Origin of the sequence: Kitasatospora sp. NPDC058492, from assembly GCF_042720685.1 — a bacterium.
In the GTDB taxonomy this organism is placed as follows: domain Bacteria; phylum Actinomycetota; class Actinomycetes; order Streptomycetales; family Streptomycetaceae; genus Kitasatospora.
This window is the reverse complement of sequence record NZ_JBHXMU010000072.1, coordinates 1-44770: the sequence shown is the minus strand read 5'-3', so window position 1 is coordinate 44770 and position 44770 is coordinate 1. Positions and strand designations below refer to the sequence as shown.

Sequence of the window (44770 nt, the reverse complement as noted above, 5' to 3'; positions counted from 1 at the left end):
GACCAACCGCCTGACAGCCAGCCCGGACAGAACCGGGCAATACCTCCGCCCGAAACCCCTCGCGGCAGCCTAAATCGGTATCGAACACCCTCTGACGGTCGCCGTCGGTGAGGTGGTAAAGGCCAACGCGTTCCAGGGCGGTGTAGAAGGGGCCGGCCTGTGGCAGCGGCCAGATCTCGGTGGACGGCGAGACCACCCCGACGAACCGTCCGGAGAGCCCGAGGCCGAACGCCGGCGGCCGGCGGCTGCACCTCGTCCGCGGACAGCGCGTCACGGTGACCGTGACCGGCTTCGGCGAGGAACCCGACACGGTGGTGGTCAGCCGGGACGCCGCAGCCGGACGCGTCACACTACGCCTGACCGGCGAGCATCTGGAACTCCATCCGGACACACGGACCGCTTCCACCGCGCCCTGGCATGCCGGAACGTGGACAGGACGACACCGGCCCAGACCGACCAGTCAGCGGCCAAGACGCTGGAACAGCTCCACTGTTGTCGGCCCGGCCCTGGGCAGCGGGGTCGGCGGGGGCGGGGACCAGCAGGGCGCGCAGTTGCTCGGCAGCCTGGTCCTGTTCGGCCGGTTTCAGCCCTTCCAGGAAGTCGGCCAGCCGGGTCTGCCAGGTGTGTTCCTGTCGCTGTGCGAGGGCTGCCCGTTCCTGCGGGGCTGCGGCTTCCAGTTCCTGACTGGTCCGGTCGAGGCGTGCCTGGGCGAGGCGTTCGTCCCCGGAACGGGCGAGGCCCAGCAGGCAGGCGATCCGTTCCCGGGTGGCCGCCCACACGCCCGTTCCGGCGGCCTGGACGATCCCGGCGCCCCCAGCCGGGGCCAGCGCGCTCAACGCCTCCGACAGCATTCCCGGCTACCCCCCTGCCCCCCGGTGGTCAACCGGACGATGCGGCCGGCGGGTCGGGCGCGGTGGTCCCGGTGCCGGACGCCCGAGACCCCATCGAGCGGGTGGTGCCGCGCGAGCAGCCGACCGGGGCCGTGGCGACGATCACGGCGACGGCACCGAAGGACGCTGGACCGATGCCTTCGAGGCGGCCCGCGGCCTGGCGACCGCCTTCTGCGCGTTGGGGCGGCTCGCACCGCGCCCGAGGCCGGGCGAGTCCAGGGAGAACAGGCCAGGAATATGACCTGGACCACATATGTCACGACACATGTGTCGTGTAATGTGTCCGATATGAGCACTTCAGAGAAGAATCCGACCCTCGTCTTCATCCCCTGCCTCTCCGGCGCCCCGTGGAGCGCCGAACAACTGGCCCCCTACGGCGAGGCGCCCAAACGGACGCTGCGCCTACCCGAGGGCGTCGACGACATCGAGCGCTACGCCGACCACCTCGAGAGCGCGATCGCGGACCTGGACGACTACGTGCTGGTCGGCGACTCCTTCGGCGCGAACATCGCCCTCGCACTGGCGACCCGCCGCCCGCCGGGCCTGCGCGCCCTCGTCATGTCCGGCGGCTTCGCGGCCAACCCGGTCGACTCGAAGCCGTGGAAGGCCCTGATGCAGGCGATCGGCAGGGCCCGCGGGCCGCTCTACCGGCAGCTGACGCTGCGCGCCCACGCCCACCGCCTCACCTCCCCGTACGACGGCGAGGGCCAGACGCCCTGGAGCCAAGCGCGCAGCCGCGAACTGTTCCTCGCCAACACCCCCGCCACCTCCTTCGGCGCCCGCCTGCGGGCCGTCCTCACCGCCGACTACACCGACGCGCTGGACCGGGTCCAGGTCCCGACCCTGATCCTGACCCCCTCCCACGACGTGCTGATCGGCGAGAACGCCTCCAAGGTCATGCTCGCGGGCATCCCCGACGCCCGGGAGGTCGTGCTGCCGCGCACCGGCCACATGTTCCGCTTCTCCCACCCGGTCACCTACGCCGCCGCGGTCAACGACTTCCTCGCCACCCTGCCGACCACCCGACAGGACACCGATGCGTAAGGCCGAACACCTGCGGTTCGCAATCCTGGCGGCCCAGCGCGAAGGCAACCGACTGCTGATCCAGGCCCTCAAACCGCACGGCATCACCCCGTCACAGGCCGAAGTGCTGCGCCTGCTCCAGCAGCACGGCACCTTGAGCCTCAACGGGCTCGGGCAGCTCCTGGTGTGCGAAAGCGGCACCAACCCCAGCCGGCTCGTCGAACGCGTCGTCGCGGCCGGACTGGTCGAACGCCGCACCGACACCGCGGACCGCCGCTACCTCCAGCTCAGCCTCACCCCCGAAGGCGAACGCCTGGCCACCACCGTCGCCGGGATCGAGGAATCCCTCTACACCGCGATGGACACCGCCTGCCAGGACCTGGACACCGACGCGATGCTCACGTTCCTGCACAACTTCATCGACCCCCTGCCCTCAGGCAAGGCCCTCAACAAACGCCTCGCCCTCGACTGACACCCCACCCCCACCCGACACCACGGCCCGCACGGGCCCGCACGGGACCGGCCGACCACGCACCGGAAAAGGAACGACCATACGGCCCGAAAACACCCTGACCATCGACGCACACGCCACGCGTTGAACGACAGTATCGGGCCCGCCTGCCCGAGGCTGCGACGAAGTGACAAGTAGACAGCGGCGCTCCGCCCACGCTCGCGGTTTCCCTCTCGCCTGAGCGCACGGGACGCAGGCCGGACGCGCTGTCCGGTGCGCATCTCGGGCGCCGCGGCGGCACGTCTCGAAGTGATGGAATATCAGTCGTCCTGCCGCCCGCCGCTCGGCGCCTCTACGCTCCGCCGAGCAGCCAAGTGACCTGGTATCCATGGGACATGAAAGATTGGAAAGAAGATCGGATCGCTGCGGCCGAGCGTGCTGAGAACCCCACGGTGCTGGCCCGGATGCGGACCGGCTGGGCTGTGATCGGCGACACGCAGCACCTTCCCGGGTACTGCCTGCTGCTGTACGCGGGCACTGCGAACCACCTGACGGATCTGCCCCGGGACGAGCGGTCCCGCTTCCTGCTCGACCTCTCTCTCCTGGGGGAGGCTGTCGAGGCTTCGTGTGGCAGGCGGGACCAGGCCTTCCGTCGGCTGAACTACGAGGTGCTCGGGAACTCGTGGGAGCACCTCCACGGTCACATTCACCCGCGCTACGAGTGGGAGCCGCCGCGCCTTCTCCACAGCCCGGTGTGGTGTTACGGAGATGAGCGGACTGCCCCGAAACACCGTTTGGGTCCGCAGCATGAGGAACTGCGTGCGGAGATCGCCCACGCCTTGACGGGCATTCTTTCCGAGGCCTACGAGCAGGCGTAGCCCAAGCAGGCCGAATGGCCGGAGACAAGTCCGCCGCCGAGACTCTGATCCGCACGGTTCGGCCGAGCACTGCCGGCTGAACGCCGACCCATGAGGAGCCGTCACGACTCTGAGACTGGGATCGCCTGACACGGAGTGGGACAACCGGAGGTGTGCAGGTCAGGGCCTCGCCGGCTGACACCGGGGCCGACGAGGTGTAGCGGCGAGTGCGCGAGCACGCCCGTCCCGCCCGGCCGGTAGCCGCGCTGACCGGCGAGGACGGGGAGCTCCTCAACACCTGGTGCGACCGGTTCGGAAAGGCTGCCTGATGACCACGCCCACGACCAGCGGCGTCGACCCGGCCCGCACCGCCCTGCGCGCGGCTCGCCCCACCGCCCGCACGAACGGCGACGCCACAGGCTGCGTGCACGGCCAACCTTCTTTTTGTACGGGGGAGTTGGGAGTTGTGAGTGTGCGGTGGAGGCGATCGGGGCATGATCTGACAAATGCATGCCAGGTGTCGGCGGCGTGACCGCCTGACGCCTCCCCTCCCCGAGGAGTCCTCTTGGCGAACACCTTCCTGCGGCGGCTGTCCTTACCCGCCGCGCTCGCCGTCCTGACCGTGGCGGCTTCGGCCTTCGGCGCCGGCACGGCCCACGCGGCCGAACCGGGCGGCCCGTGCGACCCCCGCGTGGACCGGTACGGGCTGTACGAGGTCTCGACCGCCGTCGTCGACCCGGTGCTCACGCACTGGAAGGGCATCACCATCGCCCCCGGCACCACCGGCTCCATCGAGACCACCGTGACCGAGGTCCAGAACGTCAGCACCACGTTCAACGCCTCGACCGAGATCAACTCGGAGGTGGGCGCGTTCTTCGCCAAGGTCTCCATCAAGGTCGGGTTCTCCGTCCAGAACACCAAGTCCAGCACCAGCACGTGGTCCCAGAAGGTCACGCTGAACTTCTCCCGCCCCGGCGACTACGCGGTGTTCAAGGGCACAAACCGCGTCCAGGGCAAAGCCGACGCGTACGTCTGCCTCCCCCGCTACCCCCCGAGCAGCGACCCCGGCGACGGGTACTGGGCCTACGCCTTCGGCTCCCACCCCACCTACAGCACCTTCGACGCCGAGATCGAGGGCACTGTCTCCTGCGACACACCGGTCTCCCCCGGCACCGTCCAGGAGCTCGCACGCAACAAGCTCGTCTGCCACTGAGCGCCCCCCACCCGGGACCGGCCCCAGCCCTGGCCGGCCCCGGGCGGCGGCGCCGGGCACACGGAGCCGTCAGAGTCGGCATCGAGGGCGGAGGCGGAGGCCAGCCGGTGGCCGGCGGAGGCGGCCTGACGGAACACTCGGAGGCCGGCCGGCGGCTGGAACCTGCCTCCGCCCAGCCCCGTGAATCCGATGGGGCAGCTGCCGTTGTGCACGAGCACTGGTGTGCTGCCCGCCAGCACGTAGCAGGTGTGGACGGTTTCGACGGGTGATGTCGTACGCGGGCTGGGAGGTCTTCCCGTCCGCCGGCTGCCCAAGCTCGATGCCCGCCGCCGTCGCCTGCTGCGCCGATCCCATGGCGATCTTCTGACGGTCAGTCATAACGTTTTGGTCGCAAGGGGAACAGGGCGCGCCCTGCTGCCGTCCTATAAGGATGCGGAGCACTCGCGTCGGTTCGATCCTAGGGGGAATCGCTGTGGTGGAATCCTGGTTTGCGGTGGAAGCAGGCGGCCCCGACGCTGTCCTCGACCTGCGCGACTGGCTGGCCGACGAGCCGGCGTTCCGCGGCCGGGTTCGCGTCGCGGCGGCGACGCCCGGTCCGGGCGAGCTCGGGTCCTGGTCCGACACCCTCGTCGTGGCGTTGGGGGCGGGCGGCACGCTCACCACTCTCGCCGCCTCGCTCAAGGTGTACCTGAGCCAGCCCCGCACCAGCAGCATCAAGCTCAAGACCGTGAATCCGGACGGTACCCGCACCGAGGTGACGGCCGAGCACGTCGCGCGTGCCGATGTGGAGTCGGTGCTCAAGGCCGCCCTGCACTCCGGTCGGCGGACCGACGACGTTTCGGACTGACCGTGTTCCGGCTTCCCGACGCCTCTCGCTCGTGGGCCGTGCTGATCGGCACCGCGCACTACTCGCACCAGGGCGGGCCTGCGGACGTACCGTCGATCACGAACAACGTGCTGGACTTCCGGGATGTCCTGATCGAAGGACAACCGGGCGCGTTCGCACCCGAGCGCAGCATCACCGTGCTGGACCCGCGACAGCCGAGGGACCTCGGGCTGCCGCTGCTGAACGCGGCGGCAGCCGCCGAGGACGTGCTCCTGGTCTACTACTCCGGCCACGGCCTGATCGGGTCCAAGAAGGGGGAGCTCTACCTCGCACTCACCGAGACCGACCAGAGCATGCCGTCCCTGACGGCCTGCCCGCTCGATGTCATCCGGGAAGCCTTCCAGGCCAGTCCGGCACGCGTGCGGGTACTCATCCTCGACTGCTGCTTCTCCGGCCGCGCGGTCGCGGGCGGGCTGTCCGGGGGCACCCCGCCGGTGGCCGAACAGTTGGAGATCGCCGGCGCGTACACGCTGGTCTCGTCGCCGCCCAACTCGCCCTCCCGCTTCGAGGAGGGCAAACGGCACACCGCCTTCACCGGCGAGTTGCTGCGCGCGCTGCGCAACGGGGTCGACGACGCCGGTCCCGAGGGAGTGTCGCTGGGCGCGCTCTTTCCCCACCTGAGACTCGCGCTGCGCTCGCGGGGGTGGCCGGAACCGGAGCAGTGCGGCACCGACACCGCCGCCAATCTGATCCTCAGCCGCCCGCGGACCAGACGCCCCACTCGGGTGGGCCCGGGCGAAGCCGCCGACAGCCGCCGCGGACCGGTCACGGAAGGCCAAGGGCCGGTCACCGAAAGGCAGCGCTTCCAATCCCTCGTGCAGGCCGGGCGGCGACTCGGCCAGGGCGGCCACGCGCGGTCCGCCGCCTCGGAGCTGGGCAACGTCCTCGACGAGATGACACAGATCCTGGGCTCCGACGATCCGGACACCCTGGCCGGGCGAATCGAGTACGCCCAGTGGCTGGGCGCCGCCGGCCAGGTCCGCGAGGCGCTGGACCTGTCCACGGCGGCGGTGGGCGCGTTGACCCGGGTGCTCGGCGTCGACAACCGGGTGACGCTCGTCGGCCGTGCCCAGCTCGCCCACTGGACCGGGGAGGCCGGGCAGCCGGTGGAGGCGGCGCGCCTCACCGGCGAGGTGGTCACCGATCTGGTCCGCGCCCTCGGCCCGGACGACCGCGAGACACTCCTGGGCCGGGGCCGACTGGCCCACTGGATAGGGGTCTGCGGCGACACCGGCTCCGCCGCTCGGCTCACCGACCTCCTGGTGACGGACCTGCACCGGGTCTTCGGAGCGGAGGATCGCGACACGCTGGTCGGGCGGATCAACCAAGCCCAGTGGACGGGACGGACCGGCCAGACCCGGCAGGCCGTCCGCCTGCTCGACTCCCTCGTCCCCGACCTCTACTGGCTGCTCGGCGCCGACGACCTGCACACACTGATCGGCCGGGCCCGGCTCGGCCAGTGGACCGGCCTGTCGGGTTCGCCCAAGGGCGCCCGCGGGCTGTTCGCGGCGGTGGTGCCGGACCTGAGCCGGGTCGCCGGGCGGGACGCCCGCGAGACGCTCCTCGCACGCAGCCAGCACGCGCACTGGACCGGCGAGGCCGGCGACCCGCGCACGGCGATCGCCCTCTTCCGGCAGCTGCTCGACGACCTGGACTGGATCCTGGGAGAGCAGGACGAGGTGGCCCTGGTGAACCGCGCCCGGCTCGCCCACTGGACCGGTGCGGACGGAGACGTCCGCACCGCGCTCCGCATCTTCCACGAGGTGCTGCCGGACCTGCGCCGGACGCTCGGCCCCGACCACCCCGAGGTCCGTGCGAACGAGGCCCTGCTGGCCCGCTGGCGCCGTCGGGCGGACCGGCGGCTCAGGTCGGAGATCCTCTTCGGTCGCGGACACCGGAGCACCGACCGACGCGGTTTCGGGAAGTGGAGCGATGGCTGAACCCGACGACCGGACCGGCATGCCCGACGGGCTGGCGCCGCTCTCCTCCAGGGACCGCCGGGAGCTGGGTGCCTACCGGCTGCTGGGCCGCCTCGGTGCGGGCGGCATGGGGATCGTGTACCTCGCGCGCTCGGCCACGGGCCGGGCCGCGGCCGTCAAAGTCCTGCGCCCGGAACTGCTGAGCGAGCCGGAGGCGCAAGAACGCTTCCGGCGCGAGATCGCCGTGGTGTCACGGATCCCCGAAGACTTCACGGCGCCGCTCCTGGACGCGGAGGCCGACGAGAACGGCGTCTGGATGGCCACGGCCTTCATCCCGGGGCTCTCCCTCCAGCAGAGCGTCAACGCCTTCGGCCCGTTCCCGGCCGACTCGCTGTACGCGCTGTGGTACGGACTCCTCAGGGCCCTGCACTCCGTGCACGAGGCCGGCGTGGTGCACCGGGATCTCAAACCGTCGAACGTCCTGCTCACCGCGCAGGGCCCGCGACTCATCGACTTCGGGGTCTCGATCATGGCCGACTCGACCAGGCAGACATCGACCGGAGTGATCATCGGAACCCCGGGCTACCTGGCCCCGGAACAGGTCACGGGACGGCCCGTGCGGCCCGAGACCGACGTCTTCGCCCTCGGAATCGTGATGGCCTTCGCAGCGACCGGATCGTCACCCTTCGACGGGGACAACCTCGTCAACGTGATCTACAACGTGCTCCACGGCGAGCCCCGGCTGTCCTCGCTGCCCGCGGACCTCGACGGCTGGGTCCGTACCTGCCTGAGCAAGGACCCCGCCCACCGGCCAACAGCCGAGGGCCTGCTCAGATCGCTCTCCGACCGCCGAATCACCACCGCACAGCGGCAGCTCGCCCACGGAGACTGGCTGCCCGACGCCATCTCCCGCGCCACGCTGCGGCGCGCACAGCTCGTCCTCGACCTCGACCGCCCATACCAGCACTCACCGGACCGGGCCCTGGAACCGCCGCCGAATCCCGCCACGGCCGAGACGATCCTGCGACCCGCTCCAGGAGGGCCGACCGTACGACTCCGACCAGTCGGCATGCCGACCGGGGCGGTCCTGCCCCTGCCACCTCGGGACACGACGACCGTGCGCCTCGGCACACACGGGTACCCGCAGCCCGCACCGCAGCCCGCACCGCAGCCCGCACCGCGACCCGAGCAGCCGCCCGCGTTGCCGGCCCCCCCACCGAACCCCCCACCGATTCCCCCCTCTGCCTACCTGCCCGCATTGCTGCCACCGCCGCCCGCGGAGCCGCCGGGTGGACCAGGCTCAGCCCCCGAGGTCCTGCTGCGCACCTTCGCCTCCCCCATGGAGGCCGAACTTCCGCCGCCTCCCCGCACCGGCCTGCGCCGCCGCTGGTTCCGCCGCCTGTCTGCCTGGCGCGCCCGAGGATGACCGCCCGTCCCGTCCCGGTCGACGTCCCGGTCGACATCCATGCCGACAGCCCATGAACCGGCACGACCAGGTCTGAGCATGACGAACGCCCCGTACCAGAGCGGTACGGGGCGTCGTGCTGCGAAGGTCAGGCGGGGCGGATGTGCTCGGCCTGGGGGCCCTTCTGGCCCTGGGTGACGTCGAAGGTCACCTTCTGGCCCTCCTGGAGCTCACGGAAGCCCTGCGAGTCGATGTTGGAGTAGTGGGCGAAGACGTCCGGGCCGCCGCCGTCCTGCTCGATGAAACCGAAGCCCTTCTCGGCGTTGAACCACTTCACGATGCCGGTGGCCATGTGCTGCTCCCTGGTCGGGGACGGGATACGCGCTGGTGCGTACCCCTGGGGTTGAGGTGATCGCCCTGGTCCTCCGACTGCCGATGCTGCGGTACTTCGGATCCACGACTGCTGACTCAAACGATACCCACGACAGCAAGGATCATGCAGCCGCTCGGCCCGCGAGATCGCCGGGGCAGTGGTGCTACTTCTGCCAGCCGATGGTCTCGGGCAGCGGGCTGTAGAAGATGGTGGCACCGACGTTGGCGAGGCCCTTCCTGATGCCGTAGGTGGAGGGGCCGCTGTAGAGCGGCAGGAAGGCGTACTGCTGGAGGGCCTTCTGCTCGACCTTGTTGACGGCCGCGATCTGCTGGCCGAGGTCGGCGATCTCGCCGGTGGCGCGGATCTCCTTGTCCAGCTCGGGAGTGCCGGTTCCGGTGATGTTGGAGTCGCGGTCCGAGCAGTAGAAGTCGCACAGGTAACGCGCGCCGAAGGGGTCCGTCGAGCGGTTGCCGGAGATGAACAGGTCGAAGCGGCGGTCGCTGAGCACCTTGGAGAAGTCGTTCTCGGAGACCTTGTTGACGTTCACCTTCACGCCGACGGCCTTGAGCATCGCGGTGAACGCTCCGGCGGTGGCCTTCTCGATGGGGTCGTCGCCGAGCAGGGTGTAGCCGAGTTCGAGTTGCTTGCCGTCCTTGGCGCGGATGCCGTCGGCTCCGGGCTTCCAGCCGGCCGCGTCCAGGGTCTTCCGCGCCTCCTGCGGGTCGTACTTCAGGACAGCGGCGACGTTGTCCTGGTAGCCCTGCTGGAAGCTGTAGAGCACCGCCGAGCCGGGCAGCGGCTCCGTGTAGTCGAGGCCCTGGAACCGGATCTTCGTTATCTGCGGACGGTCGATGCTCTCCTGCACCGCCTTGCGGACCTGGACGTCGCCGAGGAACGGGGACTTGGCGTTGAGGTACAGCGCGTACTCGAAGGGGCTGCCGCCGCTGCGGATCTCGGCGTCCTTGACCGTCTTCACCTGCTTGAGGTTCTCCGCGGTCCCGACGGGGGCGTAGTCGAGTTCGCCGTTCTTGAAGGCGTTGATCGAGGCGGCGCTCTCCAGGTTGACGTAGACGCGCTTGTCGAGCTTGCCCGGCCGGCCCCACCAGTTGGGGTTGCGCACGAAGGTGATGTTGCCGGAGTGGTCGTCCCAGGTGCCCACGGTGTACGGTCCGGTGCCCCATTCGGGGTGGGCCGTCTTGACGTACGCCTTGTTGAAGTTGTCGACGGTGGCGGCCTGGGGGTGCAGGAAGGTGGTGAACAGCGCGGACCAGGAGGCGTTGACGCCCTTGAAGGCGATGACCGCCTGTTTGTCGTCGGCGCCCCGGGTGACGGAGGTGATGCGGTCGTAGCCGTCGGTGGAGGAGGCCGCGTAGTCCTTGTCCGAGCCGTTGTCGGCCTTCCAGGTGGCCTCGATGGCCCGCCAGTCGATGGGGGTGCCGTCGTTGAAGACGGCCTTGGGGTTGAGGGTGATGACGACCTTCTGGTCGCCGCCCTCGACGGAGACCTTCACGTCGCTGTAGTAGTCCGGGTTGTACTGGACCTCGCCGGTGGGCGAGTAGGTGATGGCTCGGGCGTTGTACCAGGCCCAGATCCGCGAGGCGTTCAGGGTGCCGTTGACGTTGAAGGGGTTGCCCTGCTCGTCGAAGGTGCCCGCGGTGGTGTAGGTGCCGCCGTCCTTGATGTTCTCGTACGGCTGGGGGTTGTAGTCGGTGACCGAGGACGCGGCCTTGGCGGCGTTCGTGGCGTTCGTGGCGTTCGGCCCGGAGGATCCGCCGGAGGATCCGCCGGAGGGTCCGCCGGAGGGGGACGAGGAGGAGCACGCGGTGGCGGCGACCGCGACGGCCGCGGCGAGCGCGAGGGGCAGGGCGAGCTTCCGGCGCATGGGATGTCCTTGGTGGGAATCGGTGAGAAGGGGGCGGGGCGGGGCAGGGCGGGTGTCAGACCGCGTGGCAGGCGTACTGGTGGTCGGAGCCGTCCGGGGCGCCGACGGTCGCCGGCCGCTCGGTGCGGCAGCGGGTCCGTACGCTCTCGTCGGCCTCCCGGTACAGCGGGCAGCGGTCGACGAACACACAGCCCTCCGGCAGCCGGGTGGCACTGGGCTGCTCGCCCGCGAGGACGATGCGCTCGCGGTGGCGCTCGCGCTCCGGGTCGGGCACCGGGATCGCCGACAGCAGGGCCTGGGTGTACGGGTGCCGGGGCCGGGCGAAGATCTCCTCGGTGGCACCGGACTCGACGATGTGTCCGAGGTACATCACCGCGATGCGGTCGGAGACGTAGCGCACCACGGCCAGGTCGTGGGCCACCAGCAGGTACGCCAGGCCCAGTTCGCGCTTCAGCCGGGCGAGCAGGTTGATGATCTCGGCCTGCACGGAGACGTCCAGCGCGGACAGCGGCTCGTCCAGGGCCAGGATCTTCGGCTCGCGGGCCAGGGCGCGGGCGATGCCGACGCGCTGGCGCTGGCCGCCGGACAGGGCGGCGGGGAAGCGGTCGCCCAGGGCGCGGTCCAGGCCCACCAGGTCCAGGAGACGGGTGACCCGGGACCGGATGGCCGTCCGGTCGGCACCGGCGGCCTGGAGCGGTTCGGCCAGCAGGTCGAAGACGGTCAGGCGGGGGTCCAGGGCGTCCGTCGGGTCCTGGAGGACGATCTGGACGTCGCGCCGCAGCTCGCGCACCTGGGCCGCCGACCGCAGCGTGGCGACGTCGGTGCCGGCCACTTCGATGCGGCCGCCCTCGGGGGCGCGCAGCCGCAGCACCTCGCGCAGCGTGGTGGTCTTGCCGCTGCCGGACTCCCCCACCAGGCCCAGGGTCTCGCCCGCGCGCAGTTCGAAGCTGACGTGGTTGACCGCGTGCAGGGTTCCCACCCGGCGCTTGAGGAGGGCCCCCTTGGTGACGGGGAAGGTCTTGACCAGGTCCTCCACGCGCAGGACCACCTCGCCCGCGGTCCGCTCTCCGGCGCGGGCCGGCGGCACGGCAGCGGCGCGCCCGGCCGGGTCGAGGGTTCCGTCGGCGATCTCCTGCGCACGGTGGCAGGCGACGTGTCCGACGTGTCCGACGTGTCCGTGCTGCCCGCCCGGTGCGGTCAGGTCCGGTTCGGTGGTCCGGCACACGTCCAGGGCCACCGCGCAGCGGGGCGCGAAGGGGCAGCCGCCGGGCAGGCCGACCAGGGAGGGCGGCTCGCCGCCGACCGGGATCAGGGGCCGTTCGACGCCGCTGTCCACGGTGGGGACGCTGGCCAGCAGCCGGGCGGTGTAGGGCATCGTGGGACGGCGGAAGAGCTCGTCGACGCTCGCGTGCTCGACGATCCGTCCGGCGTACATGACGGCGACGTCGTCGGCGTGGCCCGCCACCACGCCCAGGTCGTGGGTGATCAGGACGAGGCCGGCGCCGGTCTCGCGCTGGGCCAGGCGCAGCACGTCGAGGATCTGCGCCTGGACGGTGACGTCGAGCGCCGTGGTGGGCTCGTCGGCGACGAGGACCGAGGGCTTGTTCGCGATGGCCAGGGCGATGACGACACGTTGGCGCATGCCGCCGGAGAACTCGTGCGGGAACGACTTGGCGCGTTCGCGCGGGTCGGGGATGCCGACCAGGTCGAGCAGTTCCACCGCCTGCTCCCACGCGTCCTTCTTCGACAGTTCCCGGTGCACGCGCAGGGCCTGGGAGAGCAGCCGGCCGACGCTGAAGATGGGCGTGAGCGCGGACATCGGGTCCTGGAAGACCATGCCGATGTCCTTGCCGCGCACCCGGGAGAGGCCCTTGTCGTCCATCGCCGCCAGGTCGCGGCCGCCCAGCAGGATCCGGCCGCCGAGGCGCGCGGTGGGCGGCAGCAGGCCCATGACGGCGAGGGCGGTGGCGGACTTGCCCGAGCCGGACTCGCCGACGATGCCCAGGGTGCGCCCGGGCAGCAGATCGAAGCCGATGCCGCGCACGGCCTCCACCGGTCCGGCCTCGGAGGGGAAGGAGACGCTCAGGTCGCGTACGGACAGGACGGGTGCGGGCTCGGTGGGCCCGGCCGGGGAGCCGGCCACGGGCCCGGTGCGGCGGGCGGGTGCGAGGGTCATCGTCGGCCTCCTGCCGCGGCGGTGGTGGACGTGGGGTCGAGGGCGTCGCGCAGGCCGTCGCCGACGAAGGTCATCGAGACGGTGAGCAGGACGGTCAGCCCGGCGGGGAAGGCGAAGAGCCAGGGGGCGCTGGTGATGGTGCCCGCACCGTCGGCGAGCATCGTGCCCAGCGACACGTCCGGGGTCTGCACGCCGAAGCCCAGGAAGGACAGCGCGGTCTCGCTGAGCACGGTGGAGACCACGCCCAGGGTGAGGTTGACGATGAGCAGGGAGCCCAGGTTCGGGATGATGTGGCGCACCACGATGCGCAGGGGGCGCACGCCCATGAACTCCGCGGCGCGCACGTAGTCGCGCTCGCGCAGGGACGTCGACACCGACCAGACCACGCGCGCGGTGGACATCCAGCCGAACACCGTCAGCACGAGGATGAGGACCCGCCAGTCGCCCGCCAGCCGGTGCGAGACCAGGGCGAGGATGAGGAAGGAGGGCACGATCAGCAGGAAGTGGACGACGGCGAGGGTGGCCTTCTCCACCCGGCCCCCGAAGTAGGCCGCGCCCGCGCCCACGACCGCGGCGATGGCGACGGTCAGCACGGACACGCTCACCGCGATCACCAGCGAGCGCTGGAGGCCGTGCACGGCGGCGGCGTAGACGTCGTTGCCGCCCTGGTTGGTGCCGAACCAGTGCTCGGCGCCGGGGGCCTGGGTCAGTGCCGAGAAGTCGGCGTCCGCGTAGCCGTACGGGGTGAACAGGTCGCCGAGCGCGCTGAACAGCACGAGCAGCAGGAAGATCACCACGCCGGCGACGGCGATCCGGTTGCGCAGGAAGCGCCGCAGGTAGAGACGGCGCCGGCCCAGGTAGTGCCCGTCTTGCACGTCGCGCACGTCGCGCACGTCATGCTCAGCGTGCCCGGTGGGCCCGTCGTGCCCGGTGGGCGGCGGATCGGTGGCTCGCGCGGGTGCGGTGGCGAGTACGTCTTCGGAGGTCGCGTCGGGACTCACAGGGGTGCCCATCTCAGCTCACCCGCACTCTCGGGTCGAGGAGAACGGTGGCGATGTCCGCGAGGATCGCGCCGATCGCGGTCAGGGCGGCGGCGAAGGCGGCGGTCGCCACGGTGCCGTGCACGTCGTTCTTGCTGATGGTCTGGATGAAGTACTGGCCCATGCCGTTCCAGCCGAAGATCGTCTCTGTGAGGACCGTGCCGGTGAAGACGGCCGGGATGCTGAAGGCCACGGACTGTGCGGTGGGGATCAGGGCGGTGCGCAGGGCGTGCCGGCGGATCGCCTGGGCCCGGGTGAGCCCGGTGGCCCGGGCGGTGCGCACGAAGTCGGAGCCGATGACGTCCAGCAGCAGGGAGCGCTGGGTGAGGTGGTAGCCCACGTACCCCGTCAGGGTGAGCGTCAGCGTCGGCAGGATCAGGTGCAGCAGCCGGTCACCGGCCGTCGCCCAAAATCCTTCCACGCCGGGCGAGTTCTCCCCCGCGACGTACAGGAAGTGCCAACCGGCGTGCTCGTTCAGCTGGATGGCCAGCAGCACCAGGGCGAGGGCGGCGATGGACACCGGGACGTTGAACAGCGCCATGGAGAGGGCCTGGGCGGCCCGGTCCCTCCAGCCGTACTGGTGCGAGGCGGTGTGGACCGCGAGGGCGACGCCGACGACGACCGACAGGACCGTCGCGCCGATCACCAGTTCGGCGCTGACGAGGGAGCGGTAGCCGATCTCCCCGTTCACCTGGACCCCGACCGGGGAGCGGCCCCAGTCGAAGTGCAGGACCACGCTGGTCAGCCAGTCCCACCAGCGGTGGAGCAGCGGCTCGTGCGGGTCGAGGTTGTAGGGGGCCAGGGCCCGGGATATCTGCTCCTCGGTGCGGACCGGGCGCAGTTCCTTGAAGTTCGAGCGCGGGTCGAGGAACCAACTGGCGAGGAAGTACGTGGCGTTGGTGGCCATGGCGATCACCAGGAACCAGCCCGCCGCCCTGCGTGTCACGTACCGGAGCACGGACGGCACCTCCCCACCAGGTGCGGCGGGTGCGCCTGGGGAACGCCGGGTCTGGGGGGGGGTACGCATGCCCGTAGAACTTCCTGGGGTGAGAGTCGAGTGCACGATCGTGCAGATGTGAGTCTGTGCACGACTGGTGCGCGACGCCAGTGATCTGGGCATATGGACATGGGAACGAAACACCCCCGCAGCAAAGAGGCGTTGAACCCGCTCCCCCGTTCACATTCGCAGGGGGGGTGCCCTCGCGGAGGCGTGTCAGGGGGCGGGCCTGGTACGCAGGGTGCGGTCGGCGAGGGTCGTCAGGACCAGGACGACGCCGACGCCGACCATGATCCAGGCGATGAGGTGCATGCCGGGGTCGGAGACGCGGATGCGGAAGACGATGCCGGTGGTTGCGGAAGCGGCGATCGAGCCGAGGTAGCCGAAGGTGCGCAGCAGGCCGGAGGCGGTGCCGAGTTGTTCGGCGGGGGCGTGGTCGTAGAGGGCGATCTGGTTGCCCGCGCCGGACGTGCCCATGGCGACGCCGAAGACGAGAGTGACCACCACGACCCATCCGATCCAGCCCGAGGCGCTGAGCAGCAGTACGCCGGCGGAGCCGATGAGGCAGGCCAGGGCCGCTGCTACGACCGGTCCGCGCACCCGGTTGCGCCGGGAGACGAGCGAGATCACCAGACCGGACACGAGCGTCATGGGCAACAGGAGCAGTCCGGCTTCGGTCTCGGACAGGCCCCGGACGCTCTGGGCCCACTGGGTGACGCCGTAGAGCACGACGTACGCGCAGAACAGGACCAGGCCGTAGCGAAGATAAGTACTGGTCAGGGCCCGGTTGCCGGCGAGCAGGCGCAGGTCGAGGAACGGGGTCCTGGCCCGCAGCTCCCACAGCACCAGGGCGATCCACAGCACGGCGGAGATCGCCAGCAAGTACCAGCGGGTGTCGGGCAGGGCGAACAGGAACAGCAGCAGCGCGATCATCGCGGCGGCGAACCCGGCGATGCCGATGACATCCAGGCCGGCCGCGACGTCACGGGCGCGTCGGCTGCGGTCCGGTGGGCTGTCGGGTCGGCTGTCAGGTGGGCTGTCGGGTCGGCTGTCGGGTGGGACCCAGGCCAATGTCGTGACCAGCGCGACGAGTGCGACCGGAACGTTGATGAAGAACACGGAACGCCAGCCCAGCACGGCCACCAGGACACCGCCCAGGGGCAGCCCGAGGGAGGCGGTCGCGATGCCGGCGATCTGCAGGCCGCCCAGCACTCCGCCCGGCGGCTTGTCCAGACCGGCGTCCTCGGCACGGCGACGGATCAGCAGCATGGCCGTCGGATAGGCGCACGAGGTGCCCAACCCGAGCAGTACTCGACTGATCAGGAGGGTCGGAAGGCTGTGGGCGGCGCCGCCCATGAGTCCTCCGACGATGACGAGTCCGATTCCGGCCAGGAACACCCGTCGTGGGCCGAACACCTCGGCGGCCTTGCCTGCGGTGGGCTGGGCGATCGCGCTGGCCAGGTACAGGGCCGTGACCAGGGCGGCGGTCCGCCCGATCGACACGCCGAGTCCGTGGGCGATCGGTACGAGGGCCGTGGCGATCAGCGAGCTGTTGATCGGGTTGAGCGCCGAACCGACGAACAACGGGGTGACGAATCGCCACGAGAACGGACGCCCGGGCGGTATCCCGTTCACCGGCGGGGCGTTGGTCGTCGGCCCGGGGGCAGGCATCAGCATCTCCAGTACGTGGTGGTCGCAGAAGTGCGCGGCCGTCCTCGACCGCCTCACCTTCAACGGCACCATCATGGCGGGGCGGCCGTCGAGGCCGGTCGGTTTGCCGGGACCGGCGTCGCGGTGGTGCAGCTCGGCGTGGATGGCGGCTGCCGGAGGACCGCGCTACCGGGGTCGGTTCGTCGGGCCCAGGCCTGGCAGCGGTGTGGTCCACCAGCGGGCCTTGTACAGCTCGGTTCCGGTCAGGGCGAGCGTCCCGTCGGGGTGGTGGAAGGTGACGGCGGAGGTGCACCAGGAGCAGGGACCCGCGTGATCGGGCGTGATGGTGAGCAGGCGACCGGTAGCGGGCTCACTGCCCACGCTCTTGATCCCGCGGGCTGAGTCCTCCGCGCCCAGCCCGACGGCTTCGAAGCGGTCGAGGTGTGAGTCGTAGCGCCACAGGCGGTCGCCGGTGCTGAGCCAGAACGTCCCCGGCGCGGAGCGCACAGGTGCGAGGTCGTGTCCCCCGACTTCCGGAAGGGGGATGCTGCGTTCGGGGGTGAGGGACGGGATGTCGGGCGTGCCACCGACCCGCAGGGCCAGCAGGGTGTCGTCCCCGAGCACCCAGAGCAGCTCCGCGCCCTCGTCCCACTGCACGGCGTGGGCCCCGTCGAGTTCCTGCTCGGTATAGGTGGTGCTGCGAGGCCCCTCCGAGGCCGCGTACAGCCGCACCCATCCGGCGGTGCTGGCGACCACGGCGACGTTGCCGTCCGGTAGGAGCTCCGCGCTGTGGGGGTTGGCGGAGGTGCCGAGGTCCGTGGCCCAGATCGGCGTGCCGGTCGCCGTGTCGACCAGGGCTGCCAAGCCGCCCGAGGCGGTGACCAGGAGGGATCCTTCACCGTCGAGCACCACGTCCCTGGCCTCGGTGGGTCTGGCCCAGCTGCGGGCCGGCTCCAGGTCGGCCAGCCGATCGTCGCCGTCAGCGGTCCACGACCACACCACCGGCAACCGGTCGGCCTCGGGTCCGGCCTCGGGTCCGGCCTCGGGTCCGGCCTCCCGCGCCGTCTCGCCGTCCAGGACGAGAACCTGCCGGGACGCCTGATCGACCGCGACGATCAACGCACTGCCCCGAACGCCGGCCTGCCCGGACCCCGGATCGACCGCATCACCCGGCGCACCACCCGGCACGACTGTCGGCCCGGCCGCCCGATCAGCCGCGATGACCACCGCACTGCCACGAGGTTCTCCGCCGCTGCCGTCCACGGCACGCGGGGCGGGGGTCGAACACGCCGTCAGCACCAGGCCGCCCAGGACGGATCCCAGTCTGAGGCCCGCTCCGGCTCTTGCGCACACTGCCACGTCCCCTTCGCGCCATGATTATCGGACTATCTACTCTGCGTCCCGGCGCCCCGGCCCGGCGCCATCCTCGTCGCAGCGTCCGGGTGAACTCGTCCGCACGGGGCTGTGGGAGGGCTCGCCCCTGCGGGCCGGGCGAATCAGCCGCACGCCCCACTCGGCGAGCTCCCGTACCCGTGGTCAGCACCCGCATCCGCGCGCCGGCGCTGACACCGCGCGCCCGACGTGCCGCCCACGGCTGGAGCCCGCCACCTGGGGAGGGTGGCGGGCTCCTTCGCGTTCGGCTTCCCCGTGCGCGCTCAGGCCCGACGCAGCACCCGGCGCAGCCAGAGGGCGCCGGCCCCGACGGCCGTCAGGGCAAGGCCGCCGAAGGCGAGGCCCGCGGTGTGGTCGGCCCCGGTGGAGGCGAGCTGGACGGACGACGGCGCGGAAGGCTGCGCGGCGTCGGCGACGCGGGCCTGCGGGGCGGACGGCGCGGTGGAGGTGGTGGACGGGTCCGCCGGAGCCGGGGCGCTCGGGGAGGACGCGGAGACCGGCACGGCGGCGCCGGCCGGGGCCGAGGACACCGGGGCCGACGGGGCGGAGGAGGCCGAGGAAGCCGAGGAGGGGGACGGGCTCGGCCCGGACGTCTTCGTGGCGGCGGGCAGGACCTGAATCGTCGAACGGGCAGCGCACTTCGTGGTTCCCCAGAACGGCAGGCCCTCGTTGACGAACACGCACGGGCCGAGCGTGGTGGTGCCCGCCGGAGTCTTCGCGTCGTACGACACCCGCACCCGGGCGACGGCCTTGCCACCCGACCGGAGGCCGGAGTCACGGCCCTGGAGGTACACGCCGTAGGGGTCGTCGGGCGCGATTCCGGCCACCTTGTCCAGCGTCCGCCAGGCCCCGTCCGCCGTACGCACCTGCACGGTCGCGTACCGGTCCACGAACAGGACGTTACCGAGGTTGGTGTAGTCGGACGGCGTGGGGTTGTCGAGGATGGCGTCGAACTCGACCGGCGCGCCGCCCGCGACGGCGGTGGCGGGAACGTGGTCGAGCGAGCTCGTGATCGAGGTGACCTTGATCGTGCTGGTCACCTCGGCCTGCGCCGCCTCGTGGGGGTCGACGACGACGGCGGAATGCAGGGCGATGGACCGGAAGCCGCCGTTGGTGGCGCCGTCGTGGGGCAGGCCCATCGGCGCGCCGATCCGCAGGTCGACCCTGAGGGTCCGCCCCGCCGGGACGGTGAGCCCGGGCACCGTCCCGTCGTACACGACACTTCCGGAGGTGTAGGTCATCCCCAGCGGCACCGACTTCCACGTACCGTCGGCCGGGTCCCTGAAGTCGATGACGATCGCGTCCGGCGGCGTTCCGACGTCGGTGACGGTCCGCAGATCCAGGTGGTAACCGGTGCTCTCCTGGCCCGAGTTGGTGATGTCCTCGGTGAACTCGACCGGCCCACCGGCGAATCCGACCGAGGCCGGGGCCTGGACGGAGAGCGAGGTGTGCGACGGCTCCCCCGCGAAGGCCACCGGGGCGGCGGCCACGACCGATCCGCAGACTGCGGCTACGCCGAGGGCAGCGGCGACGACGATGGCACGACGGGTACGACGAACATGAACGATGGTGGACACAGTTCTCCCCTGAAACCGTTCTGCGGGCAGGCCGCAGCAGCGCGCTGATGACTGATGGCTGAATGACTGATGGCGAGCGGGCCGCAGCAGGTTTGTGTGCGGCCGGGGGGCGACCACGGCCCCGCTTCTCACTGTCATAGACGTGGAGCCCGGCCAGGGGTTGCAGGCGATCGGAAAGAAATTTCTGGCTCTGGCGCGAGTTCCGTGATTGGCGCGATCCTCCTGGTCAGCCCGTGCCCGTGGTGGCCATAGGGCATGCTGGTGCGGTGAGTGATCCCCAAACAGCGTGGCAGGCGTGGCTGGACGGCCTGGATGCCAAGTCACAGGCTCTGGCACTGTCGTTGCGTGCCCAGTTCGACGCTCTTGGCGCGGCTGACGCCGCGGACTGGGTCAAGTCGGAGTTGAGCGAGGACCTGCCGCAGCTCGCCCGGTTCATGCTGCTGCGAAGCCTGTGGCGTAGTCCTATCGACGACTGGGCCGACCCGAGCGCGCTCGATCAACTCCCAGCTGCCAAGCGGCTCCTTGCCGCCGGCGCGGACCGGGCCGACCTGGTGCTCCTGGCTCGGGCAGTGGCCTATGAGGCGGTGTTCACGACGCTTGACGAGCTTGACGCCGGCGGCGATGTGAACGTTTCGGCCGTCGATGCCGGCTGGAGGGTAGTGGAGACCGGAGAGGACCTCTCTCCGACGGGACGCGTCCTCTCAGGTCTGCACGAGGATCTCCTCACGATGGATCCCAGTGGGCGTGACGGAGCTGACCTGTGGCGATAGGGCAGTCCCCTGACTGACTGCCCAGCCCTCACGGCCGGGCGAGGAGTACGCGCTTGCGGAGGAGGTCGAGCTTCGCGCGGCCGAACATCTGGCGTTTGAGCATCTTAAAAGTTACGTGGAATCTGGCTGGGGTGATCATGTCTCCCCGGTGCAACCACGGACTTGGGAGATGGCTTGAGCGGCACGACGGTGCTGAAGGAGAAGTGGCCGGTGCTGGGCCGGCACGAGCAGGCGGCGGTGTGGCTGCAGATCTGGACTGATCTCGGTCGGGCGCCGAGGACGATCGACGCCTACGCCCGCGGACTGGCCGAGTACCTGGTGATGTGCGAGCGGGAGGACGTCGACCCGATCATCGCAAACCGCGCCCACATTGCCGTCTACGTACGGGAGTTGACGTCACGGCCGCACCGTCGTGGTGCGAACGTGGTGGCGATCGACTCGGGGTCGGGGCTGGCGAACGCCACAATCCAGCAGCGCCTGGTGCCGGTGCGGCTGTTCTACGACTTCCTCATGGAGGAGGGTCTGCGCGAGTCGAACCCGGTGGGCCGGGGCCGCTACACCCCTGGGCGTCAGCGGGGCGGGCAGCAGCGCGGGCTGGCGCCGCGGCTGACGAAGCTGCCGTGGATCCCCAGTGAACAGCAGTGGCTGAGGATCCTGCAGGTCGCGCGGGAGGAGCCGGTCCGCAATCGGTTGATGCTGGCCCTGGCCTACGATGCCGCGCTGCGGCGAGAGGAGCTGTGCTCGCTGCGGACCGACGACCTCGATCCGGCCCACCGGACGCTGAGGGTGCGGGCGGAGACGACGAAGAACCGGCTGGAGCGGGTGGTCCCGTACTCGGCGTCGACCGGCGTGCTGATGTCGGCCTACCTCGCCCACCGGGCCACGGTCAGCCGGGCCAGGGGGCCGCTGTTCCTGTCGGAGTCCCGGCGCAACCATGGACAGCCGCTGACCCTGTGGACGTGGTCGAAGGTGGTCCGCCGGATCGCCCTGGCGTCCGGTGTTCCGCGGTTCTCGACCCACACCACCCGGCACCTGTGTTTGACCGATCTGGCTCGGATGGGTTGGGAGTTGCACGCGATCGCGACCTTCGCCGGCCACCGCAACACCGATTCCACGCTCCAGTACATCCACCTGTCCGGCCGGGACCTGGCCGACAAGCTGGCCCGCGGCATGGAGCACATCCATGCCTGGCGAATACAGATGCTCACGTCCGAGGACTGCACGACGGCGGAGGTGTCGCGGTGACCGCACCACTGCCGGCCATCGCCGCCCAGGACGGGGCCGGACGCTGGTCCTGGCCGATCTCCCCGCCCCGCGACAACGCCGCGGTTGTAGTGCGACCTGCCGAGGCCAGGGCCGTGGCCGACCTGGGCGTGCGCAATCTGCGGCGCCTGCAGTACCACGACCCGTCCGCGCCGGGCTGGCGCGTGATCGCGCGGCTGCTGGGTCCGCTGGAGGCGGTCAACGCCGCACTGGACTCCCCGCCCACCCCGCATCGCCGACGGGCCATGCTCGACGTGGTCGCAGTGCTGCTGACGCGGTGCGCGGAGACCGGCCGGACCTTCTGGGGCTGGACCGAGGAGGAATGGTTCCACCTGCTCGGCCGCACTCAGGCCGAGTTCCGCCGGCGCGCACCCGCCTGGGCCGGCGACGAGGTCCGTCCCTATCTCGCGGCACACGCCTACCTGCTCGGTTCCTTCAACGAGTTCCACCGACTCGGCAGCTTCCAGCGGCTCACCCTGGCCTGGCGGATCTTCGGACGCGACCGTGTCAACGGCGAGGTCGCACGACTTCGCGCGATCCTGAGCGCCTGGGGCTACCGGCTCGGCCAGGACGAGGACACCCTGCTGCCGATGGTGGCCTGCCAGCTGTTCCTGCTCAACCGCAGCCCGCATCTTGAGGAAATGGACACCGCACTGTTCGACCGGGTCCGCCGCGACGGGCTGCTGGAGGGCAGCCGGCTGAACACCCTGCACGCGATGCAGCGGGCGGTCGCCGAGCTCGGATTCTGTGATCCTCCGCGTCCCGGCACCGGCCGCCACTCGGCCCGGGCCAGCGGCGGCGCGCCGATCTGGGAACAGTGGGCCGACCGCTGGCACGCCACCTCGACGCTGACCCCGCGCGTTCGCGGCGGCGTCCGCTCGAACCTGCTCAAGGTCGGCCGGTGGATCGCCGCCGAACAGCCCGACGCCGCCGATCCGGCCGACTGGACCCGGCAGACCTGCGCTTCGTGGATCGCCGCGCTGGACCGGATGAAGGTCGGCGACTACGTCCAGCGCACGATCGGGTTGGGCGACCGTCTCGGCAAGCCGCTGGAGGCGCCCAGCAAGGCCGGGCAGATCACCGCGCTACGGAGGTTCTTCCGGGACTGCCAGGAGTGGGAGTGGCTGCCCCGCCGCTTCGACCCACTGCGCGCGCTGGCCATCCCCCGCAGCATCACGGCCCTCCTCGGACCTGACCCCAGAGTGATCGCAGACGAGATCTGGGCAAAGCTGTTGTGGGCGGGCCTGAACCTCGAACCAGCAGATCTGCCGCAGACCCGCTCCGGACACTTCTACCCTTTCGAACTGGTCCGAGCGGTCACACTGACCTGGCTCTTCTCCGGCCAACGCAGTGACGAGATCGCCCGCTTGAAGCTGGGCTGCATCCGCTGGCAACACGAGGGGGCACCCATCGCCGGCGACTCGCAGCAGGTCCTGGCCCGCGACGCGGTCTGCCTGCTCGACGTCCCCACCCACAAGACCGGTACCGCCTTCACCAAGCCGGTCGACCCAATTCTCGGCCAGGCCATCGACGCCTGGCAGAGCATCCGCCCGGACCAGCCGAAGTTCACCGACCGCCGCACCAGCGAGCTGGTGGACCCGCTGTTTGCCGTCCGGGCCCGCCGCGTCTCCACCAGCTACATCAACAACACCGTCATCCCGATGCTCTGCCGCAAGGCCGGAGTCCCGGCCGCCGATGTCCGTGGGAACATCACCAGCCACCGGGCCCGGTCCACCATCGCCAGCCAGCTCTACAACGCCAAGGAGCCGATGACGCTGTTCGAGCTGCAAGCCTGGCTCGGACATCGCTCACCGCAATCCACCCAGTACTACGCCAAGATCACGCCGAACACCCTCACGAAGGCATACACCGAGGCCGGATACTTCGCCCGCAACGTCCGCACGGTCGAGGTCCTCCTCGACCGTGACGCCGTCACCTCCGGGGCCGCGGCCACCGGTGAACCATGGCAGTACTACGATCTCGGTCACGGGCTGTGCTCCTACTCGTTCTTCGAACAGTGCCAGCACCGGATGGCCTGCGCCCGCTGCGACTTCTACACCCCCAAGGAATCGACGAAAGCCCAACTCGTCGAAGCCAAGGCCAACTTGCAGCGCATGCTCGTAAGCATTCCGCTCACCGAAGAGGAACGCGCCGCCGTCGACGACGGCCAGAGCGCCCTCGACCGCCTTCTCGAGCGCCTCGCCGAGGTGGCCACTCCAGCCGGCCCGACCCCGAGCGAGCTCCGCGCCGAACCCGGTCGGCCCCTGCCCTTGACTGTCCGATCACCAACCGACTCCACCGACCGAAAGTGCTGCTGACATGCGACCCGCCCTCTTCACCCTCGACCTCCCCGGCCCCGGACGACTGAGCACCATGGCCCGACCCCGCGGCAACGACTGGCTTGAAGACGAGATGGCCGCGCTGAAGAACTACGGCGTCGATATCCTGGTCTGCGCGCTCACCGGCCCCGAACTCAACGAACTCGGCCTCGCAGACGAATCCCGGACAGCCACAGCAGCCGGGCTGCAGTTCGTCGCGATACCCATCCCCGACCGCACCGTCCCCGACCGCGCCGCGATCCTGCCTACCCTGCACAGACTCACCGAACAGCTACGCGACGGCGCACACGTCGTCACCCACTGCCGAGCCGGCATCGGCCGCTCATCCCTCCTCGCAGCCGCACTCCTCATCCTCAACGGGGTCGATCCCGGCACCGCCTGGAACCACATCGAACGAGCTCGCGGACTCGCCGTCCCAGACACCGCCGAGCAACGAGAGTGGACAATGGAACTGGTCAAACAGGCATGATGTTGACAAATCAGATTCCACAGAATGATGCGGTTGACGTGGCCCTCGACCGGGCCGGAGTTCCAGCGGAGTGTGAGGCCGGCCATGACGGCGTCCCAGTCCTTGCGCAGGCCGGTGGCGAATTTGCGCAGTTCAGGCAGGATGCTGGCCTCGGCGTCCGCGGTCCACTGCTCAAGTTCCTCCTGGCCCCGGCGGTTGACGAGGACGGAGGCGAACCGGGCGATGAGGTCGCAGGCGACGTCCAAGTCCGCGCTGCGGCTGCGGAGTTCCTTCAGGACGACACGGTCGGCCTCGGGTCGGTTGTCGGGGTGAGTGAGGATCAGCGTGGTCACCTCGCGGGCCTTGGGGACCGGTGGGCGGGTGGTCGGCCTGGCGTTCTCACGCAGCCGGTGGACGAAGCGGCGGACGGTCCGCTCGCTGACGGTCAGTCCGCGCTCGGCGAGTTCGCGGTGGAGGCGGTCGGCGCTGGTGCAGCCCTCGTTGAAGCGGGCGGTCAGGTAGGCGGCGTGGCCGTCCAGGCTGGTCTGCCGACCGCCAGTGGGCCCCGCGCCGATCAGCTCGTCAGCGGTGGCGGCCCGCATGAACTTCCGCACCGTCTTGCAGTCCAGGCCCAGCTCGGCGACGATCTGGCTGTGGCCCATGCCCTTGTCCATCAGTGCGTGGACGGCGGCGTGACGCTCGCGGGTCCGCCGGGCCAGCTGGCCTTCGGGCAGTACCACTTGTTCCTTCTCCGGTGTGGATGGGACCCACTGCGGGCGCAAGCGGGCGACCAACCGCTCGGCCGCCTCTCCGAGGTTCTTCCACAGGTGGAACCGGTCCGCGACCTGCGTGGCGGTGCCGGCACCGCGGTCCGCGCCTTCGGCGTAGTAGCGGGCCCGGTCGCGGCAGATCACCTCGACACCGGGGTGTGCGGTGAGCCAGGCAGCGAGGGCGTCGGCGGACCGCTCGGGCAGGACATCGACGGGACGGCGGCCCTTGATGTCGATCAGGACCGTGCCGTAGTGGTGGCCCTTGCGCATGGCGAAGTCGTCAACGCCGAGCACCCGCACCTGTCCGGCCTGCGGGTCAGGCAGGGCTCGGATCAGGCGGATCAGAGCGTCCCGGCCGATCCCGGCGGCCAGGTGCTCGGTGAGCCGGGCCCCGGCCCGGCCGCCCAGGGCGAGCGCGACGGCCTCGCGGACCTTCCGCAGCGGCACTGTGCAGCGGCCATAACGGAACGTCAGGCCCGGTATCTGCTCGGCGAAAGTCCGCTTTCCGCACTCGGCGGTATCGCAGAAGAACCGGCGGACCCGCAGGTGCAGCACCAGCTCCTGCCCACTCACCGCCGTGTCGCTCACGTGCCGCTCGTAGCCGCTGTGGACACGCTCGGACCAGCTGCCGCAGCCCGGGCACTCCGACTTCGGCGTCCGACCCCGAGCGTGGACCCGTACGGACCGGCCGACCGACCGGATCAAGTCCACCTGCAGCAGGGCGAACTGGGGAAACAGGACGGTCAGGAGCTCAGAGACAGACACCCGCCATGATCGCCAACCGGCAACACCTGCGGGCTGCTTTCACGGAACTCGCGCCAGAGCCAAATTTCTCCCCGTCTCCGGACACCTGCCGACGGCGGACGCCCTCGGCTCAGGAGGAGGCGCCTGGTGCCCACGCGCCCGTAGGTCCGTCACGCCCGGCCCATCAGCCGAGCCCGGTCACAGCCGGGCCGTCAGTCCCAGCGGGCGGATCCCGACAGGCCCCTGACGCATCCTCAAGTTACTATCAGGTATTTTTAAGGGGCCTTTCAGGTGAACATTGCCACTTCTTGAAGGATTACCCGTGCTCCGTCACCCGTCCCGCCGTCTCGGCCGCGCCGCCCGCACCACGCTCACCGCCGCTCTCACCCTCGGCACGGCGCTGGCAGCACTGCCCGCCGCCCCCGCCTTCGCTTCCGCCTCCGCCTCCGCCGACACGCAGATACCCGCCCCGGCGGCGCCCGCGGCCACCGACACCCCGCACCTGGACGCCGTCGAGCAGACGCTGCGTCAGGTCTCGCCCGGCCTGGAGGGAACGGTCTGGCAGCGCACCGGCGGCAACAGCCTGGACGCCCCCGCCGGTGACCCGGCCGGCTGGCTGCTGCAGACCCCGAACTGCTGGGGCGACCCGAGCTGCACCGACCGGGCCGGCAGCGAGAAGCTGCTGGCCAAGATGACGGCGAACATCGCCGGCGCGACCCGCACCGTCGACATCTCCACCCTCGCGCCGTTCCCCAACGGCGCGTTCCAGGACGCGATCGTCGCGGGCCTCAAGGCCTCGGTGGCGGCGGGCAACAAGCTGACCGTACGGGTCCTGGTGGGAGCCGCCCCGCTCTACAACATCACCGCGCTGCCGACCAGTTACCGAGACGACCTGCTGGCCCGGCTCGGCCCGGCCGCCGCCGGCGTCACGCTCAACGTCGCCTCGATGACCACCTCGAAGACCGCCCTGTCCTGGAACCACTCCAAGCTGCTGGTGGTGGACGGCCGCAGCGTGATCACCGGCGGCATCAACAACTGGAAGGACGACTACATCGACACCACCCACCCGGTATCCGACGTCGACCTCGCGTTGACCGGCCCCGCCGCCGCCTCGGCCGGCTCCTACCTCGACACCCTGTGGGGCTGGACCTGCAAGAACACCGGAGTGCTGTCGAGTGCCTGGTTCGCCTCCAGCAACGGCGCGCCCTGCCTGCCGAACCTGGAGAAGGACGCCAACCCCGGCCCGGTGCCGGCCACCGGCAACCTGCCGGTGATCGCGATCGGCGGCCTGGGCGTCGGCATCCGGAACGTGGACCCGGCCTCCACCTACCAGCCGGACCTGCCGGCCGCCGCCGACGCCAAGTGCGGCCTGGTCGCCCTGCACGACAACACCAACGGCGACCGCGACTACGAGACGGTCAACCCCGAAGAAAGCGCGCTCCGGGCCCTGGTGGCCGGCGCCACCAGCCACATCGAGATCTCCCAGCAGGACCTGAACGGCACCTGCCCGCCGCTGCCGCGCTACGACCTGCGCCTCTACGACCTGCTCGCCGCCAAGCTCGCCGCCAACGTGAAGGTGCGCATCGTGGTGAGCGACCCGGCCAACCGCGGCACGGTCGGCAGCGGCGGCTACTCGCAGATCAAATCCCTCGCGGAGATCAGCGACGCGCTCCAGGCCCGGCTGGCGGCCCGGACCGGCGACGCGTCCGGTGCGAAGGCCACCATGTGCCGGAACCTCCAGCTCGCCTCCTTCCGCGCGGCGCCGACCGCGAACTGGGCCGACGGTCACCCGTTCGCGCTGCACCACAAGGTCGTCGCGGTCGACGGCTCGGCGTTCTTCGTCGGCTCGAAGAACCTCTACCCCGCCTGGCTGCAGGACTTCGGCTACCTGGTGGAGAACCCGGACGCGGCCGCCCAGCTCGACGCGAACCTGCTGGCACCCGAGTGGCGCTACTCGCAGGCCGCCGCCACGGTCGACTACACCCGCGGCATCTGCCCGAACTGAGCGCGTTCTCCATCGGCCAGGATGTCCACGAGGTCCTGCGGTGGGTGGGTGCTGCTCCTCCTGTCGTCCTGGGACGGTACCCGGACTCGCGCGCCGAGGTGCCGTGAGCAGCCGAAGCCTCGGCGGGGCTCGGCCCCGGCCGCCGGTCAGATGGGCAGGTTCCAGGTGGGGCCTTCTTCGGTGCCGATCCACACGCGCTGGCCGTCGCCGTCGACCGTGATGCCGAAGCCCTCCTGGTGGGGGGCGCCGTGTTGCTGCCAGGCCTGGATGGCGGCCTCGGCCTGGTCCCACAGGCGCAGGGGCCCGCGCTGGGTGACGGTCCAGCCGCCGTCGGGGTTCGGCGTGGTGCGGGCGTGGGAGCCGGTGGCGAAGTCCACGAGGATCTGCTGGTCTCCGGCGCCGATGATCTCGGCGGAGGGGGCGGCGAGTTGGGCGACCCACTTGCCGGTCCAGTCACCCAGGATCGCCGGGTCGATCTCGCTGGGCCGTGCGTCGCCGGAGAGCAGGGTGACGGGCTGGCGCGGGGGCCGGTCGTGCGGCCGGGCGACCATGAAGTTGACGTAGCCGGGCAGGAAGCGGCCGCTCGCGCAGCCGGGCCCGGTGACGGTGAGGAGTGCGAGGCCGAAGGCGAAGCTCCACCCGGTGAAGGTGGCGAGGATCCTTCCGCCGGGCCTGACCTGGTGGAGCCACGGGAGGGGGAGGTGGCGGATCGAGCAGGTCGCGATCAGCCGGTCGTACGGTCCGCCGTCGGCGTACCCGGCGAGGCCGTCGCCGATGACGAGGGTGGGAGAGTAGCCCGCGGCTTTGACCGCCTCCGCCGCCCGCGCCCCGATTTCCGGGTCGACTTCGACACTCACGACGTTCTGTTCCCCGAGGCGGTGGGCGCCGAGGGCGGTGGAGTAGCCGGTGCCGGTGCCGATCTCCAGCACACGGTGGCCGGCCTCGACGTCGAGCTGCTGCCACATCCCCAGCACGAGGGAGGGGAGGGTGGAGGAGGACGAGGGGGCACCGGCCACCGGCCCCTGGACGTCGGAGGGGCTCAGATGGCCGTCGAGCTGGGTGACCAGCGTCTGGTCGCGGTAGACCCCCTCCAGGCGGCCGGGGTTGTCGCACAGGACTGGAGCGTAGGCCGTGGGCGCGCTGGCGGGCACGGGCAGGAAGTACTCGGGGACGAAGGTCTCGCGCGGCACGGCGGCCGCGGCCGCGCGCCAGGCCGGATCGGTGAGGGCGCCGTCGGCGGTGAGCCGGTCGACGAGGGCGGCGCGCAGTTCGGCGGGGGTGCTCACGGGTTGGTGCCTCTCTGGAGTCGGTCGGCCAGGGCCTCGGCGATCAGGTCGGTCATCGGCGGCGGGAACCACGCCCACTGACCGTTCGGGTTGCACTCGAAGAAGTTCCAGCACCCGGCGGTGTCGACGGCGAAGTCGAAGGCGCCGAAGACCAGGCCGAAGGCGCCGAGGTAGCGGGCCACGGCAGCGGCGACATCGTCGGGCACCGCGACCTGGGTGTAGGTCAGGAGGTTCTGCCGGCGGCGCCAGTCGAGGTCGGGGCTGTCGATCCGGACCGCGAACAGCCGTGTCCCGACGGCGGTGAGGCGCACGTCGTACGCCTTGTCCACCTTGGCCTGGAACAGGTGGGGGCAGGCCGCGACCGCCTCGGTGATCTCCTGCGGCCTCACCTCGGACACCCACGCCTGCGCGGCGCGGCCGTCCTCTCCCCGGTACGGGCTGTTCCACAGCGGCTTGTAGACGGCGCCGCCGACCTGGGCCCGGCAGAACGCGCGGGCCTGGTCCGGGTCCGTCGTGATGACCGTGGCCGGGACGGTGAAGCCGCTGGTGAGCGCGGCATGGAGCTGGACGGGCTTGTGTTCGGCCTCGCGGACCCGCCAGGGGTGGTTCACGTAGTGGGCGCCGGGAAGCGCGGCCAGAATGCCGCCGACCCCCCAGTGGGCCTGGGCCCGGCAGAACGCCGCGTCCTGCCCCTCCATCCCGGCCGGGGCCTCGTACGTGGAGGGGCGGCGGTACCAGACGGATCGGACGCGGCCGAGGTCGAGGACCCGGGTGGCGGTGGTCAGGGTGCCGCGCTGTCCGTCCTTTTCGTAGCGGGTGGTCAGCGCGGCGCCCTGCTGGAGATCGGCACCGGGATCCGTGCGGACGACCGGCACGCCCCGCTCGGCCAGGATGCGGAGCACCACGTCCGCCGTGGCGTCGTAGGGGTTGGTCAGGACCAGCACTGTCCGTGGCCGATCTCCGGTCATCAGCCGGTGCCCTGGTCCTGATCGTTGCTGGTGATGCTGTCCATGTCGGTGGGCGCGGCCTGGCCCCCACTGTTCCCGTCGCCGCCGCCCTGACCGGTGCTGGTCGGGCTGCTGGTGTCGGTGCTGGTGCCGTGCGCACCCATCGTGACCTGCCGGCCTTCACCGTCGAAGTAGACGGCGACCTGGGTCTCCGGATCGATCACGGCGATCAGGCCGGGAACGGGCTCGGTGTCGGGGTAGGGCCTCATACGGGTGGTGCCCCACGGCGGTTCGGGCGATCGGGTCATCCCGGTGTACCTCCTTCAGGGCCGCGGCCGTACGGCCGTCAGCACAAGCAGGTTCCCACAGTACGTAGTTGAGAGAATGCTTACCGTAGCGCGCATGCCGTTCGCCAGGGGTTCCGGCCAACTCGCGTGGGCCTGGCCGTGTTGCTCGCAGCGGACGGGCGCCGGTCGAGGACTCCCGGCGAAAACCGGTGCGACGACGCATCGCGTCCCGCGCCGACCTGCTGGGCACCCGGGCGGCGGTGACCAGTACCGAGCACCTGTGGCTGCATCACGCCCTGGGCACCGTCGCCCGGGCGCTGGGCACCGTCGCCTGGGCGTTGACCGCCCGCCTCGACGAGGGCTGAGCCAGGGACGGGGGCGCCGGGTAGCTCTCCCGGCTGGTGTGACCAGGCGGTGCGCGATGGAGCCGGGGTGTGGGACGTGACGGAAATGTGTTCGCCAGCGGGGGGTGTCGTTGCTATACGATCACTCGGCCGACCGTCGTGAAGCCGCGGCGGGCCCATCCGTGTTTCAGATCCCGAGGGACCGTTGAAGATCCGTCATTCGCTCGCTGCCGTCCTCCTTGCCGCAGCCGCCGCACCCGTCGCCCTGGGCGCCGCCCCGGCGTTCGCCGACACCGTCCCGGCGGGGCAGGGGCAGACCGACCCGGCCGAGACCAAGGCGGACGAGGAGAACCGGGCAGCGATCGAGAGGATGCTCGTCTACCCGAACGACTACCTGCTCACGGCTCCGAGCGACTACCTGCGCGAGCACGCGGGCCAGGCCCTCGCCGGCACCCCCGCGGACCGGGCGCGCTTCCTCGCGGTGGAGGCGGACAGGATTCGCCGGGACGACGCGCGGATCGCGATCCTGTGGACCATGAACGCCGCCGGCCCGGCCGTCAAGAAGGCCGCCAACACCGCGTTCGGCTCGAACGACCTCGGCGTGTTCCGCGCCTACCTGAACGTCGGCCAGTACACGGCCCGGGCCGAGGACGAGAACCGCGCCAAGGTGCAGCAGCTCCTCGACGACCCGAACAGCGGACCGGGTGTGCGCGAGGGCGCCCAGCAGGCACTGGCGGGAACCGCCGCGGATGTCGAGCGCTTCCTCAACACGGGGCTGAAGACGGCCGCCGAGCACGACGACCGGGTCCTGCTCAGCCAGATCATGTCCCGCGGCGGCCCGGCGGTGAAGAAGGCCGCCAACGCCGCGATGTCCGGCACCATCGAGGACGTCCGCGCCTTCCTGAAGACCGGCCAGTACGTCGCCCGGACGGAGGACGAGAACCGCGCCAAGGTGCAGGACGTCCTCGCCGACGCGGGCACCGGCCGCCACGTCCGGGAGGCGGCCGAGAAGGCGCTCGCCGGCAGCGCGGCGGACGTCGAGCACTTTCTGAAGGAGCAGTTGGAGCCGCTGCGGGCGGGCGACGACCGGATCCACGTCTCGCAGCTCATCGCGGCCGGGGGGCCCGAGGTCCGCAAGGCCGGCCTCGCCGCGCTCGACGGCGGCATCGCGGACGTCCGGGCCTTCCTGAAGGAGGGCCAGTTCACCGCCCGGGCCAAGGACCAGGCCGCCGCGAAGACCACTGCCGATACCACTGCCGAGACCGCGACGAAGACCGCTACGGAGACCTCGCGGGGCGGCTCCGGCACCACCCAGGCGGTCGCCGCCGTGAGCCCCGACGCCGCTGTCGCGCCCGTCTCGGCCACCACCGGGACGACGACCACCGCCACCACCACGGACGGCCGGAGCACCGCCGGTGGCTCGCTGGCCGCCACCGGCACGACCGCCCCGCTCGGGCAGCTCGGCGCCGCCGCCGGCGCGGCCGTCGTGCTGGGCGCCGGCGCGGTCGTCGCCTCGCGCCGCCGCTCGCAGGCCTGATCACCCTCCTCCGCCGGCCGGCCCGCACCTCACACCGGCCGGCGGAGCGTTTCCCCCACACCCACACCCACGGCCACGCCCACACCCACGCCCACAGCCGGGCCGACGTCGGCTGGTCGCCCCGACCGGGCCGCCGGCGTTGAGGCGCGGCGTGTCCGTGAGGCGGAGCAGCGGCGGTACCGGGGGCGCCGTGATGCCTTTGGTTGCCGGGGAGTTGGCGGCTTGGGCAGGCTGGGGTGCCCAGTGCGCGCCTCGGGACGCTCGTGAACGCGACGGTCCCTGCCGGCTGGCCATCGCCCGGCCGGTGTGGGTACGCCGGCCGGCCTGCCTGCCTGCATTGCCGACTCCCGGAGTCCTGCGGTGACTTGCGTTCCGGCGGCAGCCGAGGCCTTCGCCATCGAGGCGAGCCTTCGCGGCACTTCGTCTGTGCTCGGCCGCGGCCGTCGGTGGGGACGGTCAGGGGCGGGCTGCGGGGACGGTCGTCTCGGGGCTGCGGCGTTGGGGAAGGTTGACATCCTCCCCGCCCTAAAGGACGGGGATTCCTAGCTCACTTCGCCTGGCCGTCAGCGACGGGCAGGGCTTACAAGATCAGCACTAGCCGGGGCGAGACCAGCCCGGACGAGCATCACCCGGGCGGAGTTCTTGTCCCTGGGAGAGGAGACTCCGCACGCGGTGCACGTATACGTTCTCTCGGAAAGGGGAAGGCGGTGCTTGGCTCTCGCACCGCAGTGCGCGCAGTCCATGGTGGTGTGCGCGGGGTCGACCAGGTGCACGGACCTGCCGTGCTTGCGGCCCATCTCGATCAGGGCGCGCTTGGTCGCCCCGATCGCGGCGTCGGCGGCCTTCCTGGCCATGGTGGTCCTGGCGAGGAACTTCGGCCGGAAGTCCTCGACGGCTATCGCGTCGTGGTCGCGGACGACCTGCTTGGCCCACTTGCGGCCGGTGTCCTGCCGCTGCCGGGCGACCTTCCTGGATACCTTCGCGGCCTGCCGCCGGGCCTCGCGGTAGCCCTTCGTCTGCGCCTTCCCCTTCGGGGCCCGGCGGCGCGCCATCTGCCGCTGGTACTTCGCCAGACGTCGGGCGGCCGTCCTGCCGTGCTCCGCGTGCGGGAGGTCATGCGCGTCGGACGTGGTGGTGGCGGTCTCCCTCACGCCCCAGTCGATCCCGATGACCGCACCGGTCTCCGGCAGCGGCCGGACCTCGGCGGCCACGACGAACGAGGCGTACCAGTGCCCGACCGCGTCCTGGTACACGCGCACACTCGACGGGACACACGGCAGGTCACGCGACCACACCACCGTCAGCACGATGCCGCCCGCGAGGTGCAGCCGGCCCTCCTTGAGCCGGAACCCGCGCTGCGTGTAGTTCAGCGACGGCCGGGAGTCCTTGAGTTTCTTGTGCCGGGGCATCCCGGCGCGCTGCTTGACCGGCAGCTTCGCCTTGATGTCCTTGAGCGCCTTGGCGCGGGACCTGGCGAAGTCGCGGATGGTCTGCTGCTGCGGAACGGACGCGCCCTCGCGCAGCCAGCTCATCGACTGCCGGGCCCCGGTCAGCATCCTGTCGAGCTGTGCGGGGCCGCACGTGGTCTTCTCCGCGGCGGTCGCCCTGTTGTGCTTGTGGACCTTGCGGGACATCGCCACGGATTCGTTCCACACCCAGCGGCACTTCCCCCACTCCGCTTCGAGCAGTGCCAGGGCGGTGGCCGACACGCGGAGCCGGTAGGTGTACCGGGCGTACCCGGCCTTACCGGCCGTCGCTGTCGTCATCATGAGCCGCAACCTAACAGCCCCCACCGACAACAGAAGAAAGCGCAGGTCAGAGCAGATGTGCAGAGAACTCCGCCGCTTCACGGCTCCGGGCCGAGGACCCATTCCTCCCCGGCCTGAAGGCCGGAGCCTCCTGGGAGAAATCAGGTGATGCCCTGGTCTTGGGCGGTCGGGCCCGGGCGGAGGGTCCATGGCACCTGGTCGGTGCTGGTGAGCCATCCGTTCGCCACGAGACGGTGCACGATGAAGAGGTTCACCTCGCGCAGGTCGGGGCGCGAGCCCAGCCCCTTGCACAGCTGCCTGAACGACGGACCGTGTCCGTGCTCGGCACGGAAGGCCACCGTGAACTGCGCGGCCTGCGGCCCGCGGTCCGGGTGCGCGTCCTTCCACCGCTTGTACGCGGTCTGGCTCCTGCCGTCCAGGGAAGGCTGCTGTGACGGTCGGGGCGGGGGCAGTGTGAAGGCCATCGCGACCCGTTCCGGGCCCAGCGCGCACAGGGCGCAGTACTCGACGCTCTCCGCGTGCCGCCGCAGGGCGGGTGTGGCCGCGTCCTTCCACTGCGTCCACGCGGCGGCGTCGAAGTCGAATCCCGGAGTCACGGTGGTGCCGGTGCGGGTGCCGGCTTCGGGGTCTGCCGCCTTCTCCTGGGCGGTGGGCGGGCGCATGCCCGCGAGGTGGCCCACCTGGGGATCCAGGCGGTAGCGCCCGTCGGCGAGTTCGGCGAGGAAGCCCTTGGCCAGAAGGTCCGGCAGAGCGGCCCGGCAGGCTTCGGGAAGGTCGGGCGGGATCTGTCCGAGGAGCGTGGAGGTGCTGTGTGCGGCGGCGAACAGGGCCGCCAGCCGGGCGGCCGGCGGGAGTTTGCGGACCGGCTTGGCCGACAAGGCCCGTGTGGTCCACCCGGATACGCGCGAGCGCACGGCTTTTCCGAACGGCAGGGGGTGGTCGGCCTCGCGGGCCAGATCCGGCACGGTGACCGGCGTCGCAGGTGCGACCGGGTCACTGTTGAAAATCGTGTCGTCCATCAACCAGCCCAGGCCGCGGAGGGCGTCGACCGCTTCGCGGGGATCACCCAGCCGCAGGGCGGACAGGTCAGTACCGGTGAGGTTGCCGGTGCCGCCGCGTGCGGCCCGGATCGCCACCACGACGGCCAGGAGCTGCTGGCCGGGATCCGGCAGTGGCAGGGCGGCCACGTAGCTCAGCAGCGTGCGCGCCGCCGCGCCTTGCTGGGGTGTCAGGAGGAAGGGCAGCGCCTGGGGTTTGCCGGCCGGAACGGCGGTGGCGTTGCTGGAGCTGGGGGTGGATGCAGGCTGTGGCACGCCTCCCCCAACGCGCCGCACCGGCTGAGGTTACTGCCTGGGTCCCGTCCGGAGCAGCCCGCCGCCCGCCGGGCCGCGAGGCGCCGACGTGGTGGGAGACGGCTACGGCTGCGGCTGCGGCTGCGGCCGAACGGAAGGGGTCGGCGGTTCCGTGCGCGGACTGCCGAGCCGAGTGCCGCAATCTTCCCGGGACGCATGGGGGTCCGCTTCGCCGAAGGCCGCCGAGAGCCGTCCAAGCGCTCGGACCCGGTGGAGGTCCCACCATGCGAGCCGCTCTGGTTGTCCATCAACGAGAAACCGGCCAAACGCCAGGTGAGCGGCGGACGATCCGATTGTCTGCGGACAAAGCAGGGGACGCGGGGTGAGTGTCACGCCGGGCGAGCTCGCGGACGGTGACCCCCGACGCCACCTCCCGCACGAACCCGGCCAGGGCATCCGCCTGCTCGGTCTCCCCCTTGAGCCGCCCCTGCGGACGTCCAACACCAGCCACCCCAAGCCCCCTTGTCCTGTCCGGCGGCCAAACCGGGTTGTCCGCCGCCCACCTGGCCTTCGGCCGGGTTCTTGTAGATGGACAATCAAACAGGCTGCACTGTGGAGTCTCCACCGGTTCTTCGGACAACTTGCAGGGTCCCGTGACACGGCCGTCTCCGCGTACGAACACGACCGGCCGGACCACTGGGGAGCCGCTCCGGCCGCACCGGGAATAGCGCGGTGTGGCGGGAGAGATGGGCGTCGGCAGTCGATCGTATTTGTGAAACCGTTTCGGCAAGAGCCAAGGAATCCTCACAAATCGTCCGGAGCGCTACGTGTGGAAAGCACTGCAGACCACGAGATTGACAAGAAAGAGGAAGAAAATGCGCAAGCAGTTCGCGCTGGCCGCGGCCAGTGCCATCCTGATGATCGCGCCTGCGGCCGGCACCGCCTCGGCCCAGGCGGCCGCCGGCGAAAGGAGCGACGCTCCTGCCGTGATCTACCCGATCGCCGTCAGCAGCGAGTCCCTGGCCACGGTGTGGGACAACTGCCACCACACCCAGGCATGCCTGTTCTCGGACACCAACGGCGGCGGCCAGATGTGGGAGGTTCCCAGCTCCGGACGCTGGAGGCTTGCCAACTACGGCATGGACTCCAGGACGAGCGCCTTCTGGAACAGGAGTGGCGGCACCCTGAGCCTTTACGAAGGCGACAACTACCTGATCGGCTCCGGCCCCTACGGCCCGCCGGTGAACGTCCCGTGGGGAATCAACGACAAGGCGACCTTCGTCAACCTCTTCTAGCAGCACCGCCGTTCAGCCAGGGCGGCGCCAGGGCTGTCAAGGGCCGGTGGTGAACATGTCGATGCTGATGGCGGCCTCGTAGGTAGCTCGGTCGATGGCGGGTCCGCGAGTCTTGCATCCAGAGATCGCTCGTTCAACGATGCGCTCTTCTGTGCGGACCCGCCATTCGGCCAGGAGCCTCCAAGGAGGTCTCCCGACTGCCGATCGATGGATCAACGGCCCGTCAAGCAAAGGAAACCCGCACCACAGACCCCGTAGCAGCCGCAGTCGTCCCACTGGACCTGAAAACTTCCGACGAACCTTCAAAGGAGGAATCGCCGGAATATCGGGACGGCCGAACAAGGCGGACATTTCGCCAGGCATCGCCACTGGGTCTCTGAACAGAAATCACACGAGAAGGAGCATCGAATGATCAAGCGACTGGCGGGAACGGTGATACCCGTCCTCGCAGCAACAGCACTCCTGACCGCCGGCCCGGCCAGCGCCGCCGGGACCGGCTGGTCGAGCTGCGACCGCGGCTTGTGCGACTACGCCTACGTGGAAGGCGCGATCGGAACGATCACGGACGACAGCGACGACGGAATCGGGGCTGCCCTGGACCTCTATCTTTCCAGCGGCGAACACACCGGCATCTTCATGATCGCTATGGGACCCAAGGCGAAAACCTTCAAGTACCCCATCAAGCAGGCCCGGATCTGCAACTGGAACGGCAGCCTCTCGTCGTGCGGTGCCTGGAAGTACTTCCCATAAGCTCACCAGCCACGAGCAGCCGGTCCAGTCGGCGGCGAGAGCGTGGTCAGCCTCGGGGCCGAACCGGCGCCAGATCACCGTGCCGGCCCCCAGGCGCGCATCAGCAGCAGCGGACGGGGCAGCACCGGGCGGGCGGGACGGCCACGGATCCCGCACAGGGTCCGCCCCCTGTCCCCGGCGTGCCCGACACCGGGCACACCCTCGACCCCGACCGCGGGGAACTCCACCAGCACGCGCGCGGTGCGGCGGGACCACAGCGGGCCCGCCCCGGCGGCGGGTTGACGCCGCCGGGGGGGGTGGGGAAGCGGGGGTGGGGAAGCGGGGCGTTCGTGCGGCCGTCCGTCTGCGGGGCGGGTGAGGTGGTTCGCGCTGCCCGGGACCGCTGACCCGGCCGTCGGCCTTCGACTCGCGCAGCACCATGGTGGCGACGCCCTGGCGCCAGTCCGGGAACGCCACCGGAGCGCTACATGGTCCAGCGGATGGTCAACGGCTTGCCGTAGCCCGCGAGGCCTCGAAGGAGGAGCTCACCCAGGACGATTCCGCTGTCGGTGACGAAGAACGGCATGGAGTACGGGAAGTCCTGCGACCACGCGGGAAGCGCGATGACGGACCCGTCGGGATTCCAGCGCTGCGCGTAGAGCTGGGCGCGGGCCGGCCACGGGTCGCTGGTGTACCCGACGATGACGCCCTGGTCGTTGATACCGGTGGCGACGTTCGTGAGCGTGGTCGGCGCGAGCGGCACAGGCGTGCCGTCGACGGCCCAGCGCGCTGCCTGTCCTCCCAGGCTGCCCACCACCGTGCCCGCGTTGTTCACGGCCTTCGCCTGGCTGCCCGCACCCAGGTCGGAGACGGCGCCGGCGGCGTTCCAGACGAGGGCGTGGTCCGCGCCCGGCTCACCGCCCGGCCGGCCGGCCCCGATCACGACGCCGGAGTCGGTGATGCGGGCCGCGCTGCTGGTCACGTAGCCCGCCGGCACGTCGAGCGCGGTGACGGTCCCATCGGGGCTCCACGCCACCGCCCGCCGGGAGGCGATACCGCCGGCCGGGTACGAGTAGCCGACTGCCGTACCCGAGCTGTTGACGGCGACGGCCTCGCTCTCGGTGTCACCCGGCAGCGGCGGCAGGACGACGGGTGCACCGCTCGGCGGCCACGCGACGGCGTGCTTCGCGCCCTCCGCGCCCGCCGCGCCCCAGGAGGACCCCACCGCGGTGCCGTTGTCGCCGATCGCGGCAGGGGACGCCGTCGTGTCGCCGGGCAGCGGAAGCAGTTCGGTCGGTGTGGACGGGGAAGTCCATCGCACCGCGTGCTGCCGGCCCCCGACCTGCGCGCCAGAAGTCCCTACCACGGTACGGGCGTTGTTGATCCCGACCGGACTGCCACCGGCGTCCCCCGGCAGCAGCGCGAGTTGTTCGGTCGACCAGTCCGCCTTCCAGAGCAGCATGTACGTCCTGATGTTCTCGTTACGGGTGAGGTCCCCCACGATGACGAAGGAGACGCTGTCCCCGTTGCCGTTGGCGGCCTTGAGCTCACTGGAGTAGGTGCCGGGCTCGATGGGCGGCGACCCGACCGAGATGCCCCCGGGGTAGGGGTCGGCGGCCGCCGCCGGTGCCGAACCCACGGCCAGGGCCGCGGCCGTGGCGGCGGCGACGGCCGCCGCGACTGTGCGAGAGGTGCGCTTGCTCATGGGTGTGCAGCTCCTGTCTCTCGTTGACGTCACGGAGGCACCGCCGAGCCGATGGCACGCCGCTTCCCCGCCCCCGTGCCGCGCACCAGTCTCCGCCAGCCCGGCCGGGACGCGCAGCCCGATCGGTGATTTGCCCCCGACCGGTTCGTCGCCGGATCAACGCGAACTCGCCGACAGAACACGGATGTTGCGGCACCGGAGGGCGACTTGCGGCCGGATCCTGGGGGACGAAGGACAGGTGTCCCGCTATGGTCGGCTGGACACTCAGGATCCGGGGTACCGGTCATCGACGGAAGCGGGGCTGGAATCGGCATGGTCAGGTCTGTGGTGCGGTTGATCACCGGGGCACCGGGGGCGGGCAAGTCGACACTTCTGGGCCGGCTGCGGGAACGGCCCGTCACGGTGGTCGACTTCGACGAACTGCCCGACGACGACGGCCGGTTGCTCGGTATCGACATCACCTCCCCGGACGCGTCCGGCATCTGGCCCGACTACAACCGCCTGTGGGTGCGGATCGCGGGCATGCTCGCGCGAGGAGGCGGGCCCGTCCTGGTGTCCTGCCCCCTCACCCCGGCCGAGTGGGAGGCCGCCGCGGCCGATGTGCCGGACGCCCCGGAGGTCGTCTGGGCCCGGCTGGACTGCGCGGACCACGACCGCCGCGTCCGTTTGGCCGCCCGCGGCTGGAGCGCGGAGCAGGTCGAGGAAGCCCTCCAGGACGCCGACGAACTGCGCGAACTCGTCCCCACGGCCTTCACCAGCTCCGACCGTACCCCGGTGGAGGTCGCCGAGGACGTCCTGCGGTGGATCACCGGCTCCCCCGACGCCTGACCCGGCGACGATCGGAACCGACTCCCCTCCCCCGGACGGGTCGACCACGGCGACCGCTGCCGGCGGCCACACGACCGGCGCCGGTGACCCCCGGCAGCCGGCCGTCGGGTGTTGGGTGTCGGGTGTTGGGTTGACGAGATCGTTCGTACTCGGGACCATGTGTCGCCGCGTGCGTGCGCGGGTGTGTGCAGACCGGATTCGTGGGGTGTGGGGTCATGAAGTTCGTGGTGTCCGAGCGGTGCGTGGGAAAGGTCGGGCTGGCCGTCGGCGCGGTACTGGTGTTGGCGGCCTGCGCGGCAGGCGGGGGCGATGGCGCGACGGCCGGTTGGCCGGGGGCCGGCAAGCCGGCGCACGGCCCGGCCCCCACCGAGGCGGTCGACTCCGTCAACGCCGTCAGCTCCGTCGGCTCCGTCAACGCGGTCAACGCCGTCAGGGCCGCGTTCGGCAAGGCTGCCGGGACCGAGGAGCTCACCGGGCTCGGCGCTGCGTCCGGCCCGGTAGCCGGGGTCCAGCAGGCCGGTGCGCCCGCGACCGCCCTCTCGATCACGGAGGGCGAGGTCGGCGAGGTGGGTCCGCACGGGACGATCACCTACCCATCGGTGACCAGCTGCCTGGTCGTCACCGTCTACCTGCGGGACGGCGGCAAGGTCGGCGGCCATGTCAGCCTGTTCCAGGTCCCGGGGAAGTACTACTCGGACGAGGTCCTGCCGGCCATCAGGCGTGCCGTCGGTGGCCGACGGGTGGCGGCCGTCGACGTCAGCGGGGCCGTCGGGGCCTGGAACCCCTCGTACCTTCGGAAGGCCATCGAGCGGTACACCGACGGATCGGTCCCCGAGCCGACGGGCGACGCGAAGGGGATCGGTGACGTGGTGGCCAAGATCCTGGGCCGACAGGGCAAGGAGGTCACCGTCCGGGACGTACCGGACGGCGACATCACCAGGTGAGCAGCACGTCGACGGCCCGGCTCCGCTCAGAGCGCCAGTTCGACGAGGCCCGCGAGCAAGCCGACGACGATGCCCAGGACCGCCACGGCCGCAAGCCCGATGAAGAGGCCGACCACCAGGGTCATGACCTCCGGGGCCTCACCACGCCGGACTCCGACCAGCAGCCAGCCGGCCGGCACGGCGCCCAGTACGAGGACCGCGCCCGCGCCGGCGCCGTACTTCACGGCGGGCGACGACGACGGCTCGTAGGCCACGCCCCGCACCAGCCGCACCGGGAGCCGGGTGCCGGCCCGGTGCTTGCCGGTCGTGCCGTTCACCACGATCGGGCGGGCCTCGCCCGCGGAGGCGCCGGCCGGCGTGAACCGCCCCTGGCAGTTGGTGCCGTCGCTGTTGCCCTCGCTGTCGGACACCTCGTAACAGCGGTCCACCAGCACCACGCCGTCCGGCGGGCCCAGCCCCATGGCCGCGCCCATCCGCTCCGCGCTCAGCCACCAGGCCAGCCACACCGCCCCGGTCAGGAGCGCGACCGCCAGCATCCCCGCCACCGCACGCACCGCCACACCCCACACGCCGCCTCCCCGCGCACGCACCACGACCGCTACCCCCCGTTGTTGCTGCTGCGCTCGCCGCCCCCGCCACGAAGCCGCGCCCGCCGCGCAGAGCCTGCCCGACCGACCGTCGGGACCGATACGGCCAACTGAGGATGACAGCAAGGAAGTTGGCGTGCAATGCCCCACCCGGGCCCGGCAGCACCCGATGCCGGTGAGCGGCGTGGCGGCGGACGGACGCGCCAGTGCGCACGTGGAGGCGGTGCCGGCGTGGCGGAGGCCGCAGTCCGGTCCGCTCTTCTCCTCAGCTCGGCGCGGGCGCCGCACCGTCGAGGACGAGGTCGATGACCTGGAACCTCACCACCAAACTCGTCTCGGTCCTGCGCGGCCACGCCGACCCGCGGCTGCTGGACGACTACGAAACCGAGCGCCGCGCAGTGGGCCGGATCACCGTGGACCAGGCACTCCTGCGCGCCCGCGACCGCGCCCGGGCCCCGCCCACGCCTCCCCGGACCCCCTCACAGCCCTCGGCGCCGCCATGCGACAGGCGTTGGGTGGCTCTGTCCACGAGAACCGACAGCACCCGTACACGAGTTCGGGCAGCACTCGAAGCTCTGCAGAAATCGAACAGTTCTGACTTCAGGCAGCACGGGCCCCTGCCGAGAGTTCGGCAGGGGCCCACGGTGCAGAGATCTGTTGACGGCCGGGACCTGCCGTCGACCAGTGGCAGGCCGGCCGACATCGGCTACCGTCTGCCGCCGGTCCGACGGCCCGGCCTCACCTCAGGTGTCGGGTGAAGAACTGAGCCGCGGCGTCCCCGGCGAACTGCGGGACGCCGGTGTGCCCGCCCATGTTGGCGTGCAGGGACTTCTCCTTCGAGCCGAAGGCGTCGAACAGGTCCAGGGCCGCCTGCCGGTCGTTCCCTTCGTCGTCCCACTGCAGCAGGACATGCAGCGGAATGGTGACCTGCCGGGCCTCCTCGAACATGGAGCGGGGCACGAAACTTCCGGCGAACAGAACGGCCGCCGAGATGCGCGGCTCGACCACCGCCAGCCGGACGCCGATGGAGATCACTCCCCCCGAGTACGCGACCGGGCCGCCGATGTCGGGCAGCGTGAGGAGGGCGTCCAGGGCGGCCCGCCATTCCGGGACCGCCTTGTCGACCAGCGGGAGGACGAGGGCGTCGACGATCTCGTCGCCGACCGGCTCGCCGGCCTCCATCGCCCGGCGCAGGTCAGCGCGGGCCTGCTCCACGGCGGGCCAACGAGGCCGGTCGCCGCTTCCGGGGAGCTCGATGGTGGCCGTGGCGAAGCCATCCGCCGCGGCGTGCCGGGCCCGGGCCACCAGTCGGGGGTACATCCTGCGCAGTCCGAGGGGAGGGTGGCCGAGCAGGATCAGCGGCGCCGGCGCGGATGCGGATCCGGGCGTCCACAGGATGCCGGGGATCTCGCCGAGGGTGAACTCGCGCTCGAGGACACCGTCGTCGAAACGCTGTTCAGAAGTGAAGTGCATGGTCGTGCCTTTCGGGAGGGCTCTGGAACGGCGCTCCCGGACGACCTATCGCCCGACCGTGACCCCGGAGGAGAGCACCCATGTGAATACTGCGTTCACGGGTACCACCTCCTCGTTCTCTCGCACGGCCTCCGAAAACATAGCAGCGGTCACCTCGTCCGCCAAACGGGTTTTTGCGGAGGGCTCTACCGGTCGCGCCGAACGCCGGGCGTCGTCGGACGGCTGAGCTCCACGGCGGCCTGGACGGTGTTCGCCTGGTGCTCTGCCTGGCGGGCGACGGGCAGCCAGCGCGGCTGGAAGCGCTGCTGGTACTGGGCGCACCAGTCCTGGAGGAGGTGGTCGAGTCGGGCGGTGGCCGGTGTGGTGGGTGCCTCGGCGGCGCGGCGGAGCAGCGCGGCCGCGCGGACCGGGATCCGGTGGGCCCACAGTTCGATGCCGGCGAGTCTAGCCTCGGTCATGGGCGTCGGGTGGAGGAGGCGCTGTCCGGCGGCCTGCGGGTCCCATTCGTGGGCCAGTTGCCGCGATGCCGTCAGCGGCGTGCGCGCGGCCCGGAGCAGGGCGGTGTCGTCCAGGTGGGGCAGAACTTCGTCCATCAGGTCGGTGACCAGGCGTCCGCGCTCCCGGACCTGGCCGGCGCAGGCGGTCAGGCGCGCGTAGGGGTCGTCGGCCGGGCGGGCGTCCCCGAGGTGGGCGCTGGCCCAGACCGGCGTCTCGACGATGACCGTCTCGCCGCCGTAGCGCTGGGGGGCGAACCAGGTGGTGGCGCGGACGCCTCCTGTCTCCTGGTGCTGGCCGGTGTGAGGTTGGCCGGTGTGAGGTTGGCCGGTGTGAGGTTGGTCGATGTCGGGTTGGTCGAGGTGAGGTTGGTCGGTGTGAGGTGGCGCCAGCATTCCGGTGCTGCTTTCCTGCTGGTCGATGTGGTGCGGCGCCATCATGAAGACGCCCGGGCCCGCTTCGCGCAGCCAGAAGGCGTCGTAGGGGCCGGTCTCGACCGGGATCCCGAGTCCGGCGGCGGATTCTGCGAACGGCTCGGCGAGGCCGGCCAGGTCGCAGGTCGACTGGAGGAAGGTCCCGCCGACGTCGGCGCTGTGGAGGGAGAACTGGAGGGACGGCCGGAGGTCGTCGATCAGGTCGAGGAGGATCCGGCTCTCGGGCAGTCTCCCGCCGATCGCCGGGGCCCACTCGGGTTGTTCCTCGGCGGCGGGGCGGAAGTAGTGCTCGAAGTACTCGGGCAGGCTTCGGGTGCCGGCGCCGGCCTCTGCGAGGCGTGCCCCGTCGGGGTCGAGGCAGAGCAGAAAGTTCCAGGTCACCGCCTCGTGCAGAGACGGCTGCGCGAGGACCCGGTGGGCCAGTTCCACGATGCCTGCGCGGCCGGAGAACTCGTCGGCGTGCGCACCCGTCACGATCAGCACGCTGTCGGTGGCGGTGGCGCGGCCGATCGTCAGGAGCACCAGCGGCTGGCCGGCGCGGGAGGTTCCGGCGGTGCGCACGCGGCAGGGTTCCGGGTGCCTGGCGGCCAACAGCTGTGCTGTGTCGGCGAGTTCTTCCAGCGTGGGGTGCCGGTCGTGAAGCAGGATCGCCCTGCCGGCGCTGGTCGACGTATCGGTCAACATCGGTGCCCTCCCTTGTCTGCCCGCCAGTCTCGCGCCAACGGCGGCGGCCTGCACCTCATGGTGC

Annotated in this window: 38 protein-coding genes and 1 pseudogene; 19 read left to right on the top strand and 20 right to left on the bottom strand. The window is 71.1% G+C overall.

Annotation, left to right across the window (positions count from 1 at the left end; genetic code table 11):
* Together ACFWPI_RS33665 and ACFWPI_RS33660 are read right to left on the bottom strand one after the other, a co-directional pair.
* Window positions 1-196: hypothetical protein (locus ACFWPI_RS33665; protein WP_380425226.1), on the bottom strand; the 196-nt coding region annotated here is incomplete at its 3' end.
* A gap of 154 nt (window positions 197-350) precedes the next feature.
* Entirely contained in the window at window positions 351-851 is a 501-nt protein-coding gene (locus ACFWPI_RS33660; protein ID WP_380380687.1) for a hypothetical protein, read from the bottom strand.
* 327 nt (window positions 852-1178) lie between these two features.
* On the opposite strand from ACFWPI_RS33660, the gene ACFWPI_RS33655 reads away from it, so the two are divergent.
* From ACFWPI_RS33655 to ACFWPI_RS33625, 7 genes are all read left to right on the top strand, one after another.
* A complete protein-coding gene (locus tag ACFWPI_RS33655; protein WP_380380685.1) occupies window positions 1179-1934 on the top strand; it encodes an alpha/beta fold hydrolase in 756 nt (251 codons plus the stop codon).
* On the top strand, window positions 1927-2385 hold the full coding sequence (locus ACFWPI_RS33650; RefSeq protein ID WP_380380683.1) for a MarR family winged helix-turn-helix transcriptional regulator: 459 nt from the start codon (window positions 1927-1929) through the stop codon (window positions 2383-2385). Before ACFWPI_RS33655 ends, ACFWPI_RS33650 begins: the two co-directional genes overlap by 8 nt.
* 374 nt (window positions 2386-2759) lie before the next feature.
* Complete coding sequence (locus ACFWPI_RS33645) at window positions 2760-3242, top strand: HIT family protein (RefSeq protein ID WP_380380681.1); 483 nt, start codon at window positions 2760-2762, stop codon at window positions 3240-3242.
* A 544-nt stretch (window positions 3243-3786) separates the two neighbouring features.
* Window positions 3787-4434, top strand: a complete 648-nt coding sequence (locus tag ACFWPI_RS33640) for a hypothetical protein (RefSeq protein ID WP_063352637.1) — start codon at window positions 3787-3789, stop codon at window positions 4432-4434.
* A gap of 475 nt (window positions 4435-4909) precedes the next feature.
* Window positions 4910-5281 (top strand): hypothetical protein, encoded by a 372-nt coding sequence (locus ACFWPI_RS33635; protein WP_380380679.1) that lies wholly within the window; start codon window positions 4910-4912, stop codon window positions 5279-5281.
* A 38-nt stretch (window positions 5282-5319) separates the two neighbouring features.
* Window positions 5320-7260, top strand: a complete 1941-nt coding sequence (locus ACFWPI_RS33630) for a tetratricopeptide repeat protein (RefSeq protein ID WP_380380677.1) — start codon at window positions 5320-5322, stop codon at window positions 7258-7260.
* Window positions 7253-8665: a serine/threonine-protein kinase gene (locus tag ACFWPI_RS33625; protein ID WP_380380675.1), complete on the top strand. Its 1413-nt coding sequence runs from the start codon at window positions 7253-7255 to the stop codon at window positions 8663-8665. Before ACFWPI_RS33630 ends, ACFWPI_RS33625 begins: the two co-directional genes overlap by 8 nt.
* Window positions 8666-8792: 127 nt before the next feature.
* Here the strand turns inward: ACFWPI_RS33625 and ACFWPI_RS33620 are convergent, their stop codons facing one another.
* The 8 genes from ACFWPI_RS33620 to ACFWPI_RS33585 form a co-directional block, all read right to left on the bottom strand.
* On the bottom strand, window positions 8793-8996 hold the full coding sequence (locus tag ACFWPI_RS33620; protein WP_063352633.1) for a cold-shock protein: 204 nt from the start codon (window positions 8994-8996) through the stop codon (window positions 8793-8795).
* Between the two features lie 184 nt (window positions 8997-9180).
* Window positions 9181-10899: an ABC transporter family substrate-binding protein gene (locus ACFWPI_RS33615; protein WP_380377981.1), complete on the bottom strand. Its 1719-nt coding sequence runs from the start codon at window positions 10897-10899 to the stop codon at window positions 9181-9183.
* Window positions 10900-10954: 55 nt separating this feature from the next.
* On the bottom strand, window positions 10955-13075 hold the full coding sequence (locus ACFWPI_RS33610) for a dipeptide ABC transporter ATP-binding protein (RefSeq protein WP_380377979.1): 2121 nt from the start codon (window positions 13073-13075) through the stop codon (window positions 10955-10957).
* Complete coding sequence (locus ACFWPI_RS33605; protein WP_063352827.1) at window positions 13072-13932, bottom strand: ABC transporter permease; 861 nt, start codon at window positions 13930-13932, stop codon at window positions 13072-13074. The genes ACFWPI_RS33610 and ACFWPI_RS33605 overlap by 4 nt, the downstream gene beginning before the upstream one ends.
* A 157-nt stretch (window positions 13933-14089) precedes the next feature.
* The gene (locus ACFWPI_RS33600) at window positions 14090-15073 is read right to left on the bottom strand and encodes an ABC transporter permease (protein ID WP_380377977.1); all 984 of its coding nucleotides are present in this window, start codon (window positions 15071-15073) and stop codon (window positions 14090-14092) included.
* Window positions 15074-15328: 255 nt separating this feature from the next.
* Window positions 15329-16840: an MFS transporter gene (locus ACFWPI_RS33595; protein WP_380377985.1), complete on the bottom strand. Its 1512-nt coding sequence runs from the start codon at window positions 16838-16840 to the stop codon at window positions 15329-15331.
* A gap of 108 nt (window positions 16841-16948) precedes the next feature.
* Complete coding sequence (locus ACFWPI_RS33590; protein WP_380377975.1) at window positions 16949-17881, bottom strand: DUF6528 family protein; 933 nt, start codon at window positions 17879-17881, stop codon at window positions 16949-16951.
* A gap of 536 nt (window positions 17882-18417) precedes the next feature.
* Window positions 18418-19644 (bottom strand): hypothetical protein, encoded by a 1227-nt coding sequence (locus tag ACFWPI_RS33585; protein ID WP_380377973.1) that lies wholly within the window; start codon window positions 19642-19644, stop codon window positions 18418-18420.
* 353 nt (window positions 19645-19997) lie between these two features.
* On the opposite strand from ACFWPI_RS33585, the gene ACFWPI_RS33580 reads away from it, so the two are divergent.
* The 4 genes from ACFWPI_RS33580 (at window position 19998) to ACFWPI_RS33565 (ending at window position 24572) form a co-directional block, all read left to right on the top strand.
* Window positions 19998-20501 (top strand): hypothetical protein, encoded by a 504-nt coding sequence (locus ACFWPI_RS33580; protein WP_380377971.1) that lies wholly within the window; start codon window positions 19998-20000, stop codon window positions 20499-20501.
* Between the two features lie 174 nt (window positions 20502-20675).
* The gene (locus ACFWPI_RS33575; RefSeq protein WP_380377969.1) at window positions 20676-21746 is read left to right on the top strand and encodes a tyrosine-type recombinase/integrase; all 1071 of its coding nucleotides are present in this window, start codon (window positions 20676-20678) and stop codon (window positions 21744-21746) included.
* Window positions 21743-24082 (top strand): tyrosine-type recombinase/integrase, encoded by a 2340-nt coding sequence (locus tag ACFWPI_RS33570; protein WP_380377967.1) that lies wholly within the window; start codon window positions 21743-21745, stop codon window positions 24080-24082. The genes ACFWPI_RS33575 and ACFWPI_RS33570 overlap by 4 nt, the downstream gene beginning before the upstream one ends.
* Before the next feature lies 1 nt (window position 24083).
* The gene (locus tag ACFWPI_RS33565; RefSeq protein WP_380377983.1) at window positions 24084-24572 is read left to right on the top strand and encodes a protein-tyrosine phosphatase family protein; all 489 of its coding nucleotides are present in this window, start codon (window positions 24084-24086) and stop codon (window positions 24570-24572) included.
* A gap of 38 nt (window positions 24573-24610) precedes the next feature.
* Here the strand turns inward: ACFWPI_RS33565 and ACFWPI_RS33560 are convergent.
* Window positions 24611-26032: pseudogene (locus ACFWPI_RS33560) on the bottom strand (ISL3 family transposase); the annotation flags it as partial.
* Between the two features lie 355 nt (window positions 26033-26387).
* Between ACFWPI_RS33560 and ACFWPI_RS33555 the strand changes: the two are divergent.
* The gene (locus ACFWPI_RS33555) at window positions 26388-28070 is read left to right on the top strand and encodes a phospholipase (RefSeq protein WP_380377965.1); all 1683 of its coding nucleotides are present in this window, start codon (window positions 26388-26390) and stop codon (window positions 28068-28070) included.
* A 146-nt stretch (window positions 28071-28216) separates the two neighbouring features.
* Here ACFWPI_RS33555 and tgmC read toward each other — a convergent pair whose 3' ends face one another.
* The 3 genes from tgmC to tgmA are packed head-to-tail and all read right to left on the bottom strand — an operon-like array spanning window position 28217 to window position 30611.
* Window positions 28217-29356: an ATP-grasp peptide maturase system methyltransferase gene (gene tgmC, locus ACFWPI_RS33550; RefSeq protein WP_380377963.1), complete on the bottom strand. Its 1140-nt coding sequence runs from the start codon at window positions 29354-29356 to the stop codon at window positions 28217-28219.
* A complete protein-coding gene (gene tgmB / locus ACFWPI_RS33545) occupies window positions 29353-30324 on the bottom strand; it encodes an ATP-grasp ribosomal peptide maturase (protein ID WP_380377961.1) in 972 nt (323 codons plus the stop codon). Before tgmB ends, tgmC begins: the two co-directional genes overlap by 4 nt.
* The gene (gene tgmA, locus ACFWPI_RS33540) at window positions 30324-30611 is read right to left on the bottom strand and encodes a putative ATP-grasp-modified RiPP (RefSeq protein ID WP_363373772.1); all 288 of its coding nucleotides are present in this window, start codon (window positions 30609-30611) and stop codon (window positions 30324-30326) included. Before tgmA ends, tgmB begins: the two co-directional genes overlap by 1 nt.
* 188 nt (window positions 30612-30799) lie before the next feature.
* Here tgmA and ACFWPI_RS33535 point away from each other — a divergent pair, with 188 nt between their 5' ends.
* Both ACFWPI_RS33535 and ACFWPI_RS33530 read left to right on the top strand, forming a co-directional pair.
* Window positions 30800-30955, top strand: a complete 156-nt coding sequence (locus ACFWPI_RS33535) for a hypothetical protein (RefSeq protein WP_380377959.1) — start codon at window positions 30800-30802, stop codon at window positions 30953-30955.
* Window positions 30956-31139: 184 nt separating this feature from the next.
* Window positions 31140-32471, top strand: a complete 1332-nt coding sequence (locus ACFWPI_RS33530) for an ALF repeat-containing protein (protein ID WP_380377957.1) — start codon at window positions 31140-31142, stop codon at window positions 32469-32471.
* A gap of 563 nt (window positions 32472-33034) precedes the next feature.
* Here ACFWPI_RS33530 and ACFWPI_RS33525 read toward each other — a convergent pair.
* Both ACFWPI_RS33525 and ACFWPI_RS33520 read right to left on the bottom strand, forming a co-directional pair.
* The gene (locus tag ACFWPI_RS33525; RefSeq protein ID WP_380377955.1) at window positions 33035-34240 is read right to left on the bottom strand and encodes an RNA-guided endonuclease InsQ/TnpB family protein; all 1206 of its coding nucleotides are present in this window, start codon (window positions 34238-34240) and stop codon (window positions 33035-33037) included.
* Between the two features lie 140 nt (window positions 34241-34380).
* The gene (locus ACFWPI_RS33520) at window positions 34381-35553 is read right to left on the bottom strand and encodes a hypothetical protein (RefSeq protein ID WP_380377953.1); all 1173 of its coding nucleotides are present in this window, start codon (window positions 35551-35553) and stop codon (window positions 34381-34383) included.
* A gap of 854 nt (window positions 35554-36407) precedes the next feature.
* On the opposite strand from ACFWPI_RS33520, the gene ACFWPI_RS33515 reads away from it, so the two are divergent.
* Window positions 36408-36827, top strand: a complete 420-nt coding sequence (locus ACFWPI_RS33515) for a peptidase inhibitor family I36 protein (RefSeq protein ID WP_380377951.1) — start codon at window positions 36408-36410, stop codon at window positions 36825-36827.
* 408 nt (window positions 36828-37235) lie between these two features.
* Window positions 37236-37577 carry a hypothetical protein gene (locus tag ACFWPI_RS33510; protein WP_380377949.1) on the top strand — a complete coding sequence of 114 codons (342 nt, stop codon included), beginning with the start codon at window positions 37236-37238 and terminating at the stop codon, window positions 37575-37577.
* Window positions 37578-38040: 463 nt separating this feature from the next.
* On the opposite strand, the gene ACFWPI_RS33505 is transcribed toward ACFWPI_RS33510, so the two are convergent.
* On the bottom strand, window positions 38041-39261 hold the full coding sequence (locus ACFWPI_RS33505) for a hypothetical protein (protein ID WP_380377947.1): 1221 nt from the start codon (window positions 39259-39261) through the stop codon (window positions 38041-38043).
* A gap of 312 nt (window positions 39262-39573) precedes the next feature.
* On the opposite strand from ACFWPI_RS33505, the gene ACFWPI_RS33500 reads away from it, so the two are divergent.
* Window positions 39574-40089, top strand: coding sequence for an AAA family ATPase (locus ACFWPI_RS33500; protein ID WP_380377945.1), 516 nt, complete (start codon window positions 39574-39576; stop codon window positions 40087-40089).
* 215 nt (window positions 40090-40304) lie between these two features.
* Entirely contained in the window at window positions 40305-41033 is a 729-nt protein-coding gene (locus ACFWPI_RS33495) for a hypothetical protein (protein WP_380377943.1), read from the top strand.
* Between the two features lie 26 nt (window positions 41034-41059).
* On the opposite strand, the gene ACFWPI_RS33490 is transcribed toward ACFWPI_RS33495, so the two are convergent.
* Window positions 41060-41587: a hypothetical protein gene (locus ACFWPI_RS33490; protein ID WP_380377941.1), complete on the bottom strand. Its 528-nt coding sequence runs from the start codon at window positions 41585-41587 to the stop codon at window positions 41060-41062.
* 338 nt (window positions 41588-41925) lie between these two features.
* Between ACFWPI_RS33490 and ACFWPI_RS33485 the strand changes: the two genes are divergently transcribed.
* Window positions 41926-42378 (top strand): FAD-dependent monooxygenase, encoded by a 453-nt coding sequence (locus ACFWPI_RS33485; RefSeq protein WP_380377939.1) that lies wholly within the window; start codon window positions 41926-41928, stop codon window positions 42376-42378.
* Here ACFWPI_RS33485 and ACFWPI_RS33480 read toward each other — a convergent pair.
* Both ACFWPI_RS33480 and ACFWPI_RS33475 read right to left on the bottom strand, forming a co-directional pair.
* On the bottom strand, window positions 42359-43093 hold the full coding sequence (locus ACFWPI_RS33480; RefSeq protein WP_380377937.1) for a dienelactone hydrolase family protein: 735 nt from the start codon (window positions 43091-43093) through the stop codon (window positions 42359-42361). The genes ACFWPI_RS33485 and ACFWPI_RS33480 overlap by 20 nt on opposite strands.
* Before the next feature lie 185 nt (window positions 43094-43278).
* Entirely contained in the window at window positions 43279-44706 is a 1428-nt protein-coding gene (locus ACFWPI_RS33475; RefSeq protein WP_380377935.1) for a M14 family zinc carboxypeptidase, read from the bottom strand.
* Window positions 44707-44770: the final 64 nt, after the last annotated feature.

Bases quoted from the DNA above. Each gene is read 5' to 3' on its own strand.
- ACFWPI_RS33655 (WP_380380685.1), top strand. From the start codon at position 1,179: ATGAGCACTTCAGAGAAGAATCCGACCCTCGTCTTCATCCCCTGCCTC.
- ACFWPI_RS33615 (WP_380377981.1), bottom strand. From the start codon at position 10,899: ATGCGCCGGAAGCTCGCCCTGCCCCTCGCGCTCGCCGCGGCCGTCGCG.
- ACFWPI_RS33480 (WP_380377937.1), bottom strand. From the start codon at position 43,093: ATGCACTTCACTTCTGAACAGCGTTTCGACGACGGTGTCCTCGAGCGC.
- ACFWPI_RS33645 (WP_380380681.1), top strand. From the start codon at position 2,760: ATGAAAGATTGGAAAGAAGATCGGATCGCTGCGGCCGAGCGTGCTGAG.
- ACFWPI_RS33515 (WP_380377951.1), top strand. From the start codon at position 36,408: ATGCGCAAGCAGTTCGCGCTGGCCGCGGCCAGTGCCATCCTGATGATC.
- ACFWPI_RS33500 (WP_380377945.1), top strand. From the start codon at position 39,574: ATGGTCAGGTCTGTGGTGCGGTTGATCACCGGGGCACCGGGGGCGGGC.
- tgmA (WP_363373772.1), bottom strand. From the start codon at position 30,611: ATGACCCGATCGCCCGAACCGCCGTGGGGCACCACCCGTATGAGGCCC.
- ACFWPI_RS33610 (WP_380377979.1), bottom strand. From the start codon at position 13,075: ATGACCCTCGCACCCGCCCGCCGCACCGGGCCCGTGGCCGGCTCCCCG.
- ACFWPI_RS33525 (WP_380377955.1), bottom strand. From the start codon at position 34,240: ATGATGACGACAGCGACGGCCGGTAAGGCCGGGTACGCCCGGTACACC.
- ACFWPI_RS33650 (WP_380380683.1), top strand. From the start codon at position 1,927: ATGCGTAAGGCCGAACACCTGCGGTTCGCAATCCTGGCGGCCCAGCGC.
- ACFWPI_RS33510 (WP_380377949.1), top strand. From the start codon at position 37,236: ATGATCAAGCGACTGGCGGGAACGGTGATACCCGTCCTCGCAGCAACA.
- ACFWPI_RS33475 (WP_380377935.1), bottom strand. From the start codon at position 44,706: ATGTTGACCGATACGTCGACCAGCGCCGGCAGGGCGATCCTGCTTCAC.
- ACFWPI_RS33485 (WP_380377939.1), top strand. From the start codon at position 41,926: ATGACCTGGAACCTCACCACCAAACTCGTCTCGGTCCTGCGCGGCCAC.
- tgmB (WP_380377961.1), bottom strand. From the start codon at position 30,324: ATGACCGGAGATCGGCCACGGACAGTGCTGGTCCTGACCAACCCCTAC.
- ACFWPI_RS33625 (WP_380380675.1), top strand. From the start codon at position 7,253: ATGGCTGAACCCGACGACCGGACCGGCATGCCCGACGGGCTGGCGCCG.
- ACFWPI_RS33660 (WP_380380687.1), bottom strand. From the start codon at position 851: ATGCTGTCGGAGGCGTTGAGCGCGCTGGCCCCGGCTGGGGGCGCCGGG.
- ACFWPI_RS33565 (WP_380377983.1), top strand. From the start codon at position 24,084: ATGCGACCCGCCCTCTTCACCCTCGACCTCCCCGGCCCCGGACGACTG.
- ACFWPI_RS33505 (WP_380377947.1), bottom strand. From the start codon at position 39,261: ATGAGCAAGCGCACCTCTCGCACAGTCGCGGCGGCCGTCGCCGCCGCC.
- ACFWPI_RS33620 (WP_063352633.1), bottom strand. From the start codon at position 8,996: ATGGCCACCGGCATCGTGAAGTGGTTCAACGCCGAGAAGGGCTTCGGT.
- ACFWPI_RS33495 (WP_380377943.1), top strand. From the start codon at position 40,305: ATGAAGTTCGTGGTGTCCGAGCGGTGCGTGGGAAAGGTCGGGCTGGCC.